Below are 56,381 nucleotides of genomic sequence, written 5' to 3'. Positions count from 1 at the left end.
ACCCTGAGCTAGTTTGTTGTTTAATAACATTAGGAATTAGCAATTTATCACCATCATCATTATTTCTTAATGCTTCACTTCTTACTGAAAAAACAAAAGAAAAAATAGCTGAACGTGTTAGCTGAAAAAGCACCTCCAAGTTACTGATAAACTCATCTTTTTCAATGAAGACAATTTCCTTTTGGAAAGAAAAGTTTTCGTAAGCCTTTAGCGCACAGCTTTTGTTTTCATTGTTGTATAAAACAACAAACTCATGCTCAAGCGAGTTTCTATAATCTTTGAAAAGTGACCATTTTCCTAGTTTATGCTCGTTTAAATCAGTGGCTATACTATACAAAGCTAGCAATCCGGGATTATTGACCTCATTGAATTTATCAATTCTGTTGTTTTGAGATAACTTCCAGAAATTATGAAAATATACTTTTTTATCTGAAGGATATAGATCAAACATTTCACAGATGCCAATACCTATTTTATCAAGTATTCCGAAACATAACCGAAACGCTGTTCTAAGTTTTTCGACTTCATACCCCAATATTTCAAAATCATTAAGTTCTGAATAAGCCGATTCTACATGCAGCTCATCATCTGCCTCATTAAAATAGTCATAAAATAATTTTCTAGCAAAGGAGAACTCTGATTTGATTCTGTTTAACAGCTTTTCCATAGGAATAACAAAATCCCCAGAAATCCCCCCAGTAGTTGGTATTGTTAAGTTATCTTGAGAACTTCCTATACATTTGCAATAAAGCCCATGTTCCGAAAGAGATAAATAATTATCAAGACAGAACTTTCTATAATCACTTAATCCTTCATATTCTTCTTCTGTTATGTGTTCGTCATCATCTATTTCTATATATTCTTCTTTACAAATCTCTTTAATTTTTGATTCAGTTATTTGAATATTTTCCAGATAATAATCCCGATATTGAGGTGGTACATATCCACTTTCTAATGCCTTTGTGTAGCCCTTTTTTATTTCCGATAACATCTGAATAGAATAGCTATTTGATATTTCATTTAGCATTTTCAACGAATCCGACCTGTTAATCCAAGATTGAGCAATACTGCTAGATGCTTGGTTTACTTGATCATACAACGCTAATGACTCAACTATTCTAAATTGCTGTTTTAACGAATTTGCTAAGTTAGTTTTGTATTCGAGAGGAGTTTCACTCGGATGTTTTTGAATCGCTTCCCACAAAAGGGACTTGTGTTCGATCAATTGCTCAATAGTACCGAAATCATGCTCGAAAGGATTTTGGGCTGTAATTAAATTAGATTTAGCATTTGCCAAAAAGTAACAGTAAGAAGAATCATGAACTATTTCTTTGAAATTATTTTCATTTTTAGTCAGAAGATCAATTCCTATATTACTTGCTTTTTCATTGTGTGCTAAGTGCCCAATGTCGATGAAAAAGCCTGATATTTTGAATAGCCTGCTTAGGTAATTTGTATGCTCTAATGATTTTAATTTCTTTATTTCTCTTAGAGTTCCTAACGCTAAATTCATAGCATTATCGAATTCCCCCATCTCAATCAAGCTATTGATCTTATCCAAGTCATTATCAATCTCTAACATGCTCACTCCATATTATCTATTTCTAGAACCACTTTCCCAACCTATTGTTTTATAATCAATACTAGTTATCTAATATCTGGTTTTAACCTTTTTTATATTTTTCAAAGTAAATTATTTTCTCTAATTCGACAGGGCCTTTAGACAACCCTAACCTCATTGCTGGGGTTACTTTATATTTTTTCGAAACATCACAGTAGTTGTAAAACACACGATAGATATCAGCCAGTTTTTGGTACATCGCTGGATTGTAAGGGCTGTATCCATTCCATATTCGGTGTCTATTAGAGCCTGACTGAAACGGTCTTTCGAAAATACTCACCCTACGTCTTAGTTTTTGGAAAAAACGGTCTACAGCGTGCAGAGAGCCTTTACGGTATAAGTTTGCTTGATGATTCAAGTCAAATCGTTCAATGTTGGTAAAAGCCGATATCATTTTATTTGGTTCACCCATAAATGGAGTTGGATTCTTAATCCAAGAATCTACTGTACCTTCAGGTTGATAAGGAGAAGCTATATCATCAATAATCATCTGATTTATAATTGTGGTGCGCTGCTTTCTATTTAAAGACTCATAAGGACTATTAGAATATTTTTCGATGGCATCTTTCGCTTTTTGGAATTCTTGTCGTTTAACATCGACAGTTAATTCTTTATCCATATTAACTAAAAAACCATCACATTTTCCTTCCAAAATTTCTTCTTTGAATGCAGCTAAAAGCCATGTTTTCATTCCTGCATCCAAATCTAAATAAAAACGGGTCATTTGCGCATTTTGCGTTAATTTTTTAATCAGAAAAAAGTGTGCAGCCATTGTATATTCGTTATGAACTTCCATACCCTGAGATGGTAATGCCGTGAATTTGTCAAAAAGCTCTGAGGATTGCTCTTCGTCTTCTAGCATATCTTGTGTTTTGTTACTTATATACTCAAGTTGAGAGCCTGATAACCGTTTTTTCTTGTTGGCTCGGTCTATTTTGCTCTGTTCAAAATCAACATTTAGCCATAGCCTAGCAAATTTTCGATTATGCTTTAACTTCTCAGAATCCTTGATTTCTTGTGCCTGTTCTTCAACTTCATGGGGATCAATATCGGGGTCGTAATTGAAGTTAAAGGCCAAAACATAATCAGTAGTTAATTCAGCGGTAGCTATGCCGTAAAACTCACAGTTCTTTTTGCTTTTTCTGTTTGTCCAATTGCTCTTTTGAACTATTCTATCTGTGCATAAATAAAGGCGTTCATGTGATTTTGATTCAAATAGTCTGCGCTCACGCTCTGCGACAAATGCCATACATTGCCTATGTAGGAAGTTAATACGTCTGTATATAGCTCCCATGCTTAAATCAAAACGAAATTCCATAGCCCTAAAAGGCGATTTACTTACTAAGCTTTTGAAAAATGCTTTATTTATTTCAGACTTCTCATGTACACGGTCAATAGGTCTGCCTGTTGGAGACTTCCCACAAACTTTGCATTTAAAGCGAGGAACCCCTTTTGCTGTGTAACCGTTTTTCTTAATTTTATATTCTTCAGTTTCGTGTGATGGGCATTCAGGATTGGTGCAGACCGTTCCCGGTTTAATAAGATATGAGCTAATACGTTCATATTCTTCATGAACAGCGATGTTACTTTTTAATGAGTAGTAGACTTGATTATTATTGCCAGATAAAGCTTTTATCTGCTCACAAGATTTGCACTTAATGGTATTGCCAGTGATGGCATAGTAAGGGTCGGATTCTCGGACTTGACGATTTATTTTATTTTTATTATATTCTTGGAATAGTTCGGTCTCTCTTGCCTTTCCTGGTGTCAGGCCAAAATTCTCACATCTAGTAAACTTACAACAATTTACCTGAATTCCTTTGAATTTGGCTGGTATCCTTGGTGGTTTCTGCTGGCAAGATTTTTTGCTCATAAAAAAGTGCTACACTGTCTGTAAATACAGTAGTATAGCACCTTTTAGATAGTTACCTAGTTTTTAGCACCACGCAACCGTATCAGCTTGCTCAGTGGGCGTTTTTTTGTTTGTACTACAACCCACTAATCATTATCAGTGTCAGCTCACATAAGCTTTAGTTTGCGCTATTTGTTTAAACACGAACAATAATGATGTGACATCGTCATATTCCGGTTAAGGCACTGTATCGAGCTGGTTTTGTAAACTGCGGATCTCTTCTTGTATCGCGGGAATTAAGTGAAAATTAGCCTCTCGTGTGGCAATACGCCGTTTAATACAAGGTGTATCCAAATATTGAACTTGCCAATAACCTGGGAATAACGTTTTATCTTGCAGTAACCTTAAGAATTCTGCATTACCGCCTTCATCGTACATCTTTGCAATTGACTGTTGAAAAACACTTAACGCGACTCTAGGTACTGTCACCTCTTCAAAAGGCCTTAACCCCTCAGCCAGTCTGGTATTATCAAGTTCAGCAATTAAACGGCTTACTGACCCCTCAACCAGACTCTCATCAATTCGACTCATCAACCTCTGTAGCTGCGGGCTATCTTTAAGAACAATCAGTAAAGAAGACAACCCTGCTGTACTGGCTTGTTGAAACGCTATTTCCACATAGCTGAGTGCACGAACGATATGCTGCTGTGCTTTGCTCGCATCTTCGTCCATGATGAACTCAGCTTCAGAAAGATCATCAATAATTAATGTACTTATTCCTGCATCCCACTCGCCAATTGCCGTTAACCTTTGTGCTGCTTTATACGACAACGCTCGGCTTATTTCATCATTCACTCCTGAAGCCAACGCGCGTAATGCACCTATATCACCGCCAAATGCAGCGTCCTGCAACATTTTAACATCCATTTTTAGATAATTCTGCATATTGTCAGAGACAAGGTTGTTATTCACATGTGAAAGAGGCCCCATTTCTTTCTTTTCTAACCAATCTTGATATTGATTGTAAGCATACGCTTGATCCTCTTTTGACAGGTCTTGCGCCGCAATACACCAGTTGCCCTCGTAATTAAAAATTTTAGGTTTAGATAACCCGCCAAGTTCAAGTGCCGAAGTACGTATCGTGTCTGCTTTTATTTTTAACATATTGATGCGCTGATTGTGTGTTTCTTCATGCTCTAAAAGTGTTTCTGGCTGCTTTTCTTCTATTATTTGTCTTTCGGTCCTTTCAGGTGCCATATGAGTACTTTCTTCACTATTTAGCTCATATAAAAAAAGGCAAAATATCGCGATCCCGAGCTGTAATTTTTTACTCACCATGTTCCATATCCCTATTGGCGACAGTGCTGATTCACTTTATCTATAATTTATAGTTGCGTGCTAGCTTTCATATGGTATCAATGCACACATCACACTTTTCCTATTGTTTTACTATTAATCCTTTTGAATGATGATTCTCTATTGATGTTGTTAACTCCTTGAGCTTCAATCTATTCCATGATTTGTACTCATTTTAACAACGCACAAAAGTATATTGTATACAATTTAGATCTTCAACCTTAAAAAGGGACAGTTTTCGCTGTCGTCATGGATGGTGGTGGTAATAGTCAAAAAGTGACTCTCGATTCTGTGGTTTAATACCTAATTGTCATTTGAAAGCGGGTAAGATCTTTATTTCACTGTAAATAATGCAATAAACAGTTACAACTGTGAACAAATACTGACAAAACGTGTCCCTATATTGTTCGTCATCCATACCTAAAAAGTGGCAAAGCAACCTCAGTTATGCTTTGATTAAGGTTTGCTCAACCCTAATAAAAAGAATATGTCATGCTTAAGAATTTATCTTTGAGGAAGAAGATCCTCTTACTGATTGGCGGCACCATTTCCATTTTACTTGTCATCGCCTCTAGTTATTTTGTTAATCATATTGCCACTTTGTCACGGGATAGCATCCAGCGAGAAGCACAAAGCTATCTTTATTCTGAAAAGCTCTCAATGGAAGGCTTCTTTGCACAATATGGCAAACTGGTGAGCACTTTTGCCAACAGCACCCACTTAGTCAATTTTTTCAGTGACTATAACCAACGAGAAAGCGCTCTTGATAATCAACTAGGCTATCAAGAAGTCAACCAAGATTTTGTCAATCTGACCGAGAACGATGAAAATGTCCTGTCTACTTTCTTTGCCTCTGCCATTACCGGGGAGTATTTCAAGGAAAATGAACGGACATCGCGTTTTGCTGATGGCCGAGAATACTATGCTTATAAACGCGGGTGGTGGCCAGAGGCCATGAAAAAAGGCGGCTTACATGTGAGCCCAGTGTCGGTTGATGCCAATACGGGGGATGTTTCTGCGGTTATCAAAGAGCCCATCTATAATGCAGAGCGCACCCTCATTGGTATCGCAGGTATCGACTTGCAAATGAACAAGGTCAATGATTTAGTTGAAGATATTCGCTTCAATAATCAAGGTTATGGATTCTTATTAGACAGCGACTTAAAAATTGTCCATTTATCAGCGCAAACCAGTCATAAGCTCTCTATTACAGATGAAGGCCCCAAAGGAAAAGAAGGTTTAGATGGGTTAGAGACACAATTTAACGATACATCAGGCTTCCAAGCACTTAACCGTGCAATCAAAAGTACGCAAGCGGGCACCGCCTACGTGACCTTAAAAGGCAGGCAGTATTACGTTATTTTCAATAGCGTCAAACTCGACAGCCCCATTCTCGATTGGCATGTGGGCATTATGATCCCTGTTAGTTTAATCGAAGAGCCGGTAGAAGCAGCAGTTATGACCACCATCATTGCGGTTCTTGTGATCATTTCAATTATAATTTTAATGATTTTGTGGGCAACACAGTTAATCACCAAGCCAATAGAAACACTGGCTGAAACCATGAGAGAAATAGCCTCTGGGGATGGTGACCTCACTCGTCGTATCGATATTCACAGTAAAGATGAAGTGGGCCAGCTGGCGGAACACATGAATACCTTTATTGATAAGTTGCGCGCCATGATGCTAGATACGGCTGCGCAGGCATCCCAACTGGGTAATGCCTCTGAACAACTCAGCGCGGTATCTTCAAGTACCAACAATGAAATACAACAAGAAAAAGAGCAAGTGGATAGTGTGAGTGCAGCAGTGACCGAAATGGCCGCCACGGTCACTGAGATATCGCGTAATGCCCAAGAAACCAATCAAGCTGCTGAGCTTGTCCAACGTATAACCACCGATGGCACCACCCGCTCAACCCGTGCTCAAGCCGACATGACTGAGCTGGCGGGTCATATTGGAGAAGCCGCCAAAGTGGTGGCCGGATTAGAGCAAGAAACCAGTAATATCGGTGCCGTGATTGATGTTATCAATAGTATTGCAGAACAAACTAACTTACTGGCATTAAATGCCGCGATTGAAGCCGCTCGGGCCGGCGAACAAGGCCGTGGTTTTGCTGTTGTTGCTGACGAAGTCCGCTCTTTAGCCAGTCGCACCCAAGAGTCAACGGACGACATCCAAAAAATGATTTCACGGTTACAGCAAATTGCGCAACAAGCTTCTACCATGATGCAACAAGGCCAAGAACAAGCTGAAGGCTCGGTATCACAAACTCAAGGCGTACTTGACTCACTGCGTGATATTACCAGCTCGGTAACGACGGTGCAGGAACAAAGCCACCAGATTGCCACCTCAACAGAGCAACAAACCGTCGTTGCAGAGGATATCAATAGCAGTTTAAGTGCCATCAATGATTTGGTAAACAGTACCGCTCATCACGCACATACCTTAGCCGATGAAGCGAAAGATCTGAATGATTTAGCCCGAGCACTTAATAGTACGGTCAACCAATTTAAGCTCTAATGAAAACGACCAACACATGCCGAATATTGGCATGTGTTGGTTTGCGATAGATCAAAGCCTCCACCTACATTCCCTTTTACACTACCCTCTTCTAGTAAGAGTGAGTGCCGTCGTGATAAATTTACCTACATGGGATGATTCCCTAATCAAAAAATACAATGTCTCTGGTCCAAGATATACGTCCTACCCCACCGCATTGTCGCTGCAAACAGGCTATCAACAAGCCAATCTTGAGTCTGCCATTACGCAATCGAACAACCGGTCTTTGTCCTTATATATTCATATTCCATTTTGTCATCAGCTCTGTTATTACTGCGGCTGTAATAAAATAGTGACCCGCCATCAATCTAAGGCTGACCTTTATCTAGATAAGCTGGAACAAGAAGTCCACGCTCAATCAAAACTGTTTAAACAGTACACCATAGAGCAACTTCATCTTGGCGGAGGCACACCCACCTTTTTAGATGAGGCGCAAATGACCCGACTCATTGCCCTACTTGAGCATCACTTTACCTTTGCAACAAACGCACAACGCAGTATTGAAATCGACCCGCGTTCATTGGCTGACACCATGCTTTGTACTTTAAAGTCGCTGAGCTTCAACCGGGTCTCATTCGGTATTCAAGACTTTAATGACCAAGTCCAAGCCGCTGTCAACCGCCCTCAAGATGTTGATAAAGTCATAGCCTTAGTACGCCAAGCGCGTGCGCTGGGGTTTAAATCAATTAATGCCGACATGATTTATGGTTTACCAGACCAAACTCCTGACAGCTTTGCGCAGAGCATAGAACAACTCATTGCACTTAACCCTGATAGGGTCTCTGTGTTTAATTATGCGCATTTACCAGAACGATTTGCTGCACAGCGCAAACTCAAAGAGGAAGATATGCCAACACCTCAGCAAAAGCTGCAAATATTCAAAAATACTCTGTCACAAATGACCCAAGCAGGTTATCAATTTATTGGCATGGACCATTTTGCTAAAAAAGATGACGCGCTGGCGATTGCACAACGCCAAAGCAAGCTGCATCGTAATTTTCAAGGGTATACAACGCATGGATCGTGCGACCTACTAGGGCTGGGCGTATCCTCTATTTCTCAAATAGGGCATGCGATTTTGCAAAACCATAAAGAACTAAAAGCGTATTATAACGCGGTCTCTGATACAGGCAGTGCAATAACGAAAGGCATGCAATTAAACCACGACGATACACTCAGAGCTGATGTGATAAAACAGCTTATTTGCCACTTTGAGCTGAACATCAACATCATAGAAAGCCGTTACAACATTCATTTCCCAGATTATTTCTCTAATGAACTCCTCGCTCTACAGCCACTTGTTGATGATGGCTTGGTACAACTGTCTAACACACACATCACCATTACCAGCAAAGGCAATTTATTCATTCGTATTATTTGTATGTGTTTTGATGCCTATTTACAGAAGCAATTACAACAAACCCGCTTTTCACGGGTCATCTAAGCAGTTAATACATTAAAAAAGCCCACTGGATTCAGTGGGCTGTTACATAACGTCTGCACATTCACTAAGCAATACTTTGCTGCTCTTTGCCCACGGCAACTTCACTTAAGTGGCCATTCTCCATTCGTAACAATCTATCAGCCATATGAAAGTACTTATCATCATGGGTGATCACTAAAACGGTTTTTCCTCTGGCTGTCAGTTCTGGCAATAATTCCGTATAGAATACATCTTTAAATAACGGGTCTTGGTCAGCGGCCCATTCATCAAATAAGTAAAATGCACGATCTTCCAAATAAGCCACTACCAAAGCCAAACGTTTTCTTTGCCCTTGCGAAAGCGCTCGTGTGGTGAATGCGCCATCTTTAATGGCCACTTTATGATGCAAATTCAGTTTTTTGATCAGCGCGTTGCCTTTGTCTTCTAATGCTTGATTGGCAACGCCCAACAAACGGTCAAACAAATAAAAGTCAGTAAATACCGTGCTAAATAGTTGACGATAGTTATCTAAACTTGGCGCTTCTATAATAGTGTTATCAACAACAATATGGCCATCGTTAGCAGCATACAAGCCACTAAATACTTTCGCAAAAGTGGTTTTTCCGCTGCCATTGCCACCCACTAAGTAAATCAACTCACCGGCATTAATCGTCAAATTAATGGGCGAAAGCGCAAAGACTTCATCACTTTGTTCATGATAATAGCTATGGCTCAAATCTTTAATATGCAGCTGAGTGAAACTGTCTATTTGCTGATGCGAATTTTGCTCTATTTGTTCAAGGTCATCTTGAAACTCCGCAATGGTCTTCGCCGATGCTTTGGCTTCAAAAGCACGTGGAATCGCTTCCAGCATCACCTCCAATGGCGTTAGCATATACAAAAATAACAACGCAAACCCAGACATTATCTTGCCACTATCTGAGTCAACGCCTGACAAGTAATAAAGTGTCCCGCCAATGAAAGCAAAAATACTGAACCCACCCCACGAAGCGGCTAAATGATAAATACTCGCGCCTGCTACTCTACGCGTTTTCAGTTTTTCAATGGCTTGGTCCAATACATCATTCAAAAATACCTGTCGTTTACTCTGGTTCAATTTAAGCTCTTTTGCGCCTTCAACAATCGCATCAAAGTGCACGAAGAGTTCATCCTGCAACTTTGCTGCTTCTGAAACCTTCTTATACGCTTTGGCATTTGCCAGACTGTAACCTGCCGAGCCCAAAAATAAAGTTAATAAGGCGAATAAAAATACCTGCCAATCTAGCCAAGCCATATATCCCAGGCTGCCCAGCACAATCATTGCATTCGTAAGTATGTTAGGTAAATTTTTAAAGAAGGTAGCTACTTTTAAACTATGTTCCGTGAGACATGATTTAATTTTAGCGCCACCTTGCCTTTCCATGCTCTCTAATTTAGCGGAAATAACCAGCTCTGCCACTTGGCTTCTTATCACTGCCTGACTTTGTTCACTCAATTGCTCAGAAATAAGTTTAGAAAGTAATTGTAAGCACACCCCTGATATCGCCAAAATAGCAAAATAAATAAACTTTTGATCTAGCTGGTCACTTTCACTATTAATGATCTCATTAATCAATGCGACAAGTGACACACTGATCAAACCAAACAGCACACTGCTGGTTGCGGTAGCGAGAAAACGCCAACGCGTTTTTTTTATTAAATGCCCTAACACAATTAACCCTAACTTAGTTCAATTAGATACAAGACGAGGATCCAGTAAAAAAATTCAGGGCCAATTCGTCTTTGTCGTAGAAAGTTCACTTATCTACTTAAACTAAAGGCCCAATACCGTCATATGCTGCCCATTCTATCCCCTTATTTAAGCGGTCCTTTTGCCAACTATGGTAAAGGGGTTGGCTTACACACTGAACATACCTCGCTCACACTGGATGAACAGATGAAAAATGGCATGTTACGTCATGAAATTAGTACTTTTTCGCAGCGTAAAGGAGTAGGGAAATCAAGAAGCCAAGCCTCGGTTTGGCATATGCATTACACTTTGCAAATACTCCCCAGTATTATTGTCGCACAGAGTGTTTTACAGCAATCGCTGCCTTTATCGTTAAAAGATGTCCTTTGGCACACAAAATTACAGCAACTACAACTGCCAAATCAGGGCATAAATTTATCTGGAGGCCCAACAGAAATTCGATATTACGACCTTATTTTCAAGCATCTAGCGCCATTGCATGCATGGTTAAATCAGCAATTTGGGATCTCAAGCAAAGTACTTTGGAGTAATTGTACTTTCAGGATCAACCAGTTTTTACATGCTATCGAGCACGCACTTGGTCATTCCGAACATTTAAAAAACGAAAGACGCATATTGCTGAACGAATGCCATATAAACGACCAAACTAACCCACTGTATAGTAAACCCATTATGCTCACAGACTCTCTCAACACCTATCGGATCCGTGATCACTGCTGCCTATTACATGATGTACCGAATAAATCTCACTGCAGTGACTGCCCTAAATTGCCAAAACATATTGCCCATTACAGTGCAAATCGTGTGTAAGAGACTAAATCTTTTGCAATGACCCTCGTCTTGAAAAAATAATATTTGCGTCTGATTACCACCGTTAATCTGCGCACAGCTGTACCATCACGACAAGGTGACTTATGTATATGAAGCATGCTTTTGAAATGCCAGAACCCAGTAAAGCATTAAACTTTCAGAGTAATCGAGATTGTTTATTTATGTCTGGTGAACGATGTATCGTCACTCACGGTATTAAGAAACGCTTCTCTTCTTCTATTACACAAACAACACAGCTGGTCACTCGGGTACAGTCTGAACTGGCCAATCAACCCGATGAAGCTATCGCGTTTGGTGTACTGCCTTTTTGCAAAACCCAACAAGCACACTTTATCATCCCAAGTAAAACCACATATTGGGAAAAGCCAGCTATCAGCAGTTGGCTCAATGCCGAGCTAAGTACACTCACAAAGCAGCCGAACCCTTTACAGTCTGTCGAATATCTACAAGGTCAAACACAATTTGAATCATCTGTGAATGCTGCAAAAAAACTCTTTGATGCCCAACTTCTTGAGAAAATTGTATTGAGTAAACAGGTTGATATGACCTTTGAAAATACCATTCAAAAAGAGCGGGTGCTGTGTCAGTTATTACAGCAAAGCCGCAGTGGCTATCACTTCTCTTTTCCTGTTACTGATAGTGCAACTTTAATGGGCGTCAGCCCTGAATTATTACTGGCAAAACACCACCAACATATTATGACTAACCCGTTAGCCGGCTCTATCCCCAGAGCACCTACAGAAGAATTAGAAGCGGCAAATAAACAGGCACTATTTAACTCAGGAAAAGACCGATTTGAGCATGCTGTTGTCATTGAAGATATGGAAAAAGTACTTGCGCCATTTTGTACAACTTTAGAGGTACCTGCGCAACCTTCTTTACTTAGTACGGCCACTATGTGGCATTTATCCACTGAGTTAAAAGGCACCCTTAAAAATGCACAGACCCATATCTTAGAGATTGCAAATCAATTACACCCTTCTCCTGCGTTGTGTGGAAAACCAACTAATCCAGCCTACCAGCATATTCAATCTTTAGAGAAACATAGTCGAGCTTTGTTCTCAGGCATTATTGGCTGGTGTGACAAACACGGTAACGGTGAGTGGGTTGTGGTAATTCGATGTGGTCAACTTGAGCACAATCAAGCAAGGCTATTTGCAGGTGCTGGTATTGTTGCAGCTTCAGATCCAACATTGGAATGGCAAGAAACAAACGCAAAATTAAAAACGATGCTGAATGCATTGGGTTTAACTTTAGATGACATTCAACAACTTTCGAACCCTATAGAAAAGGCTGAATTATGAGCATTGAATATACGCCTTGGCCGGCCGACTTAGCAAAACTATACCGTGAACAAGGGTATTGGCAAGACAAGCCATTAACCAGCTTATTAAGTGAACAACTGACAAACAATAGCAACGGTATTGCGCTTGCGGATGGAAAACGCTCAATTAGCTATCTACAACTGTCGCAATACAGTGATAACTTAGCCGCTAATTTGGCGTTAAAAGGGCTGAAAAAATATGATACCGCGTTAATTCAATTACCTAATTGTATTGAATTCTACATTAGCTATTTTGCGCTGCTCAAGTTAGGTGTCGCACCGGTTTGCGCCTTATTTAACCACCAAAAAACAGAATTGCAAAGCTACTGTGAAATTTTACAGCCCAAGCTCATCATTGCCTCATCGATGCATGATCTGTTCGCTGATGAACAATTCAGCAACGAATTATTCAATCGTTTCAACTGCCTAAATACATTAATCGTTGACCACCACAAAGGGAACAGTGAATTAAAACAAGGCTACTTATCAGCGCAACCCTTCGAAGCACAGCCGCTAAACCCTGAAGACGTTGCATTTTTTCAACTAAGTGGTGGGAGTACAGGGACTCCAAAATTGATCCCACGCACACATAATGACTATTTATATAGCGTGGTTGCCAGTGCCGATATTTGTCAGCTAACGGGAGAAACTCGGTATTTATGTGCATTACCAGCTCCCCATAATTTCCCGTTAAGTTCTCCCGGCGCACTTGGGGTTTTTCATGCCGGCGGAAGCGTTGTATTGGCATCAGACCCCAGTCCAACAACGTGCTTTGCACTCATTGAACATTATCAAATTACTCACACAGCTTTAGTACCGCCAGCACTGCAATTGTGGCTGAGTCATGCGCCTCACGCAGCGTATGATTTAAGCAGTTTACAGCTGATTCAAGTCGGTGGTGCAAAACTCAGCATTACAGTTGCAGAGCAAGTTAAGCCTATTTTAGACTGTGAATTACAACAAGTTTTCGGTATGGCTGAGGGCCTTGTAAATTACACTCGACATGATGACGACAGATGGTCTGTGATCAACACACAGGGCAAGCCAATTAGCCCCCATGATGAGATAAAAATTGTCGACGAAGCGGGCAATGAAGTTCCGCCTAATACCGTAGGTAGGCTCCTAACCCGTGGTCCTTATACGTTTAGGGGGTACTATAAATCTCCCGTACACAATGCCGACGCCTTCGATGAGGCTGGTTTCTACAGTTCGGGGGATCTCGTTAAGCAGCTCCCTTCTGGGCATTTAATTGTTGAAGGTAGAGATAAAGATCAAATCAACCGAGGCGGAGAAAAAATTGCCGCTGAGGAAGTAGAGAACTTACTGTTGGGGCACAATGACATTGCCCACGTTGCTATTGTGTCTATGCCAGATAGTACCTTAGGTGAGAAAAGCTGTGCATTCATTGTTATTCAAGACGCAGCGACAACCAAACTAACCGCATTAATATTACGTAAATATTTACGCCAGCTTGGCATCGCCGATTTCAAGGTGCCTGATAAGTTTCAATTCGTTGCAGCATTACCACTGACTGCTGTCGGTAAAGTCGATAAAAAAGCACTCCGTGCTACATTTGAGCAATAATAAAAAGATAAATTATGAGTATTCCAAAGCTAAGTCACTACCCACTACCACGCACAGCACAGCTGCCAGAAAATCGTGTTGATTGGCAAATAGAACCAGAGCGTGCTGCATTGTTAATTCATGACATGCAAAATTACTTCATTGGCTTTTATGGTGATAACAACCCGCTTATTGACGCGGTTGTTGCCAATATACAAGCACTCAAAAGCCATTGTTATGAAAACAACATTCCAGTTTACTATACTGCCCAACCAATTAAGCAGGGATTTAACGAGCGTGGACTACTGCGTGATATGTGGGGCGATGGTTTACAAGACCCAGCCCAGCAGCCTGTGATGGATGCGCTACAACCTACCGAGAAAGACATTGTATTGACCAAATGGCGCTATAGTGCCTTTCAAAAATGTGATTTTGAAACCCGCTTGAGCGATTCAGGTCGAGATCAATTACTCATTGTCGGGATTTATGCGCATATTGGCGTGATGACAACCGCTGTTGATGCGTTCATGCGAGACATACAACCATTTGTCATCGGTGATGCTGTTGCTGATTTTAGCTATGACGAGCATACAATGGCATTAAACTTTGTTGCAAAGCGCTGCGGTAAAGTGATAAACACAGCCGAAGTTTTAGGCAACGAGAGCCTCGACATAACCACTTTAGAAGGCTTAAAAGCACATATTGTCCCGCTCATAGATTGTGAACCTGAGGAGTTTGATGAATTTGAAAGTCTCATCGATTATGGACTAGACTCGGTGCAAGTCATGAATTTAATTGCATTATGGCAACAGCAAGGTATTGAAACTAACTTCATCGAACTGGCACAGATCCCGACTCTATCAGCTTGGGTTGAATTACTAGAAGAGCGAAAGGACGACTAATGACGCACCATATAGCAGATTCTCTGCCATTGAGTGCGTCTCAGCACGCGATGTGGTTATTACACACCATCAGCGGTCGAGGTGAGTTATTCAATGTTGCTGAATGCTTGGCATTTCAAGGAAAAGTTGCAGCCTCGGTGCTGCAACAAGCATTCGATCATGTCTGGCTCGCAAGTAATACATTAAGCTGCTACTTTCCACATGATGATGCTTATACACCCCAGCTTCAACCGACTGGCAATACCCCGGCGATTGAATTTATTCAGCTCGACTGCGATATAGACGATGTCGCTCAGTACGCTCAGCAGTTTATGGCTCCTAAATTAGGTCAATCATTCGACTTATCCGCGCAGCCATTGATGCAGTTATATTTACTCCGTGGCACGTCACAAGATTACTTGATGATTTTGGCCCACCACTTATTACTTGATGGTTATGGTTTTGGTTTATTTAGCCAAGCATTAAATCGTACCTACAATGCGCTTATGAAAGGTAAACCCTTACCAAATTTGCGCTTTTCCAATCAACAAACATTACTACAAGCTCAGCAAGAAACATCATACCTTACGGCCCAAGCCGCCGCGGGGGTGACTTTGAATCAATGGTTAGATGACATAGACGTTATACATAGTTTTAGCGACAGCAAAGCCGATGTAAGCATGGCGAATACGCGTTTAACCGAACAGTTCTCTCGTACCCAATGGCACACGATTCAATCAGCCGCTGCGCAAGTAAGTGCGAGTAGTTCTGAGGTATTACTCGCTGCGATTGCGGCGTCGTTAGTGGCAAAAACGAAACACTATCATGTCACTTTAGGGTTGATCATGATGAATCGCCAATCGATGGCTGAGCTGTCGACCCCTTGTGTGCAAAGCAATGTGCTACCGCTGCCACTACAACTGTGTGAGAATATGACCTTGCAAGACCTCACAGTTTTGATCAACCAACAAATTAGGGCATTAAAAAACCTACAAAGCTACCGTGTTGAATCATTAAAACGTGACAGACAAAAACAAGGAAAGTCACTCACCGTATTTGGCCCAACGATTAACCTACTGCCCTTTTCAAGTAACCCTAAATATGCCGGCGTCGAAACACACAGCCATATTTTAAGTGCAGGGACCACAGACGATATTATGCTGCAAATTCATTTGCTGGGTGATACGCCCGCCAAAATAGATTTTGATGTGAATCAAGCAAGGTATCTGCCTGAGCAAGTACATACAATACAATCACATGTCTTCTTTGCTGCAACCTACTGGGCTGATCATCCTCTGATATCACTGAATCAACTAATTCATGAATTAGAGCAAGGAGCACACCATGTCGCTAGATAAGCAGCTTAAAGCTGAATATCAAGACAAAATTGTATGGATCACCGGCGTCGGGCAAGGTATTGGCCTTAGCACCGCAAAACAATTTTCCGCTCTGGGCGCTAAAGTGATTGGCTTTGACAAACATTTCAGTGACGCATCTGTATTATACAAAAGTGTTCAATGCGATTTATCCAACTTACTAGAACTTGAGCAGATATTAGCAGAGCTTATAGCGTCTGGTTTAGCGCCGTATAACTTAATCAATGTCGCAGGGGTTTTAGAATACGACTCCATCGATGCCATAACCACTGACCAATGGTTACATTGTCATACCGTTAATTGCAGTGCTGTGTTTCTGTTCTTGCAGGCGTGCTACAACAATTTCAAACAGAATAAAGCCGGTAGCATTGTTACCGTAGGTTCCAATGCAGCACAGACGCCGCGACAAAAGATGGCCGCTTATTGTGCGTCAAAAGCAGCGGTAACCCAACTAACATTAAACGCAGGCTTAGAACTTGCAAATTATGGTATCCGCTGTAATGTTATTGCCCCAGGATCTACATTAACCCCGATGCAAACCGGTATGTGGCAAGATGATAGCGGAGCTAAAAATGTCATTGATGGATTTGCTAAAGAGTACAAGTTAGGGATCCCTTTACAAAAAATAGCTACCCCAGATGAAGTGGCACACAGTATTGTCTTTATTGCCTCCAACTTGTCTTCACATACCACAATGCAAATCATCACCATTGATGGTGGTGCAACTTTTTAAACACTATAAGCATACTCAAGGAGGCCGTAGCCTCCTTATCTTTTAACTCATAATCTGAGCAACTCTCTTTACAAAGGCCGTGCTTGGAATACCCAATAAGGCGTGAATAAAACTCTACCAAATACGTAAATTCCACTCACAGTGTCAACGCTTCATCAATAGACTCAAACGGTATATTAGCGCGCATATCGCTCACACAAAATGCTGCAATCATGTGTTTGTAAATTAATGCTAAATCGCCAATATCACTTAAAGATGCAGATTCATTAACTTGATGAATGTTTTCATTACGCAGCCCGAATTCAATGACTTCAGTTCGTGCTGAGGCGATAAATCGACCATCCGATGTACCGCCATCAGTGGTCAATATCGGGCGAATACCCACCGTGTTTTCAATGGCCAAGTTCAATGTATCAACAAATTTATTTGCTTCATTAAAGTAGGGGGCACAGGGACGCTGCCATTCTATTTCGCAGCGGATCTCATCTGAGTGTAATGTGTCACTTATGAGCTTTTTCAACGACTGCTCTGTGTGTCGACTACTGTATCTAATATTGAAGCAAATATCTGTGGTACCAGGGACTGTGTTATCGACAAACTCTCCGCTATTTAACTGCGTGATTTGTAAACTTGTGCCGGGCATTGTTACAGTACCACTGTCCCACTGTAACGCGACTAAACGGCGACTTAATACAATGGCACCATGGGCGGCATTTTGGCAATTATGAGGATACGCAACATGGCCTTGTTGACCAAATACACGCACATGACCTGACAGCGAACCTCGTCGACCGATTTTCACCGTATCCCCTAAACGGGCTTTACTCGATGGCTCACCAACTAAGCAATAGTCCGGCAAATGCTCATCCCCTAACGCATTAAGTGTGTCCATAATAGAGGCGGTACCATGTTCTGCTTCCCCTTCTTCATCACAGGTAATTAGTAACATGAGAGTCCCCGTATCACAGCGTGTCAACAGAGATTCTACCGCGGCAATAAAACACGCAATACCGCCTTTCATATCTGCAACCCCACGCCCATACACACGTTCTGAAATGATTTCTGCAGCGAAGGGGGGACTGGTCCACAACTCTAGAGGACCTGCTGGCACAACATCTAAATGCCCTGCAAAAGCAAAGGTTTTACCTGCCCCAAAAGATTTTGACGCAATGAGGTTTCTAACCCCCTGTCGTGTTACTTCTTTGCACGTGAATCCCAGCTGTTCTAAATATCTACATATATAGTCAAAACTGCCAGCGTCATCTGGTGTAATGGACGGGAATCGAACTAAGTTTTGCGTAAGTTCAATGGCTTTTTCTTTGAGTGACACATCATTTAACTCAGTATCTCGCACGCTTGTCATAATTATTTCGCTAATCACTAGTAAAGAGTTTAAAGCACACAAGTCACTTGATAATTTGCATGGCTTTATTTGCTTAGATCCTCTAGACGAAGCAACAGAGCATAAAGTTAGCGATCGCAGACTTGATTACTGCATTTCTATATAACCAATCTGTCGTACATACCTTTACTCGCCCGTTACTTGCAATAAACCACAAAGAAGCTAAGGAAAACCTAAATAATTATCATAAGCTTTCGTCTCAGGATGAATACTAATCGTTAAAGCGCCACACATACGCGCTCTGTTGAGGCAAACATGAAATTATACGACGTTATCGGGATAGGATTTGGCCCTGCTAATTTAGCTTTAGCCATTGCGTTACAAGAGCAAGGTAAACTCACCGACAAGGTTTGCTTCATTGAGAAACAACCCAATTTCTTATGGCACGGTGGGATGTTACTTGATGATACGACAATGCAAATTTCTTACCTGAAAGATCTTGTTACCCAAAGGAACCCAACCAGTCACTTTAGCTTCGTCAACTACTTGCATCATCAAAACAGACTAGACAGTTATATTAACTTAAAAACATTTTATCCATCTCGATTAGAGTTCAATAGTTACTTAAGCTGGGCCGCATCACACTTCAATGAACATTGCCATTACGATGAGCAAGTCGTTGAGATTACCCCTGTAGTGGAGCAAAATCATGTTGAATATCTTGCAATAACAACAAGAAATAAAGAAGGTTTAGAGCACACTCGTCATGCTAAAAATATCATTTTAAGCCCTGGTGGTAATGCAAAGGTCCCTGAGGTATTTAGTGATGCCTTTGCACATGAAAATGTGTGGCATTCTTCTCAATACTTGATGAATAAACATAAAATTAAAGCAGGTGATAAGGTCGCCGTTATTGGTGCGGGTCAAAGTGCCGCTGAAATATTTGTCGATGTGCAAAATATTTTGCATCAACCAAAAGTTGATCTTATCTTCCGCGCTGGCGCTATGAAGCCTGCTGACTCAAGCCCCTTTGTCAATGAAATCTTTGACCCACGCTACACCGATTTAATGTACCAAAACACACCTGAGCAACGCAGTGCTTTTTTAACTGAATTCAGAAATACCAATTATGCGGTTGTCGATGAGCCATTATTAGATGACATATACGGTCGCTTATACACACAAAGGCTAAAAAACGAAACCCGTTTTTCCCTCAAAAATAATACCCATATTGACGCAGCGACTCTCTCTGGGGATCAGATCTGTTTAACCCTTCGTCACGGCCAGCACAATAGTCAGCTTGAAAAGTATGACCACATGATACTTGCAACAGGCTATCATTATTCCTCGCGCCCACCTTTATTAGAGTCAGTAACTCAATGGCTGGAAAATGATATTGCCCGCGACTATCAATTACGTACTGTCGAGACCTTTAAACCGAAAATATTTACGCAAGGAATTAATGAAGCGACACATGGGATCAGCGATTCTCTTTTATCGATCTTAGCGATTCGCTCTGCTGAAATTGCGGATGCACTCAATCTAAGCTAACAACATCTCAACAGTAACCCGATCGTCAGTATTGGGTTACTTAACCTCTCTCACTTCACCCATCACTCTTTTCCTTATTGTACATCTTGATATAGTGCGCCTTTCAGCCCTGTAATATTTATGGTCATTGATACCACTTTCAGCATATTCTAGTCATCGCTTGCAAAGGGTAAAAAGAGGACAATAAAAAGTGCCGCTTCCTATAAGAAAGCGGCACTTTTTACCCAGCTATTTTTAATAGTAATGTACGCTTATAAAAATTTTTCCATCGCTTGTTCAATACCATCCAATACTTCAGAACTCATTATTATGCCTTGGTGATCATACTCCAACCTCGTTTCAGGGAGAGATTGACCCAACCCACTGTAATAATTGGTAGTACTCTCTGTGGATGTGTCACTCGACCACCAACAGTGAATGCCTGCAGAGTTCACCACTTTGTAATTTATCGGTCGACGTGAGATAGTGTACAAATGATATGCAACTTGAATTAACGTTACCAATTCTGTCGCAGGTAAATTAGTAACCTCTTCGCTAAAGCTCTCTTTGTACTGCATCAATAAGTCAAACAATGGCATAACCGCTTCAGTATTAGTTGCAATATAAGTTTCGACAACAGCTTCAACCTCATCTTCTCGTGCAATAACATGTTGCATAACCCACTTTGAGATCCATTGGTGCCACATTAAGATCTCACTATTTTGATACTCAAATGGATTCCAACTATCGATAAGTTGCACCATTGAAACTGTATGGCCCAAATCTGAAAGTGTATTTGCTACCAACAAAGCGATTGGTGCCCCCATTGACCAACCAGCTAAATAATAAGGCCCTGATTGCTGATACCGTAAAATTTCACTCGCGTAGTGGTTTGCCAACTGTTGCAGATCAGATTGCATATCAAAAGCATCATCAGGTGCAATACCAATGCAGTTTACTTGCCCGTCTAAACGCTGAGCCAGTGGTCGGTAAGCTATGGTGAGTCCACTTCCTTCATGTAAGCAAAAAAGATTTGGCCCCGTCGCAATAACCGAATTCAAACTATGTACACTGGGGATCGCATCACTCAATAACGCGTTTACTAATGAGCTCAGATCTGGCGCTTGCCACAATAATCTAATATTGAATGGTAGGTGATGACGCTGCTGCCATTGACTGGTCACCTTTAATCCATTAATTGAATCCCCACCTAGCGCAAAGAAGTTATCAAAACGTCCTACTTGCTCAACACCTAACACCTCACGCCAAATTTCAGCCAGTAATGTTTCAAGCTCCCCTTCTGGCGCAACATAAGCTTTCTCGCTTTCTAATTGTGCCTTTGGTAACGCTTTTCTATCTATCTTACCGTTACTATTCGTTGGCAACTCCGCCAGTGCCATCAACACACTGGGTACCATATAATCTGGTAATTGCTGTGCTAGCGTCGCTTTTAGAGCAACCACATCTAATAAGCCTTCGTCATGCCCTGATACATACCCCACTAAACGCTTGCCCGACGGCGTATCATCCGCTATGACAACCGCTTCATTCACCCCCGCTGATTTACGTAACAAGGACTCTATCTCACCTAGCTCTATGCGGAAACCTCGGATTTTCACCTGATGGTCAGTACGACCTAAATATTCCATTTGATTATCCGCATTCCAGCGCACCAAATCTCCGGTGCGATATAAGCGTGAGCCATCTTCTTTAAACGGGTCCGCCACAAAGCGCTCCGCGGTTAAATCGGGACGATTCAAATACCCTCTTGCTAACCCGACCTCTTCCGCCATGTATAACTCACCTATCATACCCGGCAGTACTAGATTCAATTGGTCATCCAATATCCATGCTTGACGTTGTCCTAACACCTCACCTATCGGCGCATACACACTGTCAAAGCTGCTTCCTGGTAACGCTTTCCACGTCAGCGGCGTTACCACTGTCTCTGTTGGACCATAGCCATTAATAAAGAATGCCGGTTTTAAAACCCGTTGGGCTAGTTCAAAAGACGCTTGTGGCATCGCATCTCCACCAAAGCAATACACTCGAACCGGTGGAGGATTGCCTATTTGTTCAACATACGCAGCCAACTCTCGTAAAAATACCGGTGGGAATACCACCACACTCACGCGCTGTGCGTGCATGTTTTCATACGTCTCTTGTAAGTCCCACTGCTTTTCTGGCCTAATGACCACTGTACCGCCATGTGTCACGGCTGATAACCAACGCTCATGTGCCCCATCAAAACAGAATGACATGAATATCAATTCTCTGTCTGACGCGCTTAAACCATAACGACGCCCAATTGAACGACAGTGCATCCCAATGGACCCCCTGCTTACCAACACCCCTTTCGGATTGCCTGTCGAGCCCGAGGTATAAATAACATACGCCCCTTGTGCTGGGTAGACCGTTTCCATTTGCCAACTATCATTGAGAGTTATCTCTGGCAAACAATGTAACTGCGCCTCTCCTGCCAATACAGCAATGCGGTTATCTGACACCAGTATATGCTGCATCTGACTGTCTTTTATCATGTAGGCTAAGCGTTGCTCTGGATAGCTCAAGTCCATTGGCACATACACCGCTCCCGCCTTTAATATCGCCAAAAAGGCCACTGGTAAGTCGCGGCTACGCTCTAGTGCAACCCCCACTTTTTGCTCTGCAACCACCCCTTGCTCACGCAAGTAATAAGCCAATTGCGATGATTTCTCATACAGCTCTTTAAACGTATAACTGAGACCATCACACGCAACGGCTTCTGCATCCGGTGTCTGCTTTGCCAGCTGGTTTAATGTTGAAACAACATCTTGATATTGCTCAGCTCGTAAAGTCGGTGCTGCACTATTGGGAATATATATCGGAGTTTCTGTGCCCGATATATACGGGACAAACTCATCTCCAAAGCCTTGTGTGCGTAACGACTCTGCTTGAGCTGGCGTGACAAGTGATAGCGCTGATAATAATTGGTTTTGGTTAGATACCATTGCTAAAATCAAAGACTCCAACTGCTTTGAAAGCATGTTTGCACTTACCGTACTTACTTTGTCATGTTGATACGTCAATGTGATTTTCAATAATGCTTCGATTTCAACCCCGAGAGATACCGGATAGTTGGTTTCCTCAGCTGAATTAACAACATCGAATGCAGTGTCTTTTCCTTCTCCATTTTGGAGTGTCTCAGAGATCGGGTAGTTTTCAAATACCATTAAGGTATCGAATAAACCTTCTATATTCAGATCTAAACGTTCCCCTGCTTGCTTCTGAATATCATAAAGCGGCGTAAACTCAAATTCTCTAGAACGAACACTCGCGGTTTGAATTGACTGTAACCAAGTACTTAACGACTGTGCCGGATCTATTTCAGCAATCACAGGAATGGTATTAATAAACATCCCCAAGCATGCACTACTACCAGCCATATCGGTTGGCCTACCTGAGGTGGTTGCACCAAAGCATACTGTATCCCGATTTAAGTATCGCGACAGCAGTAATGCCCATGCACCTTGAATAACGGTATTTATTGTTACATGATTTTGCTTTGCAAACGCTGTTAAGCTAACAGTTTGTGTTTCATCAAAATGAATATACTGCTTACCATACTGCCTAAACTCAGAATCCCCATTTAATACCGAAGTCAGGTAACTTGGGCCAGTCAGTCGATTTGTTTCATGCTGCCAATAAGCCAGGTTAGTAGAAGCATCTTGCTCTTTTAGGTAAGTAATATAATCTTTATATTGCACTGTATCTTTCGGCAGACTCATTCCTTCGTATGCTTGTAGTATCTCCCCCATCATTACAGATGTACTCCAACCATCTGTTAATAAATGGTGACTTGTCCATATTAAATAATGCTCTGTCGCTCCTGTATGTATCAGTGTTAACCGCGTTAAGCCTGGGTCGTTAATGAAATCAAACCCTCGCTCTCGATCCGCTTGTGCTTGTGTGATAAAGGCTGCCTTATCTAACTTGCTATTTTGCCAATCCAGTTCCTGCCAAGATTGATCAGTTTCTTTTGCAACAAACTGCAAATTAAAGTTATCAGTACACACAAAGCCGGTTCGCAATACATCATGACGCGCGATCACTGATTGCCAAGCCTGTTTAAAGCGCGCTACATCTAGCCCTTTCACCTCAAAACAGGTTTGATTTATATACGCACTGCTTTGTTCAAACATACTGTGAAATAGCATGCCTTCTTGCATGGGTGACAATGGATACAGATCATCCACATTACTCAGATTAAGTGGTAACGCATCTAGTTGTGTTTGCGATAATTTAGTTAGTGGCACATCTGATGGGGTTAATGTGCCTTGCGCCGTTTGGCAATGCGCCACAACCTGCTGTAATGCAGCCTCAAAATGTGCGGCAAACTGTGCCACATCGTCATTATTCAAACGCGCTTGTGAGAAGCTTATCTCAAAAGACAGTGCCCCATTTAATACTTGTCCATTAATCGCCAACTCACTATTCATAGCGATATTGTCACTCGTTGCTTTCCCAGAGCTTTCAGATGCTAAACGCCAAATCGAGGTACTATCGTGCACTGCGCCATTGTCGAATTGCCCCAAATAGTTGAATTCAATTTGACTGAGTGAGCTCTGCTGTAACTGCGCTTGTTCTTCATCTGTGCCATTAAATTTAAATGCACTATACCCTATCCCCTTGTTTGGAATAGCCCGTAAGTTTTCTTTATTGGTGATGATTGTGTGTGCCAACGAGGGCATACGCTGCAATACAATTGGATAGAGTGTGGTAAACCAACCCACAGTCCGGCTTAAATCTACGCCTTGCTCCCATGGTTCTCGCCCATGACCTTCCAAGTTTATAGACACTTCAGATTGACCTAACCATTGATACAAAGCTTCACTTAATGCACTCAGTAACAAGTCATTTATCTGTGTACGATATACTTTTGGCGCATCATGTAATAATGACTCAGTACGTACTTTATCTAAATTGACACTGACTGCTGCACGATGCAATGCAAGTGCACTGCCCTGCGCATTTAAGTTAGGTAATTGTAATGGCTGAGTGACTTGCTCAGACCAATACGCAAACTCGTCTTTAAATTGACTCGGGTACTCACGTACACGGTCAGCCCAGTATTGATAGCTGTGACTTTTTAACGTCAATGTAAGGCTTTTACCTTCAATAGCTTGCTCATATGCAACGGCTAAATCATCTAATAAAACCCGCCAAGATACACCATCAATAACCAAATGATGAATAACGAATAACAGCCTATATGTGCCATCATTCACTCGCATTTGCACGACTCTCATCATTGAGCCATGGGTAATATCTAAACTTTCTTGAGCTTGTTGTGCTAATTGCTCTATATCGGCCACATCAACATCATGTAACCACATATTTTGTTCAACAAAATCCTCTCGATACTCTGTATACTCTTGACTCCATCCCCCCATTTCATCTTGATAGTATCGCATTCGCAACGCATCGTGACTTTCAACCAACTGGCTTATCGCCGCATTAAGTGCAACATCATCTAGCGCTTGATCACTGTGTAGCATTACAGCTTGGTTCCAATGAGAGCGATCGACCATCTCATTTTTAAAGAAGCTGGATTGAATCGGCAGTAACTCAACTTCCCCAAAAACACTTTGCTCAATTAAATCTTCATCTTCCATAACAATCAAACAGTTAACTAGGCGCGCTATGCTTTGCTGCTCGAACACTTGTTTAGGGGTTACCAAGTACCCAGCCTGACGAAGTTTTGCAATTATTTGTAAGCTGACTATGGAGTCCCCACCTAATTCAAAGAAATTGTCATGACGACCCACTTGTTCAACACCCAGGATTGAGCGCCAAATAGCGGCTAACATAATCTCTAGCTCCCCCTCGGGGGCAACAAAATCAAGCTCCGCGGCTCGCTCCACTTTAGGTAAGGCACTTCGATTAACTTTACCGTTATGAGTCAAAGGAAAGTTTGCTAGTGTGACAAATATATCGGGGATCATGTAGCTCGGTAAATTGTTCCGCAATATCTCTTTTAATGCGTCATACTCGATGTCATCATCAGCCACAATATAAGCAACTAATTGTGTCCCATTTTCGGTTTCATCTGCGACGACAATGGCTTCATTTACGGTTGGGATATTACATAAATTGGCTTCTATCTCACCCAACTCAATTCTAAAACCTCGCACTTTCACTTGATGGTCTGTGCGTCCTAAATACTCAAGCTCTCCATCAAAGCTCCAGCGCACCAAATCTCCCGTTCGATATAAACGTGCACCATCGTCGCTAAAGGGGTTTGCTATAAACCTTTCTGAGGTCAAAGCACCTTGGTTTAAGTAGCCACGTGCAAGTCCTTCTCCGGCGATATATAATTCACCTGGCACACCTATTGGCATCAGGGTTAACGCATCACTTAATACGTAAAGCTGAGTATTTTCAATTGCATCTGTGATAGGGATCACATCCCAGCGCTCATTAGTCTCATTACCAATGTTAAATACTGAACATCCAACGACAGTTTCTGTCGGTCCATATTCATTAATGATCTGCGCATAAGGGAACAAGGCTTTCAATTGAGCAACCGTTGAGCTCAATAGCTTGTCTCCCCCTACGACAAAGCAATGCGCTTGCTCATTTGTGGTGAGTAAATCACTGGCAAGCATCGCATCGATATGGGCAGGGGTTATTTTATATAACGTCGCATCATTACTTTGTTGTAAATGCGCAATTAAATTACTGAGTTCTTCGTCCCCCGATGCCAGCAATGTCACTGTTTTACCGCTATATAACGGCACTAACAAGCTCGTTACTGTGGCATCAAAAGAGAGTGTTGAACTCACTAAACTCGATGATACATTTGGTAAATAGGCTGCCTGCGCATAGGACAAATAGTTAGATAACCCTTGATGCGTTACCGCAACGCCTTTAGGCTGCCCAGTAGAACCTGAGGTATAAATCACATATGCTAAGTTATCTTTTGACATGTGCGGATAGTGGTGAGGCTCATCCGATGAATAAACGATATCCTGTAACTCGTGTATTTCAGACAATTGTGCTAACTCAGTAAAGTTAGCTGCTGAACCATCAGTAAGAATAAGCTTTAAAGTACTGCTGCTAACAATATATTTAACACGATCACTCGGCAAATTAGGATCAATAGGCACATATGCTGCACCCGCCTGATGGATAGCGAGTAAACTCACAACCATATCGATATTACGATTAAAAATCACCCCAACTTGGTCTTCCACAAGCACATCATTCGCCTGTAAATAAGCGCATAGCCGACTCACTTTTAGTGCCAGCTGCCCATAAGTAATAGACTCTTCTTCATCCCTCAAAGCAATCTGGTTCGGTGTATTCACACTATGGTATTCGATGCTTTCATGTAATAACATTTTAGGCTTATTGCATTCATTACCACGGCCAAAGGCAATAAGATGACCAACCGTGTGCTCTAATAGTAGCTCGACACTACTCACAGTTTGCTCTGGACGTAATGCAATATCTGTGAGTATCGACATAAAGCCATCAAGAAGCTCTTGAACTCGGTTGTCACTATAAAGTTCAATAGCGTAATTTAAATATAACGTCACTTCGCCTTCAGTATCTTCAATCGCTTCAAGTAACAATTCAAATTGTGCACTATTGGTCGGTAACTTTGCTTCACTAATCGTCAATTCAGGTAATTGTGACAACAAGTTATCTTCTTGACGCTGATAATTTAGCATCACTTGAAACAACGGAGAGCGGTTTAAATTACGTTCTAACTCAAGCCCATCAACCAGCTTCTCAAAAGGGAGGTCTTGATTCGCCTGAGCCCCTTGTAAACTTTCCGTAATAACATTCACGACTTGTCCCAGTGCCATATCTGCTGATAACACACTGCGGATCACTTGCGTATTGACAAAAAAGCCAACAATGCTCTGACTTTCAATATGCTGCCTATTCGCTATAGGCATACCAACTCGAATATCTGATTGACCAGAGTAACGATGAAGTAAGACATGCCACGCACTCATAAGCAAAGCAAATAAAGTACTGCCTTGGTCTTTGGCGTAATGACTTAATTGTGCTTTCAATGCCTTTGGAATAGCGTGAATAGCAATACCATTACTATATTCTTGTTGATCACTTTGCAAATCGGCAGGTAATTCCAGAACTGGGTGAGAATCACCTAAGTTTGTTTTCCAATATGCCAACTGTCGTGCATCTTCTCCTTCTTCCAGCCACTGTTTTTGCCACTGAGCATAGTCGCTGTATCGTGGTTGCAATTCGACTGCCAGTGAATCCCCTTTTAACGCCGCTGAGTAACCAGCTACAAAATCGGCAATAATCAAATTTAACGACCAACCATCAGACACAATATGATGCATTACCACAATCAACTCATGCTTATCTTGCGCATGCGTAATTAAGCCAACGCGTAACAATTTATCTGTCGTTAAATCAAACGGCTTTTTCACTAAATCAGACTTAAATGTATCTGACTCTACATTTTTAGTAGAACCATCTAAACGTTGAATATTTGCTTTCACACCCTGTTCGACTACTTGTGTCACACTGGCATCTTGATGCTCAACAAACCTTGTACGCAATGCATCGTGTTTCTCAAGAACATAGTCAAATGCCGTTTGCAGTGCAGTAAAGTCCAGTGTGCCCTCTAAGATCAAACCACCGGTAATGTGGTAAGCATCACTGTCGGGTGCTAACTTCCACAAGAACCATTGACGCTCTTGCGCATAAGATAATGTTTGCTGTGCACGCTCAGCCCTAAGTAAAGGCGATATAGTGTTCTCGCCCGAACTCAGGCTTTGTAGTGCAAGTGAGTATAAGTCAGTACTGGTGAAAATATCCTGCACACTCAATGTAATATCATGACTTTTTGCTAGTGCAATTAAGCGTAAGCTGTTAATTGAATCCCCACCTAGCGCAAAGAAATTATCAAAACGTCCTACTTGCTCAACACCTAACACCTCACGCCAAATTTCAGCCAGTAATGTTTCAAGCTCCCCTTCTGGCGCAACATAAGCTTTCTCGCTTTCTAATTGTGCCTTTGGTAACGCTTTTCTATCTATCTTACCGTTACTATTCGTTGGCAACTCCGCCAGTGCCATCAACACACTGGGTACCATATAATCTGGTAATTGCTGTGCTAGCGTCGCTTTTAGAGCAACCACATCTAATAAGCCTTCGTCATGCCCTGATACATACCCCACTAAACGCTTGCCCGACGGCGTATCATCCGCTATGACAACCGCTTCATTCACCCCCGCTGATTTACGTAACAAGGACTCTATCTCACCTAGCTCTATGCGGAAACCTCGGATTTTCACCTGATGGTCAGTACGACCTAAATATTCCATTTGATTATCCGCATTCCAGCGCACCAAATCTCCGGTGCGATATAAGCGTGAGCCATCTTCTTTAAACGGGTCCGCCACAAAGCGCTCCGCGGTTAAATCGGGACGATTCAAATACCCTCTTGCTAACCCGACCTCTTCCGCCATGTATAACTCACCTATCATACCCGGCAGTACTAGATTCAATTGGTCATCCAATATCCATGCTTGACGTTGTCCTAACACCTCACCTATCGGCGCATACACACTGTCAAAGCTGCTTCCTGGTAACGCTTTCCACGTCAGCGGCGTTACCACTGTCTCTGTTGGACCATAGCCATTAATAAAGAATGCCGGTTTTAAAACCCGTTGGGCTAGTTCAAAAGACGCTTGTGGCATCGCATCTCCACCAAAGCAATACACTCGAACCGGTGGAGGATTGCCTATTTGTTCAACATACGCAGCCAACTCTCGTAAAAATACCGGTGGGAATACCACCACACTCACGCGCTGTGCGTGCATGTTTTCATACGTCTCTTGTAAGTCCCACTGCTTTTCTGGCCTAATGACCACTGTACCGCCATGTGTCACGGCTGATAACCAACGCTCATGTGCCCCATCAAAACAGAATGACATGAATATCAATTCTCTGTCTGACGCGCTTAAACCATAACGACGCCCAATTGAACGACAGTGCATCCCAATGGACCCCCTGCTTACCAACACCCCTTTCGGATTGCCTGTCGAGCCCGAGGTATAAATAACATACGCCCCTTGTGCTGGGTAGACCGTTTCCATTTGCCAACTATCATTGAGAGTTATCTCTGGCAAACAATGTAACTGCGCCTCTCCTGCCAATACAGCAATGCGGTTATCTGACACCAGTATATGCTGCATCTGACTGTCTTTTATCATGTAGGCTAAGCGTTGCTCTGGATAGCTCAAGTCCATTGGCACATACACCGCTCCCGCCTTTAATATCGCCAAAAAGGCCACTGGTAAGTCGCGGCTACGCTCTAGTGCAACCCCCACTTTTTGCTCTGCAACCACCCCTTGCTCACGCAAGTAATAAGCCAATTGCGATGATTTCTCATACAGCTCTTTAAACGTATAACTGAGACCATCACACGCAACGGCTTCTGCATCCGGTGTCTGCTTTGCCAGCTGGTTTAATGTTGAAACAACATCTTGATATTGCTCAGCTCGTAAAGTCGGTGCTGCACTATTGGGAATATATATCGGAGTTTCTGTGCCCGATATATACGGGACAAACTCATCTCCAAAGCCTTGTGTGCGTAACGACTCTGCTTGAGCTGGCGTGACAAGTGATAGCGCTGATAATAATTGAGTGTTATTCGCTATGAACGCTAGAAGCAGCCCTTTTAGCTGCTTAGCAATTGTTTCAACCCCTGCTGCTGATATTTTCCAGCCCTGATAGGTAAACGTTATGCTTAAGCTAGCATCAACTAAAACGCCAAGGGTGAGTGGATAGGTTGTTTCTTCGCGCGCTGCGAGTACTGAAAACTGAGTGTCTTGTTCATCGCGGGTTTGTACAGCTTTTGATATTGGATAGTTTTCAAACACCATTAAGGTATCAAACAAACCTTCTTTATTTAGCTCTAAATACTGCCCAGCTTGCTTCTGAATATCGTAAAGTGGAGTGAACTCATGTTCTCGAGCTTGTAAATTATCGTTTTGTAAAGCTTGTAACCATGTAGAAACAGTCATAGCAGGATCAACAGTAGCAACAACAGGAACTGTATTAATAAACATCCCCTGACTTGATTCAGAAGCAAATAAATCAGTGGGCCTACCCGAAGTCGTTGCACCAAAACATACACTGGCGCGATTTAAATAACGGCTCAGTAAGAACGACCAGCTACCTTGGATCAACGTATTCAGTGTTACTCGGTTCTGTTGACTAAACTCAATTAGTTTCTGTGTTTGCGGCTCGTCAAATTCAATAGCATATGCATTATATTCCCCATCCGTATGCTCATCACCAATGACCGATGTAAGGTAGCTTGGCTCTGATAGGCGGGCTGTTTCTTTCGCCCAGAAAGCAAGATTACTCACCTGATCTTGCTTCATTAAGTAAGCAATATACTGTTCGTATTGACCTTGTGCGACAGGGAGTGTGTTACCTTCATACGCTTGTAGTACCTCACCCATCATGGCTGAGCTACTCCACCCATCGGTAAGCAAATGATGCGTAGTCCATATGAAATGGTATTTCTGAGCCGCTAATTTCACCAACGTTAAACGTGTTAAGCCTGGATCATTTGTTAAATCGAATCCAGCTTTACTGTCTGACTGCGCTTGCTGAGTTAACAGCTGAGGGAGTTCATGTTCGTCGTAAGATTGCCAATCTAATTCATGCCACTGCGGTATGAGGCTACGCATTACATACTGCAATGTTTGTTGTCGCTCGGTCAAAAAACCGGTTCTCAATGCATCATGGCGTGACACAACTAGCTGCCAAGCACGCTTAAAACGCTCCACATCTAAATTTTCGATTTCTAAGCAAGTTTGATTTATGTAAGCTTCACCTTCATCATAAAGGCTATGAAACAACATCCCCTCTTGCATGGGGGACAATGGATATAACGTCTGTAATTGACTGAGTTCAATTGGTAGCTCGTCAAGTTCTGCTTGACTCATTTTCGCCAGTGGGGCATCTGATGGCGTGAGTGTAGGTAACGCTTGTTGGCAATGCTCTACCACGGCACACAACGACTGATATAATTTATCAGCAAATACCTGAACATCATGATGTAATAAGCGGGCCGTTGAAAAACTAATATCAAACTGCAATTGACCCGCAAATACTTTGCCATTTATCACTAACTCTGTCTGTTGAGGATACTTAGGGCTAAAAGAAGCGCCAACGGATTCATCAGCCAATGTTAATGACAGTCCTTGCTCCGTTTTTTCAAATGTATTATCGGTTTGACCTAAATAGTTAAACTCGATTTGGCCCATCGGTTGCTGTTGTAGTTCCGCTTGCTCCTGTGGGTTTCCGTAATATTTAAAGGCCCCATAGCCTATGCCTTTATTTGGCACCGAGCGTAACTGCTCCTTCGTGTTTTTAATGGTATCTGATAACGCTTTTGCTCGAGTAAGAGAAACAGGAAACAAAGACGTATACCAACCAACAGAACGACTTAAATCTGAAGTATCTTCCCATGTCTCTCGACCGTGCCCTTCTAAGTTAACACATATGTGTGTGTCTTCTGTCCATCCATAAACTGCCTCACTCAGCGCACTCAATAATAACTCATTAATTTGCGTTCGATATGCGTGTGATGAATTTTGCAAGAGTGCTTGAGTTGTGGCCTGCTCCAATACCACACTGATTACGCCACTCTCAGACAGAGCCTGACTACCTTGCGCATTTAAATTAGGCAATTGTAAAGGCTTTACTGAGTGTGATTGCCAATATGAGAATTCGCCCTCAAAAAGCTGAGGATACTGACTAATTTGCTCTGCCCAATATTGATAGCTATGGCTTTTCAGCCCCAATGCTATCTCTTCATTGCGCTGAGCTGCCTCATAGGCTGTCATAAAATCATTAATTAATGTACGCCAAGACACGCCATCTACCGCCAAATGATGTATAACAATTAAGAGTCTCGCACTGCCATCATCAAGCTGCATATTCACAAACCGTGCTATCGGCCCAGACTCAATATCGAGGCTGCGCTGCGCCTCTTCTGCTAATGCCGTGACATCTTTTTCTTGTACCGAACGCGACCAGTAGCTACTTTCAAGCAACAACTCATCAAAAGCACTATAGTCCTGCTGCCATTGGTCACTCTCAGAGCGCGTATATCGTAAACGTAATGCGTCATGATAAAGTAATATTGCAGAGACCGCATTTTGCAATGCTAGTTCATTAAAATGCTGTTCAGAACGCAGCATAATTGCCTGATTCCAGTGATTATACTCAATCATTGGTTTAGCAAAAAACTCTGCTTGGATGGGTAATAACTTAGCAGTCCCTGTGACCGTTTGTTCCGGAATTGACGATACATCAAGCGCTTCCAATTGCAAGGCTAAACGCGCAATATCTTGCTGCTCAAACATTTGCTTCGGCGTTACTACATAACCTACTTGGCGGACTTTAGCGACAATCTGCAGACTGATGATCGAGTCGCCTCCCAGCTCAAAGAAATTATCTAATCGCCCGACCTTATCAACACCTAATGTCTCCTGCCAAATATTGGCCAACATTGCTTCGTTATCCGATTGTGGTGCTTGATAGATTTGTGAACTCGTTAATGATGCTTGTGGCAACGCATTTCGATCTATTTTTCCGTTGCTGTTTAACGGCAGCGCTGGTAACACCATCAATAGACTTGGCACCATGTAATCTGGTAACGCTTCAGCCAATTGGTTTTGTATTTGCTCTGAGTCAAGTTCAATACTTTCTGCAGCAGATACATAAGCGACCAAACGCTGGCCTGAAGGGCCTTTATCGGCAATAACAACCGCTTCATTCACTTCATCAATCGCATGCAAACACGCTTCAATTTCCCCTAGTTCGATACGGAAGCCGCGAATTTTTACTTGATGGTCAGTTCTGCCCAAATACTCAAGTTGCCCTTGCGCATTCCAATGCACCAAATCACCAGTACGATACAGCCGCTCACCATCGTTAGAAAACGGATTAGCTATAAAGCGTTCGGCTGTCAGGTCTGCACGATGTAAATAGCCTCGAGCCAAGCCAATACCGCCAATATACAATTCGCCGGCAACCCCGATAGGGCTCAATCGTAATCCGCTATCTAATACAAGTAACTTTATACCATCAATCGGACTCCCGATTGGCACTGACACATTAGCATCTCCATGACATGTGAAATGACTCACATCAACCGCGGCTTCTGTCGGGCCGTATAGATTATAAATCTCAGTATTTGGTAATAGCTGTAGCGCCTTTGCCTGCACTTCGCTGGGTAACGCTTCACCACTGCACAAAATACGCTTAATACTAATCGCGCTGCTAACACCTTCGTGATTAATAAACGCTTGAAGCATTGAGGGTACAAAGTGCACAGTCGTAACACGCTCTTTGGTAATGACTTCAAGTAACCGTGAGCTATCTTTGTGCGCTTCAGGCTGTGCTACAACCAATTTAGCCCCATACATCAGCGGCCAGAAAAACTCCCATACAGACACATCAAAGCCAAATGGGGTTTTTTGTAATACCACATCATCTACTGATAAGGGATACGCCGACTGCTGCCAAGCAATTCGGTTGTAAATTGCTTCATGCGTGTTTCCCACACCTTTTGGGTTACCGGTGGAACCTGATGTGTAAATCACGTAAGCCAATTGGGTAGCATGCGTTATTAAATTAGGTACGCTCGACTCATATTGATCTAACTCCAGTGTATCAACTGGCACCATTGGCGCTATCTCTGCAAGTTGAGACAACGACTTGTGCGAGTCGTCTGTGAGGAACAATGCTAAAGCACTACTTTGCGCTATGTAATCAATGCGTTCTAATGGTAAAGTAGGATCAATCGGCACATAAGCAGCCCCAGCTTTTAACACAGCCAATAAGCTAACGACCATACCCACGCTTCGTTCGAATACCACCCCCACTTTATCTTCTGCACGAACACCTTTAGCTAATAAACAATGTGCCAAGCGATTAGCACGAATATCAAGCTGTTCATAAGTCACCGTTTCGTCCTTAAAACTAACAGCTATCCTTGTAGGTGTTTTTTGACTTTGGTCATGTATGATTTGCTGCACAGGTGTGATGAAGCTATGAGGTGAACTTCCCACATTCCAAACAGCCAGTCTCTGAAGATCTTTTTCTGCAAGTAAAGGTAAGTGGGCCATAGGCACATTAATGTGCTCTAATACTTCAGTCAAAACCATGTGGAATGTATTCAAGCACTGGGTTGCAAATTCAGGGGCATATAACTCATTTGCGTACATCAAATTTAACGTTGTTTCTTGACCCACTTCTTCAATGACATCTAGCTGTAAATCAAACGGCATACCAAAGCGGTAAAACTCAAAGTCCAGAAGTGCTACACCACCCAGTTGCTGCAAACTCTTTTTGTTGCGACGCAAATAATTAAACATCACTTGAAAAATAGGGTGAACACCCGTTTGACGCTCAGGCTTTAATGCTTTAAGCAAATGCTCAAATGGTAAATCCTGATTACCCTGCCCTATTTTTGACACATGTGACGCTTGTTCAAGTAACGAACTAAAGCTCTCATGATGTTCAATGGTGAGTGGGTAAGCTTGGGTATTAACGAAAAAGCCAACAAGATTAAATGTTTCACTGAGATGACGATTCGCAACCGGTACCCCAACTTGAATACGCGTTGCATTAGCAAAACGAGATAAGAGCACTTGCCAAGCAGTCAGTAACACCAGATATGGCGTCACATTGTTTGCTTTAGCGAGCATAGATACTTTATGCCATACTGGTTCATCTAATACTTGGATCTGGGTCTTAACACTATATTGCCCAGAATGACGCGCTTGATTATTAGCGGGTAGGCGTAGCGGCTCATCGGCTTGCAATAACTTCTGCCAAACCTCTAACTGTTTCGCATATAAGTCTTGTTGGTCTTGCTTGTTTAACCATTTTGCAAAGCCCAGATAACCCACTTTTTCAACCGTTTCACTAGACGCTTTCCCTTCACTCAATGCGACGTAAATAGCGACGAATTCATCCAGCAACTGCTGCATTGAAGTACCATCAGCAATAATATGGTGTAACGTGACCACCAAACTACTATCATTACCTTGGTTGACCATACCCACTCGCAACAATGGTCCTTCAACCAAGTCAAAGGGCTGGACAACTATTTGCCTTAACTGTGCATCTCGTTGCGCTAAATCAACCGCGGTTGTTTCAAAAAAAGTGAAGGTTTGATCACCACCATCGATTTGCCAAACATCTTGTAAATCACCCTCTACAAATTTAATCCGCAAAGCATCATGCCGCTGACAAAGCTGTTCAAACGCACTGTTTACGCGATGGGTATCAAGTAAGCCTTCAAAATGTAATGCTCCACCCAAGTTATATGTAACATTGTCAGGGTCTAATTTCCAAGCATACCAAAGAATTTTTTGAGCAGGCGTTAAAGGAACTAATTCTCCATCCGCGATATGCTCTGAAATATGTGTGCCGACGCCAGAGTTTGCACCGCTGATCATTTGTTGTAACTTATTTTTATCAGCTTCCGATAAAGAAGAAAGTTGTCTGTTTTTTCTGGTACGTCTTTGCCGTGACATTCTGGCTCCACTCAACATAAATTGGTTCAAATTTAATATGTGAGCTAGACGAATAGAAACCTGAAAAATCAAGCATTGCGGTGCTTTATTTTATTGATGAGTAAGACAAAAGCAATGTGAGTTGGCGCGCAAGATGTACGCTGTGGTTATTGGCCTCACAGCGTACATTAATTATAGAGAATTACAGATTATATGTTACAGAAAAACCAACTGTTCGCGGCTCTGTTAATTGACCAGAGGTAATTACACCTGTCACTGGTGCACGCTCAATTGCTGTTTCATTCACTTGGTCAAATGCATTATTAACATACGCATCTACTCGCCAATCTTCCGCAATATAAGCAACTGAAACACGAGTTTCTGTGTAACTATCCGTTTGATATAAATCAGCCTGACTAATTTGGACCTGAGGGTTATTTGCCAAATGACTGCGCAGTAATTTGCTTTGATAGTCACTTGTATAACGCGTATTTAAACTGAATTGAACATTATCTGTTAACCAATAATCAGCGCCAATACTTGCCGTCACGCTCGGCGCCATAGGTAACTCTTGACCTAGCAAGTGCTGATTATTGCTATCTGCATTTTCAACACTCGTATGTAATGAGCCGAAACTACCTGACAAGATCAGCGAGTCTGTGGCTGCATAGCTTAACTCAGCTTCAAATCCATAACTGTCCACTTCATCAATGTTATGAATAATTGTATCCCATGGCTGACCTGATGCACCAGTTGCAAGCACTTGGTAATCCGAGTAATTGTTATAGAAAACATTTGCTGCGAGATTTAACGCGTCTCCCCATGATTTACGTACACTGACCTCGAACGTATCAACATATTCTGGATCATAGCTATATACAGTAGAAGAAGCCCAGCTAAAATCACCACCACCCGAGTTGTACCCTTTTCTGAAGCTCACGCCAAGCGTGAGTTCTTCATCAATAGTATGTAAATAAGCGATTTTTGGTAAGTAAAGCGTCTCATCATTGGCAATAATAAATGAAGCACCTGATGCCGCTCTAAATTCGCGATGTTGCTTCTCTTTCTCAATTCGACCACCAGCTATAACTTGGCCTTGCTCGGAAACACTAACAGTAACCTCACCATAAATCGCATCAGATGACGAGTCATCATCCCCTTCATATACACCTTTATTAAAGAAAGCTTGCTCACGATCATACTTATACACACCAAAGTGTCCACTCAACCCATCATCAAAAGCAAAGCCAAATTTACCATCGATAGTTTGACTTTCATCGTCCATACGAACGTGCCACACGAGTGGGTATTGATGAAATTCATAACTATAATCAACGTCAGATACCAATAACTCAATGTCAAAGTTATCATTTATTTCATAAGACGTTTTTAATGAGGTATGCTGACTGTCTACGTCTTTGTCACGGGCATATGATGTATCACTGTCCCAAGGTGTTGAGATAGTACGATTCGCAAGATCCGGACCATCTAAATACCAGTAACGGAATCCCTCTTCTTGTGTATCAACATAACTCAATAACATGTCTAATCCATCAACTTGTGATGGTGTCCATTGTAACTTAGCATTAATACGCGTCATGCCAATCGGCTTTGGATCAAAAGGGTATGCGTCACCGTCAGCCAACTGAAACTGAGAATGGTGTTCTCTATCCACATTTTGTACCGTGAAGCGATATGCGAGTTCATTCTCTATAATCGGCGCAGACACCATGGCTGAAAGCTCTTTGCTTTGCGTTTTATTGGCGTATCCTGCTCTTACCGATGCTTCTAGTCTATCCATGGAAGGCGTATTTGTCGTGACGTAAATGATCCCTCCCATGCTGTTTCGACCACTATTAGACGACTGAGGTCCACGTAACACTTCAATTTGCTGTACATCCCACAAACCAAGATCACCGGTTAACGTGGCTACAAACGGTTCCGCTACACCATCTGTCATCACCGCAACACGTGCTTTAGCGCCTGAAGTGAAAGAATATGACCCTGTAGCAATACCTTCCCCTTTCACCCCCCGAATACTTGGCAAACTATCTGAAAAAACTACATTTGCAATATCCGATAAAATATCGACGTATGAATCTGACTGCCCATTGGCCAGCTCTTCACTCGTAATTACCGCAACCGAAGATGTGGTGTCTTTTAAAGAGCGACCTGCTTTCTCACCATAAACAACAATATTCTCTATCGACGTAATTTGTTCTTTTTCATCCGCTGAAACAGCTGCCGATACTGCCAAGGCAACCGGAACCATACAAAATGCCAGTTTATTCATTATTTCATCCTAAATTATAGTTAGCCGACCAACAGACGAACTAAATGAAGAGAAATTTAAGAATAATAGGAACTAATTTTATTTATCATTACAATTCAATATGTAACATTAAAGCCTCACTATGGACAGCACTTCATATTGTGTAGAAAAGCAACCATAAATGCACAAATACAATACTGTGTTGTCTGAGTGGAAATTGCATCATTTAGTGTTCATGATGCAACAATTAATGCCTGATACGGTCCTATATTCACCAAATTGACATTTGAATGAGGTTACACTTTTTCTTCTGAGGTTATCTTAGTCTTAGCTAATACATAGAGCCCTTGAATCATGGCTGGGAATAGACTCTGCTGAAAGTTATTCCAACGTAGTTCAAAAATTGTATCGGTAGGTGTGATCTTGGTATTTAGAACATCATGAATAACTGGACCTGAATCAATCCCCTGATCAACATAATGCAGTGAGGCACCCGTTTTATCAATCACTTCTGTGTCAACCATTGCCATTGTCTGCCAATTAATAACCTGTTGACCTTGCGCACCATACAAGGCATCCAGTGTAGCAGTTGCACCTCTGCGCTGATAAACAGAGTCCTCTTTTGTGATCCCTGGGTGAATATTAACAATACGCTTTGCGTAAGCACTCTCTTCACTCGCCAATTGATCCAAAATAACAATCAGTCCATCTAACAACACCACATCAGCATCCAACTCATCCAGCTTGCTTTCTAAGCGCTGCTCAAAATCTCGCTTTCCTTCTCGCCATAGTTGTGACCCTTTTGGCAACTTACGGTAACTTGAAGGTACGCAACATAACAGCTCATCGACAGGCGTATTACCCACTTTGAGCGTTTCAGGATAAATCCATTCACCGTTACAAGCCACCCTCGATGTTCCGTAGTCTTGCAATTTTTGACTATCAAGCGAGTGTGTTAAATCGTCGTCAAAAATAACGCCGCTCAACTCATACAGCTCCCCCAAATCACTGCTATTTAGCTGCATCACTAGATGCTCTAATGGTGAAGTCATGTAACGTGTTTCATCTTTGTATGCAATCATTCTACCCGCCATATCTGCCGCTGCATTACGCAAGGAGCACACATATACTAGTTTTAATCTACCCATAGTCTCATCACCCATTTTTTTTGTACTTCTTTAAACCCATAACTCACATGTTACGAATTACACTATCCCATCATCAGACGCTGTACTCAGGTAAATATTTACTTAACCTCAGATTTGGATAAGGGTTTTAGAATAAAAAGTGTTTTGAAAACAAACTTACGTACAATCCAATGATAATATTTTGTTCAATATCAAGGCGTTTTTATGCAGTAATAGCGGGCTATTACAAATGAAAGCAACGCCGAGAGTGAGAAAAATAGCTTTATTGGGCAAATTCGCTTATCCAGAGCTGAGGTTACCTACTCTGTGCTCTATTGATACGCTCTACACATCAATCTCACTAGACCAATACAGGCATAAAATCTGCGATGTGTGCCAATCTGTGTGTTATTTTGTTACTCATTATCAATATTGATCACCAGCTCGACGGCATAATAGGTAACTTGGATAAGATAAAACCCATGCATCAAGACGGGCGCTCAATGCATGGGTTATTGTAGGAAACGCTTTAAGAGAACAAAAATAGAACCTCAAAGATCAACAGCCTCTCGTTAAACAACTTAAAATCCCTTAAAACTGATAAGCAACACTGGCTTTTATATTACGCCCAGGTTCGTAATCCATTAAAAACAACCCCTTTTCGCCCGCTAATGGGTGGCCAGTCACGCCTGTTTTAGATGACTGAGAGGCATAAAATTCATCAAATACATTGTCAATGCCAACTCGAAGGTGCAGTGCACTTATCGTCTGTGGCGTCCAATGCACCGACAAATTGTGTACCGTATAACTGCGCTTTTCACTGTTAATACTAGGGCCACCTAAAAATTGCCCTTCAGCCACACCGCCAACCATCATACCTTCCCAAGCAACATCAAGGTCATAACGCTCGAATTGGTAAGCCACACGCGTCGTAATTGTATCGCCTTGCTCTCGCTCTAATCGTGAGCCATCTAATACTTCATAATGCGAAAATGCCGACAAATCACTATTCGATTGAGCATAGGTAAATTGAATTGATAGCCGTCTATGAGTAAATTCAGAATACGCTTCAAAGCCATCAATCTGCATATCACCGATATTATCCTTCCATTGATCCCAGCGATGCTTTGGCTGTGGTTTCATTGCACTATCGTAAATATAGTTGTCTATATGCGTTGAAAAAGCGGTTACCCCTGCCGACCAAGTGATTGAGTCACCTATCGTCCGTTGATAAGCAATCGCCAGTTCTGTGTTAAGCCCCGTTTCAGCTTCAATGTCATTATTTTCACTATCCCTAAGGCCTGCGCCAGCGAACACCTCGCCAATCTCAGGTCCTTTAAATAGTTCCGTGCTACTGATCTTAATCAAGAAATTCTCGGTTAGATGGTATTCCGCGGCAAGCGACAAAGACAACTCGGTAAAGTCGTTGGTGATCACTTTTGAATCAATCTTATAACTATCATGGCGTATACCTGGCATGATCACTAAGCCATTATCGAACTCAATGCGATCCTGCACAAACAGCGCTAAATTTTTAGCTTCTTCTTGTGATTGACTGAGCGTGTTATCTGGGGCCAATTTATGGAAATCCGTTTCATGTTTAAGGTAATCAGCCCCATAAGTGATGAGATGGCTTTCACGTGAAAAAAGCGCCTCAAACGGCGTCTGAGCTATGAGATTCAACCCACTATTTTTTGCCTCCCCAGTGACTTGACCCGCATTCCCCCTAAAACGCGGACTCGGTGAAAGTGCCCAACCGGCTTCATCTCGGTAAAGTTCACTGACATTGCTAAATATACTCGCAGTTAAGGCAGAGCCTTGGCCCCACTCTAAATCATAGCTTAAAGTAAGCGTGTCACGAGTAAACTCTGTAGGCCATAACAAAGGCCTACCTAACCCTTTCTCAAACACAAGGTCAGTTGCCAGCCCCATATCAGGGCGGTAGCTATAATGACCTTTGTCCTCATAGGTCTCATAGCTCAACGCCAGTCGCTGATTAACATCGATGTTCCAGCCGACCTTAAGTAATGCATCATTCACATCCCCCTCAAGACCTCGGACAGTGCCATCGGTGCCCGCTATGGCCCCCCCAGTTTGATCGGTAATTTCTCCGCCACCCACATCGTAGTTGTCTCGTGTGACTTGATTATAATACGCCAAGAAATCTAGCTGTTCAGTCAAGACCCCATAACCTGTCAAAGAAAAATTATGCCCCGCATTATTTGCCACACCAGCCGATACTCGCCCACCTACAGAATCCCCAGGTGCTAACAAATCGGCGGCTTCTTTTGTTTCAAACCGTACAGCGCCACCTAAGCCACCATTTATAACCGAATTTGTGCCTGTTTCAATATCCACTGATTTAAGAATATCTGCATGGATCTGTAAATTCCCCATGTGATGGTACATATAAGAATTTTGCGCTGCACCATCAATGGAAATTTTCAGATCTTTATCATCCATACTACGAATCGTAATACGTTGATTTAAAGAGTGTGCGCCGCCCACATCAATACCTGGGATACTGCGCAGTAAATCAGAAATATGATCTGCTTGTTTATCGGCAATATCTTGCTCTTGCAAGTAAAGCGCTGACGTTTTAACTTGTGTACTCCACACGGCGATTTTCTCTATATTATCAGCCGTTGCGTACACTGATGGCGCGATAAATACACTTGCTAAAGCTAACGTTAGGCCCGTTTTGCGAAAACCCATTTGTTGAGCCGCTAAAATCAACATACAACATCCCTTAAATGTAAATAAGAATTAATATCAATATTGTACATAGATTACAGGTTGATATTTGATCTTCTATTTTGCAAAATCGCCTAACTTATTTGCAAAAAAATCAATAAGGATTGACGTTGTGACAACTTGTATTTATGCCGATGATCTATCTTATGCCTTACAAAAAATTGGCTTAGAGTCCCGTCAACACTTGCCATCTCAGCAAACACACGTAGCACAGGGTAATTTAAGCTTCATAGAGTTACAAAAAGGGTTTTATTTACACCGCGCTAATATCGTAGAAAATAGTAATACCAGTAGCAGTGCTATCTTACCCGCAGGCTGCCATATAACAGTATTATTAGCGGGAGCTGTGTCGTTTAGAGTGGCACAAAAGCGTTATCACTTTAGTGCTGATAAGGGGCCTGTTGCCTTTGTTAATATAGTCAACAAACAAGATATTTTTACCCGTTTTATGCAGGATGGGCAGCCTGTAGAAAAAATCACCCTAAGCTGTGAGCGCAGCTGGTTTTTACAAAAGATGGCCAGTGAACAAGCCTGTCAGCAAATAGACAAGCAGCTTTTTCATTCTCAAAATGTCTATATTGCACCACTCACCTCTTTGCTACTCCAACAAGCCAAAACCATTGCTAATCATGATGACAGCACACCGCTTTTAGCCCCGCTATTGTTAGAGCAACACGCTCTCGCATTATTGTATAATGTGATTAGCCAATTTTATCACCCTAGTTCAAAACCAAATCAAGCATACTATTCACACGCACCTGTTCAAGCCAGTGAGGCTAAACTGAGCGCATTATTATTACTTTTAGAGCAAGACTTTACCCTCACTGACATTGCCGATCAGTTAGGCGTTAGCATCAGTACATTACAGCGAAATTTTAAACGCAGTTTCAACACCACGTTAAAACAATACGTCAAAATAAAGCGCTTAGAAAAAGCCAGAAAAGCATTACTCATAGAAGGTTTAACGATAGGAGAAGCTGCATATTTAGCAAAATATACGCATGTGGGCAATTTTATTACCGCCTTTAAAAAACACTTTAATGTTACGCCTATGCAGCTGATTAAATTACATCGAAGTAGCGGCTCATACGGCCCAAAGTAAACCTAGGCCAAAGCCCCATAACCCGAGGTTCAGTGCAACTAGTATGATATTAAACACCGTATTTAAACGGCCTTTAATATAGTCTCCTGCGATTTGCCAAGCCGCCAAAATACCATTTGCGACTGTTGCTGTAAGCACTACGGTTGCCAGTATTTTAAACCACAACGCACTGTGCAGTGTTGACCACATTGCAAATGATACCGGTCCACACAGCACCAAATACCCGATCATCGCCGCCAAAAACAAAATAATGATCACGTTACAAATACGCTGTAAGATCCATTGCTGTGTGCCGGATAAATTTATCATAGCCATATCCATACCCCTGATAACATACTCAGTAATACGCCGATAGCAATACATGCCCATGAAATTTGCGCCCCACCTTCTAAGCTCTCAAAATGCCCTGCCTCTTGAATTAAGTGCTTAACACCGCCGCATAAGTAATATCCCATTGCGGTCAAAAAAGCCCATAAGAATAGCTGGATAATCGTACTTTCATCACGTAATGCATGCAATAAAGCAAAATTTTCTGGAGATTGTAGTGAATACCATAAAGTTGGTAAATAAAAAGCAAAGCCAACCCACATCACCACGGCACTGATCCTATGTAGGATTGATGCATAAGCAGTAATCGGCAGAGCCATGGTCTGTATTGCTAAATTCATAGGCCGTTGTTTTTTCATTTTCACCTCTGAGTTGATGTTACAAAAAGCCCAAACCGATTTGGCTTGGGCTTACGGGGTACGCTTATTCCGAAAGTTGCTCGATTAACTTCCCTTCTATGATGTACGCCAAATTATCTATGCTCGGGTCTTCAAAAAATTCAGCGGGCTCTAATTCAATTGAAAACTGCTGCTTCACCTTAGCCAACATCTGAATGGCAATCAGTGAATCTCCACCTAGCGCAAACAAGCTATCAAACACCCCAATTTCATCAAAGCCAAGAAACTCGCGCCAAACAGCCACCAGCTTATGTTCAAGTTCACTCTCTGGGGCTTCATATTCGGTGTCTAAGTCTGGGCGTCCATGTCCCGCAGGCTTAGCTTTCGCGTTTAAAATCGCCTGCTCCGCCTCACGTGTTACGTGTACCAGCTGTGACCAACGCATGCTAGCGGCATACACTTGCGACTGACCACTTGCAAAAATATCAGCTAACATGGCAGCACCAATATCACCTTGCAGCCCTAAACCTTCGGGTAATTGGAACTTCGCAGCCATCCCAGTTTTAGCCCACGCATCCCAGTTAATACTAACAACAGGGAAGTTATGTGCTTGCTGTGCCAATGTATCTAGATACACGTTGGCCGCACAATAATCACTTTGTCCATATGCACCCAATACGGAGGCCAAAGAAGAACACACAGCGAACTGCTGTAAAGCATGCTCTTTAAATACCTGTAATACGTTCTGTGTGCCTTGAATTTTGCTCGATAAGGTCACACTAGCGTGCTCCATTGTCATCCCAGCAATAAACCCACCACCTGGTAGCCCGGCACTATGTACAACATGCGTGATCGTACCCATTTGCTGCTCAGCTGACTTTACCGACTGGGCAAGCTGAGCGGCATCAAGTACGTCAGCGGTGATCACCATGACATCAACATTTTTCGCCTGCAATGATAATAATGCTGTTAGCTGCTTACGTAACTTGTCATCAGTCTCACTGGCTTGTTGTAATGCTTGCCACTGAGATTCAGGTGCAAACTGACCACGAGTTTGCAAAATAAGTTTGTGACCTTGTTCGCCTAGGTATTTAGCCAGATGTAACCCTACACCACCCAAACCACCGGTAATTAACGTGACACCCGACTCAATCGAAGTATCAGCACCCGTAGGAATGACTTGCTGGCTAAGCACAAAACGTTGCTTACCGCGATATGCTATTTCATTATGTTCTGGCTTATCTGCCACTAAATCAGCCACCAATTTAATCAATACATCTTCATTGAAGGCAATATCTGCATCTTTAAATTCAATCACCCGCGTGAGCGTATTGTGCTCTAGCGGCAACCCACGGGTTAGTCCCAAAAGCGTGGCCTTTTCTGGTGATAAACTTTCATCATCTAATACCGAAAATAACTGAGTAGCTAACACACTTAAGCGCACATTAAAGGTCGCAACTAAGTGCTGTACCAGTGGCAGTAATGCCTCATAACCTATGACATCATCCGATTTTGCCGGCACAAAAAAGCGCGTATCTACAAAATGTGTTACCTGTGTATCATCCGCTAAAGAAGCATGTAGCTTTTCCCAATGAGTGAGATTTGTGTAATCAAAATGAATGTGGCCATTGTCTTGAACCGTAAACTCTGCATCATCTCCTTGTACTGCCCATAAGGTGGTTAACTGTGCACCTCGTTCAATAAACGCCGTACTCAGTGCACTGCATATCTGTGAGTCTGATGCCAATAATACAAAGTGCTCTGCGCTCAAATCTTGACGCTTAACATGCAGCGGTTGCTGCTGCCAAATAGGTTGCAATAATTGCGGCTGTGAACTGGATGGCTCAGCGTCACGTGTCGCTGACACAGTTCGATCTTTATTGACCTCAACCCAATACTCTTGCTGACTAAACTGGTATTCAGGCAACACTTTAGCCGTACTCGGTGTCAACTCTCCGATATGTTGCCAATCGATGTTTAACCCTAATTGCCATAGTGTTGCAGCCGTTTTAGCAAAAGGCGCGATGACGTCTTTCATATCGCGTACATGAGCAATAGAGTTTAAAACCGTCAGCTCTTTCGTAATGCCCACCTGCTTCACCAATTTCTGCAGCGTATCACCAGGCCCTGCTTCAATGAGTACATCACAACGCTCAGATAACGTGTGCACCCCTTCAGCAAATTTTACTGGCTGACGAATGTGATCTAACCAATATTGTACCGATGTTGCTTGATCATCTGTGATCAGCTGTCCGGTGACATTGCTCACAAACGTAATATCTGGTGCGCTTAAATCGGCCGCCTCTAAAGCAGCTTTAAACTCCGGTAACACCGCCTCTGTTAAATGGCTATGAAATGCATGAGATACATGGAGTCGTGTACAGCTTATCTGTTCGGCTTTTAATTGTGTTTGTAATGCTTTTATTGCCTCTTTTGTCCCAGCAACCACGGTATTCGTCGGACTATTTAACGCGGCAATATCCAGCTCAGCAGTTAAATAGGGGGCAATAGTTTGCTCATCAGCCACCACAGATAACATCGTACCAGGAGCCATACCTTGAAGCGCTTCTCCTCTGGCCGTCACCAAAGTAACCGCCGTTTCTAATGACATCACATTTGCCAAACATGCCGCGACATACTCACCGATGCTATGTCCCAACATGCCAGTGATAGTTACACCTAATGCCTGATATGTGCGCGCCATCGCATAACCCACAATAAATAATGCCGGCTGTGTCACGCGCGTTTGGTTCAGAAGTTGGTTCGCTATCAGAACTTGATCATCTTCAGGTGCAAATACCGTAGTAAGTTGCTGTTGTAATTGCTCAGAAAAATGACTCAATGTTTCATTAAACACAGATTTAAAATACGCGTTATGTTTGAGCAATGGCTGAGCCATTGTCACATACTGAGACCCCTGTCCCGAAAACAGTAAGCCAATACGCGCATCCATCGTTTTCATTGCCACAACGTCACGGCTTAACATCGCGACGGCTTGCTCGTGATCTTTGACCACAAATGCTTTTCTGTAGGCGAGTGCGGCACGCTTTTGTTGTAATTGCGCGGCGGCTTCTGCAAGAGTGTGTGGCTGTGCAACCAACATATTCTGCAGTGCAGCTACCTGATCATTGAGCCCATTTTTTGTTGCTCCACTCACAGGTAAGATGTACCAAGGCGCTCGGCGCGTTGACTCTGCGAGTTCCGGTTGCTCCTGCGAAACATATTCTTCTAAAATAACATGTACATTGGTACCCCCCATCCCTAACGAACTCACAGCCGCCCTACGAGGGGTATCACTTTCCCATGCTTTTAATGTGTCATTGACATAAAATGGACTCGCAGCAAAATTAATGGCTGGGTTTAGTGGCTTGGCATGAATGCTCGGAGGCAATTGCTTATATCGCAAGGCTTGCACAGCTTTGATCAAACCGGTGACACCTGCAGCTGAGTCCAAATGCCCAATATTGGCTTTAATCGAACCAATGGCACAATACTGTGTTTTATCCGATTGATAGGCTTGGCTAAGCGCGGCAATCTCGATCGGATCGCCGAGTTTAGTTCCTGTGCCATGCGTTTCAATATACCCAATTGAACTTGGCTCCACATCGGCAAATTCAAGCGCTGCACTCACTGCATTGGCTTGCCCTGTTACACTGGGTGCCGTATAACCAATTTTGTCTTTACCGTCGTTATTAACCGCGGAGCCTCGGATCACGGCCAAAATGGTATCGCCAGCATTGCGTGCATCTTCAACACGCTTCAGTACCACGGCAGCACTGCCGCTACCAATTAAAATACCATCAGCATTTTCAGAAAAAGCACTTAGCTTACCGGTCGGAGATAAACTCCCTCCAGCAGGTGCGTGATACCCCTGCTCGGATGCCAAATTTAGCCATACACCGCCAGCTAGTGCAGCATCGCTTTCGAAGTTTTGCAGTGAGCGACATGCCATATGAACGGCGACCAACGAGGTAGAGCAAGCTGTTTGTACAGTGACCGATGGGCCTTTAAGGTTAAGCTCATAGCTAACCCGTGTTGCTAAAGAGTCTTTATCATTACCGTTTGTTAAGGCCAGTAAGCTCGTTATGTCATTCTGCGTGTTGTTTGATAACAGGTTTTGCAATAAGTAGCTCGGTACGCCACACCCCGCAAAGACGCTGGTTAAATTATCAGCACTTGGCGTAATGCCGGCATCTTCTAATGCATGCCAACACGTCTGTAAAAAAATACGCTGTTGAGGGTCTAGTTGCTCAGCCTCTTTGGGACTATAACCAAAAAAGCCAGCATCAAACGCTTTAATATCGGTGAACGGGACACCTGCTTTAACGTAATCAGGGTCCGCTAACGTGTCACTGTCTACCCCAGTACCGCGCAGTTGTTCATCACTATATGGTGTAATACTACAATGTTTCTGTGCGACGTTTGTCCAAAGCTCCTCGACGTTCTTTGCATCAGGGAAACGTCCCGCCATACCCACAATGGCGATATCTAATTCACTATATTCTATCTCTGACATACTTATGATTCTCTTGATTTTTTACGACGAGCAGCCAATGCATTCATGCCTTTTTTTTGCTGCTTAGCTGATGGTTTCGACTGAGGTTTTACCACTACTGATGACCCAGATAGATGCTCAGCCAATGTAGCAATACTTGGATAGGTAAATAACTCTGTTAATTGCACGTTCGGATAATGAGCTTGCAATGATTCATGCACCGCCATAAGCAATAAAGAATGACCACCAATGTCGAAGAAATTGGCTTGACGGTCAATGTCAGCCTGTTTTAAGTGCTGTTGCCATACTTGGCTAATTAAGTGCTCAACATCATTACTTGCCAGCTCAACCTGAGATGGGGACACCGACTGCTCTGACGTTATCTCTGGCAGCTTATGCCTTTCCAATTTACCGCTGGCATTCACTGGTAAGTGTGCCATTACCACCATGTGTTTTGGGATCATGTAATGCGGTAACTGCTCACTGAGCGCACGTTTAATACTGTCGCCAGTGGGTAACGCCTGCGCAGTGCTTTCAACATAAGCGATAAGCTCCATACCATGCTCACTGCTTTGCGTCACAACCACCGCAGCATCAACGCTCGGTAATTGCGTTAAACATTGCTCCACTTCACCTAATTCAACTCTAAAACCGCGTACTTTAACTTGATGATCTCGACGACCATGATACTGTAATTGGCCATTGTCCCAGCTTACTAAGTCCCCCGTCGCATACATACGCGCACCATTCGCACTAAATGGGTCTGCAATGAATTGACTGGCCGTGTGTCCAGCTCGACGCCAATATTCACGCGCAATGACCTCACCGCCAACATATAGCTCACCGATCTGCTTTTCGGCGACTAATTCAAGGTTGTGATCAAGCACATACAATTTACGCCCGTGTAACGGTTCACCTAAAGGCACAGCATCCACAGGAGGGTTAGCTTGGCAATCGTAAATTGCTGCTTCCACCACGATTTCAGTCGGTCCGTATGTATTCAATAAGCGTACATGTTCAAGCCCTGCACGTCGCCAGTCAGCAATGGCAGTGGTAGACATTGCTTCACCACCAGAGTGAACCTGCCTTAGCTTAGGCAGCGAGATAGGCGCGATATTCTCATGATGATGCGCCCAACTTGAGGCAATGCTGCGCCAATAAGCTGCACTTAAATCCATCACTGTAATATTATGACGTTGCGCCTGTTCATAGAGTGTTTTCGCATCCCACAATGCGTTACCTCTTAATACAATGGCCCCGCCTGCAGACCATGTTGGAAACACTTGCTCGACAAACGCATCAAAATTCGCGGTCGCAAACTGTAGCACCACATCTTGCTCACTCAGCGAGATAAACTGTGTCGCAGACTCGATATACTGTGCCAATGCATCATGACTAATCACCACGCCTTTGGCTTGACCTGTCGAACCCGAGGTATAGTTTAAATAGGCGATATGGGCCGGATGCTTTAATACCGAAGGGGTATTAATCTTTTTATAAAAAAGATTCAGCAACTGCGCGGGTGCTAGCCATTGTCCAGAGAAGACAATGTCAATCTGCTCAAGGTCACTGATCACCGCGCTGCATATACTGTCTTTGAGCATATAATTTAACTTTTCAGCGGGGAATTGGGCATCTAATGGTAAATAGGCGATATTGGCTTTTAAACAGGCTAAAACACTGGCCAACATCAGTGGAGTACGCTCCAACAGCACACCCACAATTGGATTTTCCCCAAGTTTTTCAGCAAGTAAGGCATGTGCTAACCTGTTTGATGTTTGTTCTAACCATTCATAGCTAAATTGTTCGTCTTTATAGATCACCGCTGTGCGCTGTGGATATTGCCCTGCATATTCACTTAATTGAACCAGCCAGTGACTAGACGGTGCTATAACGTCATCACCTTGACCTTGTGCAAGTATCCGCGTTGTATCACTAAGGAGTGCCAAATTACCCACGGCATGCTCTGGGTGTTTCACCACTTGCGTAAGTAAGTTCGCCCATGCATGTTGCAAATGCTCAATAAATGCAGCATCAAACAATGACGCATTGTACTGTAACTCAAGCGCTAATTGACCATTACTGAATAACCGAGAATCAATACTTAAATCAAACTGCGCTTCATGCTTTAGCGGTGCTACCTCAACAAGCGACACATCAGGTAAGGTATCTAAAATATCCAAATTATGCTCAACATGATTGAACATCACTTGGAATAAAGGCGTTTGACCGACAAGTCGCTCTGGGTTAACGATTTCAACTAATTTTTCAAACGGAAAATCTTGATTATCTTGTGCAGCCAACGTGCGATTTTTACATTGGTTCAATATATCACTAAAGCTATCAGCGGCATCAATATCAGCATTTATCAACTGGGTATTTATGAAAAAGCCGGCTAAGCCATGTACTTGGCTATTTTGTCGATTAGCCACTGGGATCGCGACCCGTGATTTCGCTTTATTGGCCACACGGTAACACAGTGTTTGGAAGCTGCTTAATAGCAACATGAATAAACTGGCACTGTGTTGATGTGCTAGCTTCTGTAAACCTGCAACTTGTTGATAATCTAAGTGCAATGTTGAGGTAGCCAATGGCGCCATGTCCACTTGCCGTGGGTGCTGAGGCTCAAAAAGTAATTCATCAGCAGGTACGTTCAGCTCGTTCTGCCAATAAGCTAATTGCTGCTGCGCTTGTTCAGTCGCCAACCACTGTTGTTGCCACTGCGCATAATCACCATACTCAATTTCTGACGGTTCGATGTTTAATGCTTGGCGTTGAGCCAACCGCTGATAGTGTGCACTTACCGCACGTATCAGTAAATCAAACGTCCAAGCATCTGATGCAATATGGTGCATGCTCATTACCCAGATATATTCCTCATCTGCGCATTGCACCAGTCCAACTCGGAAGTTTTCTCCTTTCTCGAGGGCAAACGCTTTACTGTTTAACGCAGTTATCCAACTATCAGTTTGTACTGCAATATTCTGCTCAGCGCTTAAATCAACATACTGCCAATCTAGATTTTGCTCCGTTGCCGTTTGACGCCATTGCCCTTGATCATTTTTATAATAACGATGACGTAAAATCGCATGATCTGACAAAACCTGTTCACACGCTTGCTGCAACCATTGCTTTGAGAGCTTGCCTCTGAGTACTATCTGAGCACCGATATGGTATGCATTACTTTGCGGCTGTAATTGCCACAAGAATAACTGGCGCAATTGCTGAGCGCTAAGTTCACTGCTGAGACATTGCTGAGACACTATCTTTTGCTGTGTTTGCCTGTTCTCTAGGGTACTTTTCAGTAAGGCACAGAATTGGCCAAAAGTGTGCGCTTTAAATAGGCTAGTAAGCGCAATATGACACGAGAACTCGGCTTCCACTTTCGCCAAAAGTTGTACCGCTTTAATCGAGCTTCCACCCAGTGCGAAAAAGTCAGCTGCATCATGACGTACAGGGTAATTAAGGGCTGATTGCCATATCGTGGCTAATGTTGTTTCCAGCTCACCCCAGTGGCTATTATCAGTCTCTTGCACACTGTGTAATTGAGCAAGTGCATCACGGTTGAAATCACCATAACTTGCGAGCTTGTTAAGGCCGTATAGTTTTAAACAGGCACTGCGCTGCAACTTACCACTGGATGTTTTAGGTAAAGCCCCTTGGTCAAGTAATAGAACTAATTCAGGACTTTGCCCAAAGTGCTCAATCACATAGTCTCTCACGACCAACGCCACCTGCTCAGCAGGCATATCATCTCGAAATTTATTGCTGGTTTCTATGGCTAAACCAATACCCTCTCCGTGTTCTGCACTTGGCACAGGGAAAGCTGACACCCTTCCTTTACGCACAAAGCTCAAGCCTGCTTCAATACTGCGCTCAATATCTTGAGGGTAAATATTGTGTCCATTGCTAATAATTAAATCTTTTTGTCGCCCTGAGATATATAGCTGATCTTCATATAGGTAACCCACGTCACCCGTCCTAAGCCAGCGGTGATTATCTCGTTCTACAAATGTATCAACTGTCGCTTGTTCATTTTGCCAGTAGCCCACAGCAATACTAGGCCCAGCTGCCCAGATTTCACCGATTTGACCCGCCGGCAATTCAGTAAATGTATTGGGGCACGTGATTCTAATTAAATGTTGTGAGGGAGCTCTACCACAACTTACTTGGTGGCTATATTCACCATTATTACGACTATCTTGCGCGGGTACTTGACGTGCCTTGCCTTGGCTTAATGCCTCATTACAAAATGCATGTATTTTAGCTCCAGAGCCAGCTTTACTCCCCGTCACTAAGAGCGTCCCTTCCGCTAAACCATAGCAAGGATACAATGCCTCTTCTTTAAAACCATTAACGCTAAAACTGTCCGCAAAGTCATACAAGGTGTCATGCCTGATCGGCTCTGCACCTGAAAATGCAACGCGCCAACTGGATAAATCTAACGCGGCTCTTTGCTTGCCCTTAATACGCTCTAAACATAACCGAAAGGCAAAATCAGGCCCACCAGAAATAGTACCTTTATACTCGCTGATTAACTCTAACCAGCGTACTGGCTTTTCCATAAAGTAACGCGGTGAAGTCAACACTAACGGAAAGCCCGAAAATAAAGGCTGTAATAAACCACCAATAAGGCCCATATCATGGAACAACGGCAACCAACTCACGAATACATCTTCTACAGACGTCTCAACAACTTCCGCAAGTGCTCGCTCATTGGCTATTAAATTGTGATGACTGACCATCACCCCCTTTGGCTTCGCTGTCGACCCAGAGGTGTACTGTAAAAATGAAATATCATTTGCACAAGCGTCATACCTTTGTACTTGGGTGATCGATTCATCCAATGTATCAACCACTAACATGGTGCTATTGCTTGTTTGTTCTACCATTGCATGCACCGTCTCAGCAAAGCGGGCCGTTGTTAATACAACAGCGGCTTGAGAATCTTCTGCAATGCCAACGGTTCGAGCAATATGCTGCTCTTTTGTTGATTCTGGCGGAAAACTCGGAATGGCGGTTACACCTATATATTGACATGCAAAAAAGCTCGATACATAGTCAATGCCAGAATCCATTAATATTAATGCACGGTCTCCCGCTTTTGCTTGTGTGTGAATGTGGTTAGCTAACCAGATACAGCGTTGATACAAAGCATGATATGTCCAAGAAGTACGTTGCTTCCGATCAACACAAATGAGTGCAACGCGATCGGGGGTTTGCTCAGCATGCTGAGCTAAATAATCCATGATGGTAATGGCTGACATATCAGGCTCCATTAGAAAATTAACTGGCTATGTTATTGGTAGGAATGTGTAAGATTTGAATACAAAACAATAGATTGTGTCTTATTTAGTAGCGATATAAACACAGCGTACAACTACCATACCGTTTTATATCACTACTAATTTGACTTTACTTAGCCATTGCTTCACGTAGGCTAGCTGGACGCATATCGGTCCAGTTTTCATTAATATACGTTAAACATGTATCCTTACTGCCTTCAATGCCGACATCTTTCCAACCACCAGGAACACTTTTATAACTCGGCCAAAGTGAATACTGCTCTTCGTGATTCATAAGTACTTTAAAAGTGCCATTCTCGTTGTCAAAACTCATCGTGTTTCCTAAAAATCATTTGCGACTAATGGCTTTGTGACGCTCGACAATGAAAGATTTTTAGTCTTTTTCTATCTTTAATGTGATTTTACTTTTTAGCTGCTTAGCTAGGTCTTCTCTCCTATAAGGCAAATCAACCAATTGTTGCATTTGGCTGTACTGCAAACTCTGATCAGTAAAGTGCTTTGATCCTGCTAAAGTTGATTGAGAAAAGCTCAATAAGCCTCGCGCTTTTGGACCTGTACTTTCAAACCCCACCACCATCATCCAACTTGATCCAAAATGTACGGGAATACCATCTTGATTTAACCCTGACCAAGTTGGTGCTTTGGTTAGAGGGTTATTAACACCCGCACGTACAAAAGGCGAAAATGACGTCATATCCATATGGTTACTTGCAGCATAAATATTAAACCCTCCAACATGATGGGTAGCTCCAGGCCAGCGGATCCGACGAGCGTCTTTTTGTAAATACTGCACATCTCCCCACTTAGCGTCTAACGCAAAGCCCGCACTTGTAACCACTTCAGCTGCAACCGCTAAACGTTTCAAAATATCACTGTTTTTCACTAAATCTCTAGGTGTATTAATTGGATCTTTGGAATCAAATTTCACATTAAAGTCTGCTTCTAAATCAATCATATATACTAATTCATTGATTAAATGCGCTGCTTTAGAGTCTAAGTTAAAAAATCCACCCCATAAGGTCACTGCACGGCATGCAGCGTCCACATTCCCAGCGACTTGACCCGCAAATAGGATGCAAGCAGTTTGTAAATCAGATTTAAAACGTGAGAAGAACGTACTATTGTCCAATAGTGCACGCTCCACTTCAGCAATAGTGAACTTGCCATCTTGGCCTGCTCGATTAGACAACATATCGAGGCTAAGTCGTGTACGCATTGATTGCGTCACAGCAAACTTGCCATATAACGGTGAGTGCTCCACTAGTGGTTCTAAAGCGTTGGTTAACCAATAGGAATCATTTGAGTTTTGCACGTAATCATTTCGCTCTAACTGTGGGGCATGTTCAAACTCCACCTCTGCATTAAAAATGAAGCTACGCTCTTTTGCGGGTAATACAATTAACCCCGATCTTGCAAAGATATTTGCGCTGATTGGATCCGTTTCCAAAAAGGTAATCGCCTTTGATGACAACAAAGGCACGTTCGAGTCATCAATGTAGAATGTATTTCCATCCTTATCAGCCATCAATGTGTTATTAAACATCATGCCATCAAGATCTTGAAATGTTTGTTTAAACTCAGCCAAATCATCTGCTTCATTCATTGCTAACCAATGGTCTATTGAGTCAAAGCTATCTAAGTTGGCATCTTTTAACACATACACAAACTGTTCATCCCAAGGGAAGCGCTTACTATCCTCAATAACGATGCCGATATCTGTGTAAAAAACTGTTTTTCTGAGCGTTTGTGTGCCATTACCTATTTTTACCTGAATATCAATATCGCGTGATTCGATGGTTTGCCATTGTCCATCTAATTCATAACTGAGCTTATCATTAGGCTTCAGTGACAAACGATAAAACACCGCATGTTTCGCGGCTGAAAACGTATGAGTCCAAGCTAATGAGTCATTGAAACCTATATTAACAGGACCTGGAAATCC

25 protein-coding genes are annotated in these 56,381 nt (G+C 42.5%); 10 read left to right on the top strand and 15 right to left on the bottom strand.

Going from position 1 to position 56,381, the window contains the following annotated elements; translation table 11 throughout:
* The 3 genes from J8L97_RS11515 to J8L97_RS11505 all read right to left on the bottom strand — a co-directional run.
* Window positions 1-1,582 (bottom strand): LA2681 family HEPN domain-containing protein (locus tag J8L97_RS11515; RefSeq protein WP_211049847.1); only part of this gene is annotated, 1,582 nt, incomplete at its 3' end.
* Window positions 1,583-1,664: 82 nt separating this feature from the next.
* Entirely contained in the window at window positions 1,665-3,494 is a 1,830-nt protein-coding gene (locus J8L97_RS11510) for a hypothetical protein (RefSeq protein ID WP_211049843.1), read from the bottom strand.
* Window positions 3,495-3,710: 216 nt separating this feature from the next.
* A complete protein-coding gene (locus J8L97_RS11505) occupies window positions 3,711-4,811 on the bottom strand; it encodes a hypothetical protein (protein ID WP_211049841.1) in 1,101 nt (366 codons plus the stop codon).
* A 510-nt stretch (window positions 4,812-5,321) separates the two neighbouring features.
* Here J8L97_RS11505 and J8L97_RS11500 point away from each other — a divergent pair.
* Entirely contained in the window at window positions 5,322-7,352 is a 2,031-nt protein-coding gene (locus J8L97_RS11500) for a methyl-accepting chemotaxis protein (protein WP_211049839.1), read from the top strand.
* A 112-nt stretch (window positions 7,353-7,464) separates the two neighbouring features.
* Window positions 7,465-8,835: an oxygen-independent coproporphyrinogen III oxidase gene (hemN, locus tag J8L97_RS11495; protein ID WP_211049837.1), complete on the top strand. Its 1,371-nt coding sequence runs from the start codon at window positions 7,465-7,467 to the stop codon at window positions 8,833-8,835.
* Window positions 8,836-8,899: 64 nt separating this feature from the next.
* Here the strand turns inward: hemN and J8L97_RS11490 are convergent, their stop codons facing one another.
* Window positions 8,900-10,525: a cyclic peptide export ABC transporter gene (locus J8L97_RS11490; RefSeq protein ID WP_211049835.1), complete on the bottom strand. Its 1,626-nt coding sequence runs from the start codon at window positions 10,523-10,525 to the stop codon at window positions 8,900-8,902.
* Window positions 10,526-10,648: 123 nt separating this feature from the next.
* Here J8L97_RS11490 and fhuF point away from each other — a divergent pair, with 123 nt between their 5' ends.
* The 6 genes from fhuF to dhbA all read left to right on the top strand — a co-directional run bounded on the left by fhuF (window position 10,649) and on the right by dhbA (window position 17,272).
* Complete coding sequence (fhuF, locus tag J8L97_RS11485; protein WP_211049834.1) at window positions 10,649-11,374, top strand: siderophore-iron reductase FhuF; 726 nt, start codon at window positions 10,649-10,651, stop codon at window positions 11,372-11,374.
* A 110-nt stretch (window positions 11,375-11,484) separates the two neighbouring features.
* On the top strand, window positions 11,485-12,699 hold the full coding sequence (locus J8L97_RS11480; protein WP_247688648.1) for an isochorismate synthase MenF: 1,215 nt from the start codon (window positions 11,485-11,487) through the stop codon (window positions 12,697-12,699).
* Complete coding sequence (locus tag J8L97_RS11475; RefSeq protein ID WP_210996326.1) at window positions 12,696-14,303, top strand: (2,3-dihydroxybenzoyl)adenylate synthase; 1,608 nt, start codon at window positions 12,696-12,698, stop codon at window positions 14,301-14,303. The genes J8L97_RS11480 and J8L97_RS11475 overlap by 4 nt, the downstream gene beginning before the upstream one ends.
* 14 nt (window positions 14,304-14,317) lie before the next feature.
* A complete protein-coding gene (locus tag J8L97_RS11470) occupies window positions 14,318-15,184 on the top strand; it encodes an isochorismatase family protein (RefSeq protein WP_211049832.1) in 867 nt (288 codons plus the stop codon).
* Window positions 15,184-16,521 carry a condensation domain-containing protein gene (locus J8L97_RS11465; protein ID WP_211049831.1) on the top strand — a complete coding sequence of 446 codons (1,338 nt, stop codon included), beginning with the start codon at window positions 15,184-15,186 and terminating at the stop codon, window positions 16,519-16,521. The genes J8L97_RS11470 and J8L97_RS11465 overlap by 1 nt, the downstream gene beginning before the upstream one ends.
* Entirely contained in the window at window positions 16,508-17,272 is a 765-nt protein-coding gene (gene dhbA, locus J8L97_RS11460; protein ID WP_211049830.1) for a 2,3-dihydro-2,3-dihydroxybenzoate dehydrogenase, read from the top strand. The genes J8L97_RS11465 and dhbA overlap by 14 nt, the downstream gene beginning before the upstream one ends.
* Before the next feature lie 136 nt (window positions 17,273-17,408).
* On the opposite strand, the gene dapE is transcribed toward dhbA, so the two are convergent.
* Window positions 17,409-18,635: a succinyl-diaminopimelate desuccinylase gene (dapE, locus tag J8L97_RS11455; RefSeq protein ID WP_211049829.1), complete on the bottom strand. Its 1,227-nt coding sequence runs from the start codon at window positions 18,633-18,635 to the stop codon at window positions 17,409-17,411.
* Window positions 18,636-18,929: 294 nt separating this feature from the next.
* Here dapE and J8L97_RS11450 point away from each other — a divergent pair, with 294 nt between their 5' ends.
* On the top strand, window positions 18,930-20,165 hold the full coding sequence (locus J8L97_RS11450) for a lysine N(6)-hydroxylase/L-ornithine N(5)-oxygenase family protein (protein WP_211049828.1): 1,236 nt from the start codon (window positions 18,930-18,932) through the stop codon (window positions 20,163-20,165).
* A 251-nt stretch (window positions 20,166-20,416) separates the two neighbouring features.
* On the opposite strand, the gene J8L97_RS11445 is transcribed toward J8L97_RS11450, so the two are convergent.
* From J8L97_RS11445 to J8L97_RS11430, 4 genes are all read right to left on the bottom strand, one after another.
* Complete coding sequence (locus J8L97_RS11445; protein WP_211049827.1) at window positions 20,417-36,739, bottom strand: non-ribosomal peptide synthase/polyketide synthase; 16,323 nt, start codon at window positions 36,737-36,739, stop codon at window positions 20,417-20,419.
* A 181-nt stretch (window positions 36,740-36,920) separates the two neighbouring features.
* On the bottom strand, window positions 36,921-39,011 hold the full coding sequence (locus tag J8L97_RS11440) for a TonB-dependent receptor (protein WP_211049826.1): 2,091 nt from the start codon (window positions 39,009-39,011) through the stop codon (window positions 36,921-36,923).
* A gap of 275 nt (window positions 39,012-39,286) precedes the next feature.
* Window positions 39,287-40,138, bottom strand: coding sequence for a formyltransferase family protein (locus J8L97_RS11435; protein WP_211049823.1), 852 nt, complete (start codon window positions 40,136-40,138; stop codon window positions 39,287-39,289).
* A 570-nt stretch (window positions 40,139-40,708) separates the two neighbouring features.
* On the bottom strand, window positions 40,709-42,856 hold the full coding sequence (locus J8L97_RS11430; protein ID WP_211049820.1) for a TonB-dependent receptor domain-containing protein: 2,148 nt from the start codon (window positions 42,854-42,856) through the stop codon (window positions 40,709-40,711).
* A 127-nt stretch (window positions 42,857-42,983) separates the two neighbouring features.
* On the opposite strand from J8L97_RS11430, the gene J8L97_RS23965 reads away from it, so the two are divergent.
* Window positions 42,984-43,973: a helix-turn-helix transcriptional regulator gene (locus tag J8L97_RS23965; protein ID WP_211049817.1), complete on the top strand. Its 990-nt coding sequence runs from the start codon at window positions 42,984-42,986 to the stop codon at window positions 43,971-43,973.
* Here the strand turns inward: J8L97_RS23965 and sdhD are convergent.
* The 6 genes from sdhD to J8L97_RS11395 form a co-directional block, all read right to left on the bottom strand.
* Window positions 43,956-44,288, bottom strand: a complete 333-nt coding sequence (gene sdhD / locus J8L97_RS11420; protein WP_211049814.1) for a succinate dehydrogenase, hydrophobic membrane anchor protein — start codon at window positions 44,286-44,288, stop codon at window positions 43,956-43,958. The two genes, J8L97_RS23965 and sdhD, sit on opposite strands and share 18 nt — an antisense overlap.
* Window positions 44,279-44,659 (bottom strand): succinate dehydrogenase, cytochrome b556 subunit, encoded by a 381-nt coding sequence (sdhC, locus tag J8L97_RS11415; RefSeq protein WP_192509027.1) that lies wholly within the window; start codon window positions 44,657-44,659, stop codon window positions 44,279-44,281. Before sdhC ends, sdhD begins: the two co-directional genes overlap by 10 nt.
* Before the next feature lie 64 nt (window positions 44,660-44,723).
* Window positions 44,724-49,154 carry an SDR family NAD(P)-dependent oxidoreductase gene (locus J8L97_RS11410; RefSeq protein ID WP_211049812.1) on the bottom strand — a complete coding sequence of 1,477 codons (4,431 nt, stop codon included), beginning with the start codon at window positions 49,152-49,154 and terminating at the stop codon, window positions 44,724-44,726.
* A gap of 2 nt (window positions 49,155-49,156) precedes the next feature.
* Entirely contained in the window at window positions 49,157-54,400 is a 5,244-nt protein-coding gene (locus tag J8L97_RS11405; protein ID WP_211049810.1) for a non-ribosomal peptide synthetase, read from the bottom strand.
* Window positions 54,401-54,548: 148 nt separating this feature from the next.
* The gene (locus J8L97_RS11400) at window positions 54,549-54,752 is read right to left on the bottom strand and encodes an MbtH family protein (protein WP_192509029.1); all 204 of its coding nucleotides are present in this window, start codon (window positions 54,750-54,752) and stop codon (window positions 54,549-54,551) included.
* A 60-nt stretch (window positions 54,753-54,812) separates the two neighbouring features.
* A partial coding sequence (locus J8L97_RS11395) for a penicillin acylase family protein (RefSeq protein WP_211049808.1) occupies window positions 54,813-56,381 on the bottom strand: 1,569 nt, incomplete at its 5' end.

The sequence above is a fragment of the Pseudoalteromonas sp. MMG012 genome, from assembly GCF_018100875.1.
Taxonomy (GTDB): Bacteria; Pseudomonadota; Gammaproteobacteria; order Enterobacterales; family Alteromonadaceae; genus Pseudoalteromonas; species Pseudoalteromonas aurantia.
The sequence above is the reverse complement of the archived record's forward strand: the minus strand, read 5'-3'. Positions and strand labels throughout refer to the sequence as shown.

Bases quoted from the DNA above. Each gene is read 5' to 3' on its own strand.
- J8L97_RS11400 (WP_192509029.1), bottom strand. From the start codon at position 54,752: ATGAGTTTTGACAACGAGAATGGCACTTTTAAAGTACTTATGAATCAC.
- J8L97_RS11445 (WP_211049827.1), bottom strand. From the start codon at position 36,739: ATGTCACGGCAAAGACGTACCAGAAAAAACAGACAACTTTCTTCTTTA.
- J8L97_RS11465 (WP_211049831.1), top strand. From the start codon at position 15,184: ATGACGCACCATATAGCAGATTCTCTGCCATTGAGTGCGTCTCAGCAC.
- J8L97_RS11475 (WP_210996326.1), top strand. From the start codon at position 12,696: ATGAGCATTGAATATACGCCTTGGCCGGCCGACTTAGCAAAACTATAC.
- J8L97_RS11410 (WP_211049812.1), bottom strand. From the start codon at position 49,154: ATGTCAGAGATAGAATATAGTGAATTAGATATCGCCATTGTGGGTATG.
- J8L97_RS11470 (WP_211049832.1), top strand. From the start codon at position 14,318: ATGAGTATTCCAAAGCTAAGTCACTACCCACTACCACGCACAGCACAG.
- sdhD (WP_211049814.1), bottom strand. From the start codon at position 44,288: ATGGCTATGATAAATTTATCCGGCACACAGCAATGGATCTTACAGCGT.
- J8L97_RS11505 (WP_211049841.1), bottom strand. From the start codon at position 4,811: ATGGTGAGTAAAAAATTACAGCTCGGGATCGCGATATTTTGCCTTTTT.
- J8L97_RS11500 (WP_211049839.1), top strand. From the start codon at position 5,322: ATGCTTAAGAATTTATCTTTGAGGAAGAAGATCCTCTTACTGATTGGC.
- fhuF (WP_211049834.1), top strand. From the start codon at position 10,649: ATGCTGCCCATTCTATCCCCTTATTTAAGCGGTCCTTTTGCCAACTAT.
- J8L97_RS11450 (WP_211049828.1), top strand. From the start codon at position 18,930: ATGAAATTATACGACGTTATCGGGATAGGATTTGGCCCTGCTAATTTA.
- J8L97_RS11435 (WP_211049823.1), bottom strand. From the start codon at position 40,138: ATGGGTAGATTAAAACTAGTATATGTGTGCTCCTTGCGTAATGCAGCG.
- J8L97_RS11510 (WP_211049843.1), bottom strand. From the start codon at position 3,494: ATGAGCAAAAAATCTTGCCAGCAGAAACCACCAAGGATACCAGCCAAA.
- sdhC (WP_192509027.1), bottom strand. From the start codon at position 44,659: ATGAAAAAACAACGGCCTATGAATTTAGCAATACAGACCATGGCTCTG.
- J8L97_RS11480 (WP_247688648.1), top strand. From the start codon at position 11,485: ATGAAGCATGCTTTTGAAATGCCAGAACCCAGTAAAGCATTAAACTTT.
- dhbA (WP_211049830.1), top strand. From the start codon at position 16,508: ATGTCGCTAGATAAGCAGCTTAAAGCTGAATATCAAGACAAAATTGTA.
- J8L97_RS11440 (WP_211049826.1), bottom strand. From the start codon at position 39,011: ATGAATAAACTGGCATTTTGTATGGTTCCGGTTGCCTTGGCAGTATCG.
- J8L97_RS11405 (WP_211049810.1), bottom strand. From the start codon at position 54,400: ATGTCAGCCATTACCATCATGGATTATTTAGCTCAGCATGCTGAGCAA.
- dapE (WP_211049829.1), bottom strand. From the start codon at position 18,635: ATGACAAGCGTGCGAGATACTGAGTTAAATGATGTGTCACTCAAAGAA.
- J8L97_RS11430 (WP_211049820.1), bottom strand. From the start codon at position 42,856: ATGTTGATTTTAGCGGCTCAACAAATGGGTTTTCGCAAAACGGGCCTA.